At 71.5% G+C, this 57,312-nt stretch carries 48 protein-coding genes, 1 pseudogene and 1 riboswitch (1 of these 50 only partly in view); of the genes and pseudogenes, 11 read left to right on the forward strand and 38 right to left on the reverse strand.

Going from position 1 to position 57,312, the window contains the following annotated elements; translation table 11 throughout:
• From PUR26_RS03625 to PUR26_RS03670, 10 genes and pseudogenes are all read right to left on the reverse strand, one after another.
• Positions 1-756: pseudogene (locus PUR26_RS03625) on the reverse strand (hypothetical protein); the annotation flags it as partial.
• A gap of 235 nt (positions 757-991) precedes the next feature.
• Positions 992-2,746, reverse strand: a complete 1,755-nt coding sequence (locus PUR26_RS03630) for an FAD-dependent oxidoreductase (protein ID WP_329869135.1) — start codon at positions 2,744-2,746, stop codon at positions 992-994.
• Positions 2,746-3,009 (reverse strand): UBP-type zinc finger domain-containing protein, encoded by a 264-nt coding sequence (locus tag PUR26_RS03635; RefSeq protein WP_329869137.1) that lies wholly within the window; start codon positions 3,007-3,009, stop codon positions 2,746-2,748. Before PUR26_RS03635 ends, PUR26_RS03630 begins: the two co-directional genes overlap by 1 nt.
• A gap of 151 nt (positions 3,010-3,160) precedes the next feature.
• Positions 3,161-3,619 carry a thioredoxin gene (trxA, locus tag PUR26_RS03640; protein ID WP_329869138.1) on the reverse strand — a complete coding sequence of 153 codons (459 nt, stop codon included), beginning with the start codon at positions 3,617-3,619 and terminating at the stop codon, positions 3,161-3,163.
• Complete coding sequence (clpB, locus tag PUR26_RS03645; protein WP_329869140.1) at positions 3,616-6,255, reverse strand: ATP-dependent chaperone ClpB; 2,640 nt, start codon at positions 6,253-6,255, stop codon at positions 3,616-3,618. The genes trxA and clpB overlap by 4 nt, the downstream gene beginning before the upstream one ends.
• The gene (locus PUR26_RS03650) at positions 6,246-6,653 is read right to left on the reverse strand and encodes a chaperone modulator CbpM (protein WP_329869142.1); all 408 of its coding nucleotides are present in this window, start codon (positions 6,651-6,653) and stop codon (positions 6,246-6,248) included. The genes clpB and PUR26_RS03650 overlap by 10 nt, the downstream gene beginning before the upstream one ends.
• Complete coding sequence (locus PUR26_RS03655; RefSeq protein ID WP_329869144.1) at positions 6,650-7,603, reverse strand: J domain-containing protein; 954 nt, start codon at positions 7,601-7,603, stop codon at positions 6,650-6,652. Before PUR26_RS03655 ends, PUR26_RS03650 begins: the two co-directional genes overlap by 4 nt.
• 6 nt (positions 7,604-7,609) lie before the next feature.
• Positions 7,610-8,230: a nucleotide exchange factor GrpE gene (locus PUR26_RS03660; RefSeq protein ID WP_329869146.1), complete on the reverse strand. Its 621-nt coding sequence runs from the start codon at positions 8,228-8,230 to the stop codon at positions 7,610-7,612.
• A gap of 10 nt (positions 8,231-8,240) precedes the next feature.
• A complete protein-coding gene (gene dnaK, locus PUR26_RS03665) occupies positions 8,241-10,139 on the reverse strand; it encodes a molecular chaperone DnaK (protein ID WP_329869148.1) in 1,899 nt (632 codons plus the stop codon).
• A 55-nt stretch (positions 10,140-10,194) separates the two neighbouring features.
• The gene (locus tag PUR26_RS03670; RefSeq protein ID WP_329869150.1) at positions 10,195-10,677 is read right to left on the reverse strand and encodes a general stress protein; all 483 of its coding nucleotides are present in this window, start codon (positions 10,675-10,677) and stop codon (positions 10,195-10,197) included.
• Between the two features lie 222 nt (positions 10,678-10,899).
• Here PUR26_RS03670 and PUR26_RS03675 point away from each other — a divergent pair, with 222 nt between their 5' ends.
• On the forward strand, positions 10,900-12,681 hold the full coding sequence (locus tag PUR26_RS03675) for a PucR family transcriptional regulator (RefSeq protein WP_329869152.1): 1,782 nt from the start codon (positions 10,900-10,902) through the stop codon (positions 12,679-12,681).
• 984 nt (positions 12,682-13,665) lie between these two features.
• Here the strand turns inward: PUR26_RS03675 and PUR26_RS03680 are convergent.
• Positions 13,666-14,994: a class I SAM-dependent RNA methyltransferase gene (locus tag PUR26_RS03680; protein WP_329869153.1), complete on the reverse strand. Its 1,329-nt coding sequence runs from the start codon at positions 14,992-14,994 to the stop codon at positions 13,666-13,668.
• A 97-nt stretch (positions 14,995-15,091) separates the two neighbouring features.
• The gene (locus PUR26_RS03685; protein ID WP_329869155.1) at positions 15,092-17,140 is read right to left on the reverse strand and encodes an APC family permease; all 2,049 of its coding nucleotides are present in this window, start codon (positions 17,138-17,140) and stop codon (positions 15,092-15,094) included.
• A gap of 359 nt (positions 17,141-17,499) precedes the next feature.
• Between PUR26_RS03685 and PUR26_RS03690 the strand changes: the two genes are divergently transcribed.
• Positions 17,500-18,168 carry a potassium channel family protein gene (locus tag PUR26_RS03690; protein ID WP_329869157.1) on the forward strand — a complete coding sequence of 223 codons (669 nt, stop codon included), beginning with the start codon at positions 17,500-17,502 and terminating at the stop codon, positions 18,166-18,168.
• Positions 18,168-18,845, forward strand: coding sequence for a potassium channel family protein (locus tag PUR26_RS03695; RefSeq protein WP_329869159.1), 678 nt, complete (start codon positions 18,168-18,170; stop codon positions 18,843-18,845). The genes PUR26_RS03690 and PUR26_RS03695 overlap by 1 nt, the downstream gene beginning before the upstream one ends.
• Before the next feature lie 411 nt (positions 18,846-19,256).
• Here PUR26_RS03695 and PUR26_RS03700 read toward each other — a convergent pair whose 3' ends face one another.
• The 8 genes from PUR26_RS03700 to PUR26_RS03735 form a co-directional block, all read right to left on the reverse strand.
• The gene (locus tag PUR26_RS03700; protein ID WP_329869161.1) at positions 19,257-20,063 is read right to left on the reverse strand and encodes a DUF3159 domain-containing protein; all 807 of its coding nucleotides are present in this window, start codon (positions 20,061-20,063) and stop codon (positions 19,257-19,259) included.
• 3 nt (positions 20,064-20,066) lie between these two features.
• On the reverse strand, positions 20,067-20,465 hold the full coding sequence (locus tag PUR26_RS03705; RefSeq protein WP_329869162.1) for an OB-fold nucleic acid binding domain-containing protein: 399 nt from the start codon (positions 20,463-20,465) through the stop codon (positions 20,067-20,069).
• Positions 20,466-20,498: 33 nt separating this feature from the next.
• A complete protein-coding gene (locus PUR26_RS03710) occupies positions 20,499-21,182 on the reverse strand; it encodes a response regulator (RefSeq protein WP_329869164.1) in 684 nt (227 codons plus the stop codon).
• Positions 21,179-23,734: a sensor histidine kinase KdpD gene (locus PUR26_RS03715; RefSeq protein ID WP_329869166.1), complete on the reverse strand. Its 2,556-nt coding sequence runs from the start codon at positions 23,732-23,734 to the stop codon at positions 21,179-21,181. The genes PUR26_RS03710 and PUR26_RS03715 overlap by 4 nt, the downstream gene beginning before the upstream one ends.
• A gap of 375 nt (positions 23,735-24,109) precedes the next feature.
• A complete protein-coding gene (locus PUR26_RS03720) occupies positions 24,110-24,823 on the reverse strand; it encodes an ABC transporter ATP-binding protein (protein WP_443076965.1) in 714 nt (237 codons plus the stop codon).
• 320 nt (positions 24,824-25,143) lie between these two features.
• Positions 25,144-25,917 (reverse strand): DUF3710 domain-containing protein, encoded by a 774-nt coding sequence (locus PUR26_RS03725; RefSeq protein WP_329869170.1) that lies wholly within the window; start codon positions 25,915-25,917, stop codon positions 25,144-25,146.
• Position 25,918: 1 nt separating this feature from the next.
• Positions 25,919-26,431 (reverse strand): dUTP diphosphatase, encoded by a 513-nt coding sequence (dut, locus tag PUR26_RS03730; RefSeq protein ID WP_329869172.1) that lies wholly within the window; start codon positions 26,429-26,431, stop codon positions 25,919-25,921.
• Entirely contained in the window at positions 26,431-26,994 is a 564-nt protein-coding gene (locus tag PUR26_RS03735) for a PaaI family thioesterase (RefSeq protein ID WP_329869344.1), read from the reverse strand. The genes dut and PUR26_RS03735 overlap by 1 nt, the downstream gene beginning before the upstream one ends.
• Positions 26,995-27,064: 70 nt before the next feature.
• Here PUR26_RS03735 and PUR26_RS03740 point away from each other — a divergent pair, with 70 nt between their 5' ends.
• Positions 27,065-27,601, forward strand: a complete 537-nt coding sequence (locus PUR26_RS03740) for a DUF3093 domain-containing protein (protein ID WP_329869174.1) — start codon at positions 27,065-27,067, stop codon at positions 27,599-27,601.
• A gap of 447 nt (positions 27,602-28,048) precedes the next feature.
• Here the strand turns inward: PUR26_RS03740 and PUR26_RS03745 are convergent, their stop codons facing one another.
• From PUR26_RS03745 to PUR26_RS03760, 4 genes are all read right to left on the reverse strand, one after another.
• On the reverse strand, positions 28,049-28,951 hold the full coding sequence (locus tag PUR26_RS03745) for a hypothetical protein (protein WP_329869176.1): 903 nt from the start codon (positions 28,949-28,951) through the stop codon (positions 28,049-28,051).
• A gap of 13 nt (positions 28,952-28,964) precedes the next feature.
• Positions 28,965-29,261, reverse strand: coding sequence for a DUF4193 domain-containing protein (locus PUR26_RS03750; RefSeq protein WP_003955561.1), 297 nt, complete (start codon positions 29,259-29,261; stop codon positions 28,965-28,967).
• Between the two features lie 394 nt (positions 29,262-29,655).
• Positions 29,656-30,882, reverse strand: coding sequence for a sensor histidine kinase (locus tag PUR26_RS03755; protein WP_329869178.1), 1,227 nt, complete (start codon positions 30,880-30,882; stop codon positions 29,656-29,658).
• A gap of 3 nt (positions 30,883-30,885) precedes the next feature.
• Complete coding sequence (locus PUR26_RS03760) at positions 30,886-31,539, reverse strand: response regulator transcription factor (RefSeq protein WP_329869180.1); 654 nt, start codon at positions 31,537-31,539, stop codon at positions 30,886-30,888.
• 311 nt (positions 31,540-31,850) lie between these two features.
• On the opposite strand from PUR26_RS03760, the gene PUR26_RS03765 reads away from it, so the two are divergent.
• Positions 31,851-32,021 carry a hypothetical protein gene (locus PUR26_RS03765; protein WP_329869182.1) on the forward strand — a complete coding sequence of 57 codons (171 nt, stop codon included), beginning with the start codon at positions 31,851-31,853 and terminating at the stop codon, positions 32,019-32,021.
• A 158-nt stretch (positions 32,022-32,179) separates the two neighbouring features.
• On the opposite strand, the gene PUR26_RS03770 is transcribed toward PUR26_RS03765, so the two are convergent.
• A complete protein-coding gene (locus PUR26_RS03770; RefSeq protein WP_329869184.1) occupies positions 32,180-32,980 on the reverse strand; it encodes an inositol monophosphatase family protein in 801 nt (266 codons plus the stop codon).
• Between the two features lie 124 nt (positions 32,981-33,104).
• The gene (locus PUR26_RS03775) at positions 33,105-34,232 is read right to left on the reverse strand and encodes a ferrochelatase (protein ID WP_329869186.1); all 1,128 of its coding nucleotides are present in this window, start codon (positions 34,230-34,232) and stop codon (positions 33,105-33,107) included.
• Between the two features lie 107 nt (positions 34,233-34,339).
• Between PUR26_RS03775 and PUR26_RS03780 the strand changes: the two genes are divergently transcribed.
• Both PUR26_RS03780 and PUR26_RS03785 read left to right on the forward strand, forming a co-directional pair.
• Positions 34,340-35,590: an MFS transporter gene (locus tag PUR26_RS03780; RefSeq protein WP_329869188.1), complete on the forward strand. Its 1,251-nt coding sequence runs from the start codon at positions 34,340-34,342 to the stop codon at positions 35,588-35,590.
• Positions 35,541-36,869, forward strand: coding sequence for a D-arabinono-1,4-lactone oxidase (locus PUR26_RS03785; RefSeq protein WP_329869190.1), 1,329 nt, complete (start codon positions 35,541-35,543; stop codon positions 36,867-36,869). The genes PUR26_RS03780 and PUR26_RS03785 overlap by 50 nt, the downstream gene beginning before the upstream one ends.
• A 39-nt stretch (positions 36,870-36,908) precedes the next feature.
• Here PUR26_RS03785 and PUR26_RS03790 read toward each other — a convergent pair whose 3' ends face one another.
• A complete protein-coding gene (locus PUR26_RS03790; protein WP_329869192.1) occupies positions 36,909-37,796 on the reverse strand; it encodes a hypothetical protein in 888 nt (295 codons plus the stop codon).
• A gap of 455 nt (positions 37,797-38,251) precedes the next feature.
• Here PUR26_RS03790 and sepH point away from each other — a divergent pair, with 455 nt between their 5' ends.
• Entirely contained in the window at positions 38,252-39,343 is a 1,092-nt protein-coding gene (sepH, locus tag PUR26_RS03795) for a septation protein SepH (RefSeq protein WP_329869194.1), read from the forward strand.
• 292 nt (positions 39,344-39,635) lie between these two features.
• Here sepH and PUR26_RS03800 read toward each other — a convergent pair whose 3' ends face one another.
• On the reverse strand, positions 39,636-40,463 hold the full coding sequence (locus tag PUR26_RS03800) for a sulfurtransferase (protein WP_329869196.1): 828 nt from the start codon (positions 40,461-40,463) through the stop codon (positions 39,636-39,638).
• A gap of 227 nt (positions 40,464-40,690) precedes the next feature.
• On the opposite strand from PUR26_RS03800, the gene PUR26_RS03805 reads away from it, so the two are divergent.
• A complete protein-coding gene (locus PUR26_RS03805; protein ID WP_329869198.1) occupies positions 40,691-41,464 on the forward strand; it encodes a VOC family protein in 774 nt (257 codons plus the stop codon).
• Here PUR26_RS03805 and PUR26_RS03810 read toward each other — a convergent pair.
• The 4 genes from PUR26_RS03810 to PUR26_RS03825 form a co-directional block, all read right to left on the reverse strand.
• Entirely contained in the window at positions 41,436-42,104 is a 669-nt protein-coding gene (locus PUR26_RS03810; RefSeq protein WP_329869200.1) for a thymidine kinase, read from the reverse strand. The genes PUR26_RS03805 and PUR26_RS03810 overlap by 29 nt on opposite strands.
• 113 nt (positions 42,105-42,217) lie before the next feature.
• Positions 42,218-43,423 (reverse strand): alkaline phosphatase family protein, encoded by a 1,206-nt coding sequence (locus PUR26_RS03815; protein ID WP_329869202.1) that lies wholly within the window; start codon positions 43,421-43,423, stop codon positions 42,218-42,220.
• Positions 43,423-44,007 carry a DUF5998 family protein gene (locus tag PUR26_RS03820; RefSeq protein ID WP_329869204.1) on the reverse strand — a complete coding sequence of 195 codons (585 nt, stop codon included), beginning with the start codon at positions 44,005-44,007 and terminating at the stop codon, positions 43,423-43,425. Before PUR26_RS03820 ends, PUR26_RS03815 begins: the two co-directional genes overlap by 1 nt.
• A gap of 242 nt (positions 44,008-44,249) precedes the next feature.
• Positions 44,250-47,156 (reverse strand): bifunctional acetate--CoA ligase family protein/GNAT family N-acetyltransferase, encoded by a 2,907-nt coding sequence (locus PUR26_RS03825; protein WP_329869206.1) that lies wholly within the window; start codon positions 47,154-47,156, stop codon positions 44,250-44,252.
• Positions 47,157-47,349: 193 nt separating this feature from the next.
• Between PUR26_RS03825 and PUR26_RS03830 the strand changes: the two genes are divergently transcribed.
• Positions 47,350-47,631, forward strand: a complete 282-nt coding sequence (locus PUR26_RS03830; RefSeq protein WP_329869207.1) for an HPr family phosphocarrier protein — start codon at positions 47,350-47,352, stop codon at positions 47,629-47,631.
• A gap of 153 nt (positions 47,632-47,784) precedes the next feature.
• Here PUR26_RS03830 and PUR26_RS03835 read toward each other — a convergent pair whose 3' ends face one another.
• The 4 genes from PUR26_RS03835 to PUR26_RS03850 form a co-directional block, all read right to left on the reverse strand.
• The gene (locus PUR26_RS03835; RefSeq protein WP_329869209.1) at positions 47,785-48,474 is read right to left on the reverse strand and encodes a GntR family transcriptional regulator; all 690 of its coding nucleotides are present in this window, start codon (positions 48,472-48,474) and stop codon (positions 47,785-47,787) included.
• A gap of 291 nt (positions 48,475-48,765) precedes the next feature.
• Positions 48,766-49,548 (reverse strand): M23 family metallopeptidase, encoded by a 783-nt coding sequence (locus PUR26_RS03840; protein WP_329869211.1) that lies wholly within the window; start codon positions 49,546-49,548, stop codon positions 48,766-48,768.
• A gap of 13 nt (positions 49,549-49,561) precedes the next feature.
• A riboswitch (cyclic di-AMP (ydaO/yuaA leader) is annotated at positions 49,562-49,725 on the reverse strand.
• Positions 49,726-50,010: 285 nt separating this feature from the next.
• Entirely contained in the window at positions 50,011-51,378 is a 1,368-nt protein-coding gene (locus PUR26_RS03845) for a M16 family metallopeptidase (RefSeq protein ID WP_329869346.1), read from the reverse strand.
• Between the two features lie 26 nt (positions 51,379-51,404).
• Positions 51,405-52,760, reverse strand: coding sequence for a M16 family metallopeptidase (locus PUR26_RS03850; protein ID WP_329869214.1), 1,356 nt, complete (start codon positions 52,758-52,760; stop codon positions 51,405-51,407).
• Positions 52,761-52,940: 180 nt separating this feature from the next.
• On the opposite strand from PUR26_RS03850, the gene PUR26_RS03855 reads away from it, so the two are divergent.
• A complete protein-coding gene (locus tag PUR26_RS03855) occupies positions 52,941-55,394 on the forward strand; it encodes a DNA gyrase/topoisomerase IV subunit A (RefSeq protein WP_329869215.1) in 2,454 nt (817 codons plus the stop codon).
• A 241-nt stretch (positions 55,395-55,635) separates the two neighbouring features.
• Here the strand turns inward: PUR26_RS03855 and PUR26_RS03860 are convergent, their stop codons facing one another.
• Together PUR26_RS03860 and PUR26_RS03865 are read right to left on the reverse strand one after the other, a co-directional pair.
• A complete protein-coding gene (locus PUR26_RS03860; protein WP_329869217.1) occupies positions 55,636-56,196 on the reverse strand; it encodes a mycothiol transferase in 561 nt (186 codons plus the stop codon).
• A gap of 98 nt (positions 56,197-56,294) precedes the next feature.
• Positions 56,295-57,312, reverse strand: partial view of a CobW family GTP-binding protein gene (locus tag PUR26_RS03865; RefSeq protein WP_329869218.1) — the 3' portion only. It continues 53 nt past the right edge of the window; 1,018 of the gene's 1,071 nt are visible here — the last part of the coding sequence; its start codon lies off the right edge, out of view; it ends in the stop codon at positions 56,295-56,297.

Here is a 57,312-nt window from a genome sequence, read left to right on the forward strand (position 1 = left end):
GATCAGCCAGCCGATCATGAGCGCGACAGAGCCGACCATGGCGATCACGAGGCGCGGGGTGCTCAGGGCCTCAGCGAGACTCCAGACGGTGGAGTTCACGGTGGCGACCGCTCCCGTGGCGAGTGCGGCCGCCAGAGCCTTCGACAGCCCCGGCACCAAGCGCCAGGGCCGGTTGGCACGGACCATACCGGCGAGCACCCGCAGATAACCGCGTGGCCCGCTGACGACGTACCGCAGATCGGCAGTCTCCTCCTCACCGACCTGGCCCGGATGAACGGGCGTGAGACGAACGGCAAGCGGTCTCAGATGCCGTTGACTTCGCGGTCGCCCCTCAGCACCGGTGCCCTGTGGTTCCGCCAAGCCAAGCACGGCTTCTTCCACGGCCCGCCGGGCCCTCGTCTGCAGGCGCAGACCCCCCAGAGAAGGAAGCGAAAGCAGCGCCAACCCATGTTCGTGACTCAGGTCCACAACCAGCCTGCGCCCGTGTGAGTGCAGCGGAAGGTCCGTAAGGGCCACGATGATGTCCCACCCCTCCGCACTTCCGCGGTCCTTCATCCGGCGCATCAAGGTGCGCGGGTCCTCGGTCCCCGCGGTGAAGGGCTCACTGACCACCTCGACGTCGAACCGCCGCCCCCGGCCCGACTTCTCGGCGAGCCGAGTGGAAAGTCCCCGGGCCATGCGCCGCGCGATGTCCGTCGGCGCGTCCGGATCCGCCAGAAGAGCCACGACCGTAACGTCCTGAGGCGACATATGCATGACCCGACCCTTCTCGTCGGCCACCTCCACGCGGCAGGTGCCCACAGGATGCCTTCACGGCAACGTCGGCACTCCGCGCGACACACTGGCCCCCCCGCCAGCGGGTGCAGGCGATGTTGCCCGCTCTCCCCCGCCCGGCTGCCTCCATCCGGGGAACCGGCGGCGGCGCACTGGGCCCCCTGGGGGATGCCCCCTGCGATGGTTCGGGCCGCCCGCCGGGGTCCGTCAGAGGCGGTCACCTCCAGGGCACCGACTGCCCCGCCACCGGCCGAGGCCCTTCAGGGCCGGCGGTGCGGACCCGGTTGCCCGTCACCTCCCGGTGCTCGTGCACGAAGCGAATCGCCATGGCCCCCTCACCGGCGGCCGAGGCCACTCGTTTGACCGAGCCGCTCCTGACGTCGCCGGCGGCGAAGACCCCCGGGAGGGTCGTCTCCAGCAGCAGCGGACCGCGGCCGAGCGAGTCCCATCGGAACACGTCGGCCACCGCCTGGGCGTCGGCGCCGGTGAGGACGAAACCCTTCTCATCCAGGGCCAGCACGCCCTTGAGCCAATCCGTGCGTGGCCGGGCCCCGATGAACACGAACAGCACCGCGGCCCGCAGATCGCGTCGCTCACCGCTTGTGTTGTCCTCGACGATCAACGACTCCAGCTTCTCCTCGCCGGAGACGCCCCGGACTTCGGTGTGGAGCAACACCTCGATCTTCGGATGCCGTTCCACCTGGTCCACCAGGTAGCGCGACATGTCCGCGTTGAGGTCACCGCCCCGGACGAGGAGGTGGACCCGGGACGCGTGGTTCGCGAGGAACAGCGATGCCTGCCCGGCGGAGTTCCCGCCGCCCACCACGGCGACCGGATCCGCCTGGCAGAGACTGGCCTCGTGGACGGTCGCCGCGTAGTAGACGCTGATGCCCTCCAGGCGGTCGATGTCCGGGACCTCGAGCCTGCGGTACCTCACGCCCGAGGCGAGCACCACGGCGCCCGTCCGCGCCGTCGACCCGTCTGTGAAGGTGACGACGTACTCGTCGTCCTGCGGGGTGAGCGCCGTGACCTGGGCCGGCACCATGAGGCGGGCACCGAACTTGTGGGCTTGGAGCACAGCGCGTTCGATGAGCTCGCCCCCGGAGATGCCCGACGGGAAGCCGAGGTAGTTCTCGATGCGGGACGAGGTAGCGGCCTGGCCCCCGGTGGCCACGGCATCGACGGTGACCGTGGTGAGCCCGTCGGAGGCACCGTAGACGGCGGCGGCGAGCCCCGCGGGGCCCGCACCGACCACCATCACATCGCACCGCTCAGCCTCCGGCGAGGGGGTGGGCAGCCCGATGAGCCGAGCGAGTTCGGCGTTGCTCGGATTGCGCAGCACCCGCTCGCCCTTCCAGAGGACCACCGGAGTCTCCTCGGGCCGGATCGAGAACCGACGCAGCAGCGCATCAGCCTCCTTGTCCTTCTCCAGATCCACCCATCGGTGGGGCAGCCGGTTGCGGGCGGCGAACTCACGCAGCCGCAACGTGTCCGGTGAATAGCACGACCCCAGGATCCGGAAGCCGGCGCCGAGGCCGATGAGCAGGTACCTGCGGCCCAGGTAGGCGCGGAGGATCAGGTCACCGAGGACGGGGTCGCGGTCGACCAGGGCGCGCTGCCGCTCCACCGGCACGGCCAGGATCTCGCCGGCCTGTCGCACCACGGCGGTGTCGAACGCCGCTTGGCCCTCCAGCAGCCCCAGTTCACCGAGGAACCTGCCGGGTCCCATCACAGCGACCGTGCGCTCCTCGGGCCCACCGTGGTCGTGGAGGATCTCGACGGTGCCGCTGAGGATCGCGAGGAACTCCCGGAACGGCTCACCCTCGCGGTACAGCACCTCGCCCTCGGCGACCCCCCGGCGTTCACCGTGCGCGGTCAGGTCCTGGAGCTGCTCCGGTGTCAGACGCGGGAACGCCCCGTACCGGTCAGGTGTCTCGTGGACCGCACCATGGTTGTGCTCGGCCGTGCTCATCAGACCAGGGCCTCGTGGACGAAGCACCAGCGCCAGTCCTCTCCCGGCTGGAAGGACTGCACCACGGGGTGACCGGCGCCCCCCGCGTGCCGCCTGGCGTGCTTGAGGGGCGAGGAGTCGCAGCAGCCGACGTGTCCGCAGGTGAGGCAGAGGCGCAGGTGCACCCACGGGGAATGCTCCCTGAGGCACTCCTCGCAGCCCTCCGGCGTACGCGGCGTCACTGGGCGCACCATCGCCAAGTGCGGGTCGGGAATCGTGGCCATGAGGGTTCTCCTTACGTCATGGGATGCTCAGCCGCGCTCGGCGACTGTCTTGCTTCCCACCGCCATGACTGGAGCCGCCGCGCGAGGGCGACGACCGGTCGATGTCGGGATTGAGGCTTCGTGGGGCTCTCCATGTGACCGCACCGTGTGTTCACCCTCCCGCAGTGGTTTGCCGACCCTCCATCGCCTGCTCGACCCACGCGCGCAGAACGTGCGCCGGTGCCGCGCCGGCCTGTCGGGCGACCGGCTCGCCCTTGTCCAGGACGAGGAGGGTCGGAACGGCCTGCACCTCGAACCGGCGGCTGAGCCGTGGGTTCCTGTCGACGTCGACCTTGACGAGCTTGACCCGTCCGGCGAGGTCGCGGGCGACCTGTTCGAGGGCGGGGCTCACCATGCGACAGGGGCCGCACCAGGTGGCCCAGAGGTCGACGACCACGGGCACGGAGGCCCGCTCGGCGACCTCGGCGAAGTCGTCGTCACCGGCGTCCACGAGCCAGGGCAGGGGCTGCTTGCAGTGGCCGCACCTGGGCCGTCCCTCGGCGGCCACGGGAATCCGGTTGCCGCGCCCGCAGTTCGGGCAGGTCACCGTCGTCGTCCGGGTGGTGTTCACGCCGCCCTCGCTTCCCGGGCCCCCTCCTGCTGGTCGTAGGTGACCACCAGCTCTCCGTGCTCGGCGTCGACGCGCACCGTCGCGCCGTCCTGGACGTCGCCGCGCAACAGGGCGCGCCCGACCAGCGTCTCGACCTCGTGGGAGATGTAGCGCCGCAGCGGCCGGGCCCCGTACACCGGGTCGTAGCCCTGGTGGGCGATCAACTCCCTCGCGGCTTCGGTGAGTTCCACGGTGATGCGGCGCTCGGCGAGCCGCTGCCGCAGCTCGTCGAACTGCAGCTCCACGATCCGCTCGATCTGCCGCTCACCGAGCGGCTTGAACAGCACGATGTCGTCGACGCGGTTGAGGAACTCCGGGCGGAAGTGTCCGCGCAGCTCGCCCATCACCAGGGCGCGGGCGTCGGGCTTGATCTCACCCTCGGCGGTGGCGCCGTCCAGGAGGTGCTCGGAGCCGATGTTGGACGTCATGATGATCACGGTGTTGCGGAAGTCGACGGTGCGGCCCTGAGCATCGGTGATACGGCCGTCATCGAGGACCTGCAGCAGAGTGTTGAAGACATCGGTGTGCGCCTTCTCGATCTCGTCGAACAGCACAACCGAGTACGGCTTGCGGCGTACGGCCTCGGTGAGCTGGCCGCCCTCCTCGTAGCCGACGTATCCGGGCGGTGCGCCCATGAGCCGGCTGACGGTGTGCCGCTCCTGGTACTCACTCATGTCGAGCCGGACCATGTTCTCCTCGGAGTCGAACAGGGCCCGGGCGAGGGTCTTGGCCAGCTCGGTCTTCCCGACGCCGGTCGGGCCGAGGAAGATGAACGAGCCGATGGGGCGGCGGGGGTCGCGGATGCCGGAGCGGGCGCGGATGATGGCGTCGGCGACGAGCTGGACGGCCTCGTCCTGGCCGATGACGCGCTCGCGCAGGATCTCGTCGAGGCGCAGCAGTTTCTCGCGTTCGCCCTCCTGGAGGCGTGCGACGGGGACGCCGGTCCAGGCGGCGACGATCTCGGCGATCTCCTCCTCGGTGACGACCTCGCGCAGCAGCCGGTTCTGCCCTTGTTTGGCGGCCAGTTGCTCCTCCTCTGCGGCGAGTCGGCGCTCCAGGTCCTGGAGGCGGCCATAGCGGAGTTCGGCGGCGCGGTTGAGGTCGTAGGCGCGTTCGGCCTCCTCCGCCTCGAGGCGGACCTGCTCCAGTTCCTGGCGCAGCTCCTGCACACGGCGGATCGCCTGCCTCTCGGCCTCCCACTGGGCGTGTTTGGAGTCGGCCTCTGCGCGCAGGTCGGCCAGTTCCCTGCGCAGCTCTTCCAGGCGGGCTTCACTGGCGGGATCGGTCTCCTTGGAGAGGGCGGCATCCTCGATCTCCAGGCGGGTGACGCGGCGGGTGATCTCGTCGAGTTCGGCGGGCATGGAGTCGATCTCGGTACGCAGCCGGGCGCACGCCTCGTCCACGAGGTCGATGGCCTTGTCCGGCAGGAACCGGTCGGTGATGTAGCGGTGGCTGAGGGTGGCCGCGGAGACCAGCGCGGTGTCCTGGATCTTCACTCCGTGGAAGACCTCCAGGCGTTCGCGCAGTCCTCGCAGGATGGAGATGGTGTCCTCCACGCTCGGCTCGTCGACCACCACCTGCTGGAAACGGCGTTCGAGGGCGGCGTCCTTCTCGATGTGCTTGCGGTACTCGTCGAGGGTGGTGGCGCCGATCATGTGGAGTTCTCCGCGCGCGAGCATCGGCTTGAGCATGTTGCCCGCGTCCATGGCTCCTTCGGCGGCACCCGCGCCGACGACGGTGTGCAGTTCGTCGACGAAGAGCAGGATGCGCCCCTGGGCGGCCTTGACCTCGCTGAGCACGGCCTTGAGCCGCTCCTCGAACTCACCGCGGTACTTGGCCCCGGCGACCAGGGAGCCCATGTCGAGGGCGAACACGGTCCTGTCGCGCAGCCCTTCGGGCACGTCGCCGCGGACGATGCGCTGGGCGAGACCCTCGACGATGGCGGTCTTGCCGACACCGGGGTCGCCGATGAGGACCGGGTTGTTCTTGGACTTGCGGCTGAGGATCTGGGTGACGCGGCGGATCTCGGCGTCCCGGCCGATGACCGGGTCGAGGCTGCCGTTCCTTGCCTCGGCGACGAGATCGCGGCCGTACTTCTCCAGAGCCTCGTAGGCCACTTCGGGGTTGGCGGAGGTGACGCGCTGGTTCCCGCGGATCTGGGTGAGCGCGCTCAGGAACGAGTCCCGGGTGATGCCGGCCTCCTTGAGCAGACGCCCGGCGGTGGTCGACGAGCCCTCTTCCGCCAGGGCGAGCAGGAGGTGCTCCACGGACACGTACTCGTCCTTGAGGCGTTTGGCCTCCCGTTCGGCAGCATCGAGCAGGCGGGCCAGACGCTGGGTGACGAAGACCTGGCCGGGGGCGGCGCCGGGGCCGGTGACCCTCGGGCGGCGGGAGAGTGCCTCGCGCACGGCCGCGCGCAGTTCGTTCGGCTCGGTCCCGTCCTGCTGCAGCAACCGCGGGATCAGACCGTCCTCCTGATCGAGGAGTGCGAGCAACAGGTGTTCCCCGTCGACCTCGGTCTGCCCCATGCTGACGGCCGCGGTCTGGGCTTCCTGGAGGGCTTCCTGGGACTTCTGGGTGAGACGATTCATGTCCATGGGGGGTTTTCACTCCTCGTGCCGTGCCCTCGCAGGGCGGCTTCGAGCAGGCTGATGCGATCGAGCAGGTCGAGCACCAGGCCGATCGAGGCGTAGTTGAGGCAGAGTCCGGAGCGCAGCCGGTGGATGCGGGCGAGCACCGCCGGGGCCGTGGGGTCGAACACCAGGTGCCCCGCGGCGTCGCGGTCGGCGTCGACCAGTCCGAGGGCGACAAACCGGCGGATCAGGTCGGGGTGGAGGCCCGAACGACGGGCCACGGCGTCCAGGGAGAGTCTGCGGACGGGCACGAGCGCGTACCGGACAGGCGTCGCGGCGGTGAGGCCGGTGCCCGTTCGTACCGGACGGTCGCCCGTGCCGGCCCGGCCGGTGCCTGCCGCTCCCGCGGGTCGGTCGTTCATCGTGTCCTCCTGGGGTCGAAGGAGGAGGTGGCGGCGAGCTCCTCGAACAGTTCGCGCTCCCGGTCGCCCAGGGTGGGCGGCACCATGACGCGAAGTTCGGCGTACAGGTCGCCATCGACGCCGCGCGGGTTGGGCATGCCCTCGCCGCGCAGCCGTAGTCGCCGACCGCTGGACGAGCCCGCGGGCACTGTGACCTTGGCCGTGCCCCCGCCAGGGGTGGGCACGGGCACGGTCGCACCGAGGGCCGCTTCCCAGGGGGTGACGGGGACCTGGACGTGGACATCGCGGCCGTCCAGCCGGAACTGTGGGTGGGGCTGGATACGCACCCGCAGGTACAGGTCGCCTCCGGGGGCGTCACCACTCCCCCGGCCCCCCTCCCCCGCCAGCCGGATGCGCTGTCCGTCGGTAACGCCCGGCGGCACGTTGACCTCGTACCGCCGCGGCTGACCGGTGGGACCGGCGAGCGTGACGGTGCGACGGCCGCCCCTGAACGCCTCCTCCACGGTGAGCGGCAGCTCCGCCTCCTGGTCGGCTCCCGGTACACCGCCGCGGGCGGCGCCTGCTCCGAAGAACGAACCGAACAGGTCCTCGATGTCGATGTCCTCCGCTGCGAAGTCGTCGCCGAAGCCGGGGCCGTATCGAACACGGGGGCCACCCCCGCCCGCGGTCCTCCGGGCGCGGAAGCCGCCGCCCGCGCCGGCCGCGACCCGTTCGTCGAAGTCCTCGGGGATCTTGCGGAAGTCCTCGCCGTAGCGGTCGTAACGGGCCCGGGTCTTCGGGTCCGACAGGACGCTGTATGCCTCGTTGAGGTCCTTGAAGCGTTCCTCCGCCCCCGGGTCCTTGTTGACGTCGGGGTGGTACTTGCGGGCGAGCTTGCGATATGCCTGCTGGAGCTCGTCCTGGCTCGCGGTTCTCGACACGCCCAGCACTTCGTAGAAGTCCTGTGCCATGACCGGTCACTCCCGCTTCGCGACGGTCACGGCGGCGGGCCTGAGCTGCCGTTCGCCGTCCCCGTAGCCCGGGCGCAGCACGTCGACGACCGTGCCCGGCGAGGCGTCGGGGTCCTGGACGACGCCGATCACCTCGTGCCGGGCCGGGTCGAACACGACGCCGGTCTCCGCGTGCCGCGGGTAGCCGAGCAGTTCGAGGACGTTCACCGCCTGGTCGCGGACCGCCTGGACGCCCTCCACGATGGCACCGGGATCGGCGCCGGCATGGGTCAGGGCGAGTTCGAGGTTGTCCAGAACGGGCAGGAAGGCGGCGGCCGTCCGGGAACGCTCGGCCGTCCGCTCCCGCTCCAGTTCCCTGGCGTGGCGCTTGCGGAGGTTGTCGAGGTCGGCGAGCGCGCGCCGCCAGCGGTCCTCCAGTTCCTTGAGCTCGGCCGTGTACGCGTCCTCGGACGGTGCGGGGCCGCCGCCGGCCGCGCCGGGGCCGGGTTGCCCGTCCGTGGCAGGCCCCCTCCCCGTCGGCGGGTCCGAGCGCGGCAGATCCCCGGGGGAAGGGCCTACGGCGCCCTCCGGGGCCGGATCGGTGTGGTCGGGCACGGCCGGGCCGGGTTCCTTGGGGTGGGTGGGCATGGCGGGTTCCTCAGTCCTTGTCGAACTCGGCGTCGATGACGTCGTCGCCACCGTCACCGCCGCTCGTGGGGCCTCCGGTGGTGGGGTCCTGCCCCGGGCCGCCCGTGTCGGCGGTGCCCTGGTGGGCCGCCAGCCCGGCGAGCAACTGCTGGAGTTCGGAGGTCAGGGGCCGCACGCGCTCGACGCCCGCCTCTTCCTTGACCGCCGCCCGGGCATCGGACACGAGCATCTCGGCGCGTGCCTTCTCGTGCGCGGGAGCCGTGTCGCCCAGTTCCGCGAGGCGCTTCTCGACCTGGTAAGCGACGGCGTCGAGCTCATTGCGGGCGTCGACGGCCTCGCGGAGTGCCTGGTCCTGGCCCTGGTTGCGCTCGGCCTCCTGGACCATGCGTTCGACCTCACCGCGGTCCAGGTTGGAGCTCTCGCTGATCGTGATGCCCTGTTCCTTGCCAGTGTCCCGATCGCGGGCCGTGACGTTGAGGATCCCGTTGGCGTCGATATCGAAGGTGACCTCGACCTGTGGTTCGCCCCGCGGCGCCGGCCGGATGTCGGTGAGCTGGAACCGCCCCAGTACCCGGTTGTCGGCGGCCAGCTCGCGCTCGCCCTGGAGGACGACGATGTCGACGGCGGGCTGGTTGTCCTCGGCGGTGGAGAAGGTCTCGGAGCGGCGCACCGGGATGGTGGTGTTCCGCTCGATGATCTTCGTCATCACGCCGCCGCGTGTCTCGACACCCAGCGACAAGGGGGTGACGTCGAGCAGCAGGACGTCCTTGACCTCGCCCTTGAGCACCCCGGCCTGGATCGCGGCGCCCAAGGCCACGACCTCATCGGGGTTGACGCTCATGTTGGGTTCCTTGCCGCCGGTCAGCCGGCGCACGAGGGCCTGAACGGCGGGGATGCGAGTGGAGCCGCCGACGAGGATGACCTCGTCGATGTCGCTCTCGCCGACCTTGGCATCGGTCATGGCCTGCTGGACCGGTCCGAGGCACCGCTCCACCAGGTCGCTGGTGATCTGTTCGAAGGTGGACCGCATGATCGAGTCGGTGAGGTGCTTGGGGCCCGAGGCGTCGGCGGTGATGAACGGCAGGCTGACCTGCGTCTGTGTCACCGAACTCAGCTCGGTCTTGGCCTTCTCCGCCGCCTCGAACAAGCGTTGCAGCGCCTGCGCGTCCTTGCGCAGGTCGATGCCGTTCTCCTTCTGGAAGTCGTCCGCGAGGTGATCCACCAGGCGCCGGTCGAAGTCGTCGCCGCCCAGGTGGCTGTCACCGGCGGTGGAGCGCACCTCCACCACGCCGTCGCCGACGTCGAGGATGCTCACGTCGAAGGTCCCGCCGCCCAGGTCGAAGACGAGGACGGTCTCGTGCTGCTGCTTGTCCATGCCGTATGCGAGGGCTGCGGCTGTCGGCTCGTTGATGATCCGCAGCACCTCCAGTCCGGCTATCCGACCGGCGTCCTTGGTGGCGGTGCGCTGGGCGTCGTTGAAGTAGGCGGGCACCGTGATGACCGCCTCCGTGACCCGTTCCCCGAGCTGTTTGGAGGCGTCCTCGGTGAGTTTGCGCAGCACCTGGGCGCTGATCTCCTCCGGCGCGTACAACTTGTCGCGCACCTTGAAGCGGGCCGCCCCGCCGTCGCCCTCGACGACGTCGTACGCGACCGCCCTGGCCTCGTCGGAGATCTCATCGAAGTGCCGGCCGATGAAGCGCTTGGCCGAGTAGATGGTCCCCTTGGGGTTGAGAATCGCCTGGCGCCTGGCCATCTGGCCCACCAGACGCTCGCCGGTGTCGGTGAAGGCCACTACGGATGGTGTCGTGCGGTTGCCCTCGCTGTTGGGCACCACGGACGGCTCGCCGCCCTCCCACACAGCGATCACCGAGTTCGTGGTACCCAGGTCGATACCCACTGCCTTGGCCATGAGAAATCTCCTCCCGGTGCGGCGGTCCAGCGCCGGCTCTCCGGATCACGTTCGTTCAGGTACGAGTGGAATCTCCGCCGGTGGTACGCAGCCCGCCGAGCAGCCGTACAGCCTCGTCGGCGACCGCCTCGTCCGCGACGACCTCGTACCGGCTCGGCTGCAGCGAGCGAAGCGAGGCAAAATCCCGGCGACCGCCCTGCAGCGCGTGCAGCAGCATGCCGAACAGCGCACCGACGATCGCTCCGAAGATCAGCCCGTACACGGCGAGGAGCAGTGCGGAGACGACGGGGTCGAGCCAGTTCACAAGGCCGAAAAGCCAGCCGATCAGGGCACCGGGGAGCGCACCGCTCGCCGCTCCGTGAAGCGCGGCCCTGCCGTAGTCCATCCGGCCGGTCACCTGCTCCACCAGGCGCACGTCCTGACCGATGATCGCCACCCTTTCCACGGGAAACCCCTGGTCAGAGAGATGGTCAACAGCGCGTTCGGCTTCCTCGTACGTTGTGTACGAGGCAACCGGCCTGCGAGGTTGCTCAGTCATCGCCCGGTCCTTCCCGCCGATGCCCGCAGAGGCTTCCCGACCCTGTCCAGGGTCGCTGGCCGGGTGGCTTCGCGCCTGCTCCTGAAGAGTCAGAAGTGCACGGGCCTGGTAGCCCCGCGAGTACGAGAGGGAAGAATCCGGACATCTCGGATGAGCCGCCCCCGAGTGGGTAGACGTACATTTGATCGCCTCCCCGGAGCTCCGGGGAGAACGGAGTGACCCATGGCCGGCAGCCGGGCACACGACGTGTACGGCCGCTGCTCCGACCGGGAGGGCGGCCTTCCGCCAGGGAGCGTCGGGCGGCGTCCCAAGGATGCACGGAGAGAGCTGCGCCCATCCGCCGCGCGCCCGGCCGACCACGCCCTCCACGAGCTGGTGGTGCTCTCCCGCGCCCTGCTCCAAGCCCCGAACGAAGGCGAGATCCTGCGCCTGGCCATGCACCACATAGCCGCCGCCGGGCCGTACCGCGCCGAAGCCGGATACCTCGAGGTGGACGGTGACCTGGTCCCCAGTCCGAGTAACGGTCGGACCCATGCCGCAGCCGTCGGCCGAAGGGTCCGGGAGCTGGAGGGACAGGACGGCCCTGTGACCGTCCCCGGCAGGCCCTGGGGCTGGGCCCTGGGGCTGCGCGGGCTGGAGAGACTTCACGGCTACCTCGTGGTGACGTCCCGAACACGCCCCACGGGGGCCCAGCGATCGCAGCTCGCCACACTCGTCTGGCACACCGCTGCCGCTCTGTCAGTCGCTTTCGCACAGCGCCGCCAACGCGAGGACGCGCTGGAGCTCCACCGGGTCAGGGAGGAACGCGCAACTCTGCAGCAGCAGCTGATCTCCGTGGTGGCTGAGCTGGGGTACCAGCGGGCCGTTCACGCGCTCATGGCCGACATCGCCGCCGCGGGCGGCGGTGAGGAGGCCGCCACCCGCGCACTGCACGAGCTCACCGGACTTCCCGCGCTGGTCGAAGACCGCTTCGGCCGACTGAAGTCCTGGTCAGGCCCCGGCCGACCCGACCCCTACCCGGAACCGGACCCCGTGCGCCAGAACGACATGCTGCACGCCGTCGCCCGGGCGGTCGGGCCCGTACGGATAAAGGACCGGCTGATCGCTCCGGTCCGCCCACATGGCGAGATCCTGGGCGTGCTGGCACTGGTCGATGCCTTGGAGGAGGCCGACGAACACACCGTGTTCGCGCTCGAACACGCCGCCGCGTCGCTCGCCCTGGAGCTGGCGCACCTGCGCAACCTGGCCGAAGTGGAGCTGAGGCTGCACCGCGAGCTGGTCGACGACCTCCTGGCAGGGACGGACGCCGCGAGCGCCTACGCCCGGTCCGAGGCGGTCGGACACGACCTGCACCGCAGCCATTACGTCGTCGTCGTGGAGTGGTCGAACCGGACCGCGGACGATTCGTTCGCCCGGACCGTGGGCCGGGCGGCCTCCGCCGTCGGCATGCGCTCGCTGCTGACCCAGCGCTCCGACCACGTAGTCCTGGTCGCCGACGACAGGCCGCACGCTCGCGCGCTGCACGAGGCGCTCGCCCGGGAGACCGGAACACGGTCCGGGACGATCGGGGTGAGCGCCCCTTCCGACTCCGTGCCCGACATCCCCCACCGCTACCAGGAGGCGCAGCGCGCCCTCGAAGCGCGCCTCAATTCCCACGAGCGGTACGGCACGACCTTCTTCGACGAGCTCGGCCTGTACCGCATCCTGGGACCTGGCGCCGATCATCAGGAACTGGAGGCGTTCGTCCACGAGTGGCTCGGGCAGCTCATCGACTACGACTCCCGACATCACGCGGCCATGGTGGAGACCCTCTCCCAGTACTTCGACTGCGGCGGCAACTACGACGAGACCGCCGCCGCCCTCGCGATCCACCGCAGCACGCTGCGCTACAGGCTGCAGCGCATCCGCGAGATCAGCGGCAACGACCTCGCGAACGTCGAAGACCGGCTCAACCTCCAGGTGGCGACCCGGGTGTGGAAGATCGTGCTGGGCGGATCCGGCTGATGCCCCTGACCACAGCTGCGCCGGCGGGCCGGCGCAGGTGTCGTACGTCCAGGCATGACTCCGTCCGATCGGGCCCAATAACGGATGGAGGAAGTCCGCTTCTTCAGCCGTGATCCTTTCGTCCGGATATCGACCGGTTGTGGTGCGGCTGTCGGCCTGGATGCTCGTTGGTCTCATCGTGGGGAAGAGGGCGTCTCTTCCGTGGATCGTCCCTGATGAACTGTGGTCGCCGATCGGGCCGTCGCTGCCGATACCAGGGCCGAAGCCGGGCCGGTCGCGGGTGCCGGACCGCCAGGCCTTGTGCGGGATCTTGTTGTGCTGCATACCGGCGTCCGTGGGAGTACCTGCCCCAGGAGCTGGGTTCCGGTTCGGGCATGACCTGCTGGCGCCGGCTCAAGGCATGGAACGCGGCCAGAGTCCGGGACCGGCTCCACGTCGCCCTGCTCGCGAGGCTGCGGACGGCAAAGCAGCTCGACCGGTCTCGGGCGGTGATCGACTCCAGCCATGCCCGGAAGCCCGGACCGCTCGACGGGGCCCAAAAGCAGGCCCAGCCCGGTCGACCCGCGCACGTCCGGGCAGCGAACACCACCTTGCCGTCGACGGCCAGGGCATCCCACTCGCCGTCTCACCGACCGGCGGCAACCGCACCGACGTCACCCAGCTGATACCGCTGTTGAAGAAGATTCCCTGGGTCGCCGACCTGGTCGGACGGCCCACGAAACCGGCCTGCCACGCCGCCTGGCGACCGCGGCTGCAACCACGACCACGACAAGTACCGCCGCCTGGTCTGGGAGACGGGCGTCAAACCGCTGATCGCACGCCGCGGCGCCCCGGCCGACAGGCTTGAGCTTGAGCCACGCGTGACGGCCCATCAGACAATGCGCCGTCCGTGCGTCAACCGTGCGTCCCGAGCGTCGAACAGGCGTCGAGATATCACACCTCACGCACGTAACGCCCATAACGCACACTCGGAGAAACCCCAGGTCAGGCGTCCTTCTTCACCGGCTCCAGGATCGCCACGCACTCCACGTGGTGGGTCATCGGGAACAGGTCGAACGCCCGCAGGGTGCGCGGCTTGTAGCCCGCGGCCGCGAAGTAGGCCAGGTCCCGGGCCAGGGCGGCCGGGTCGCAGGCGACGTAGGCGATGCGGCGGGCGCCCAGGCCCGCGAGGTGGCGGACCGTCTGCTTGCCCGCGCCCGCGCGGGGCGGGTCCAGGACGATCAGGTCGACCTCAGTGATCCGGGTGCGCGGCAGGACCTGCTCGACCTTGCCCTGCTCGATGCGGACGCGCTCGAAGTCCTGGAGGTTGTGCCGGGCGTCCTCGACCGCGCGCTTGCTGGTCTCGATGCCCAGCACCGCGCCCTTGTCGCCCACCCGGTCGGCAATCGCGCCGGCGAAGAGGCCCACACCGCAGTACAGGTCCAGCGCCGTGTCGCCCTTGCGGGGCAGCAGGCCCTGCATCACCGCGCGCATCAGGGTGTCGGCGGCCTGGGGGTGGACCTGCCAGAAGCCGCCGTTGCCGACCCGGTGGATGCGCTCGTCGGCGCGCTCGCGCACGAAGGGGCGACCGTGGACGCGGTGGACACCGCCGTCCTTCTCGTCCACGCGGAGGACGGAGACCGGCTTGTCCAGCTCGACCAGGGGAAGGCGGGCACCGGGCCTCGGCGTCAGGATCACCTGGCGGTCGCCGGAGCCGGACGCGGCGATCGCCTCGACGGACGCCATGCCCTCCCAGGTCCGCTTCTCGATGCCGAGCTCGCTGACGCCCTGCGCCGCGATCATGCAGTGGTCGATCACCTCGACCTCGTGCGAGCGGTGGCGGCGCAGCCCCGCGTGCCCCTCGGCGTCGATGGCGTACTGGACACGGGTGCGCCAGGCGGGCACCTCACCGGCGGGCAGCTTGTCGCCCTCGGCCGGCATGACGGTGCCGTCCCAGCCGGCCTCCTCGGGTGTCAGCCCGGCGAGACGCTGCAGCTGCTCCGCGATGACCTCGCCCTTGAGGCGGCGCTGGGCGCCGGGCTTGGCGTGCTGCCAGTCGCAGCCGCCGCACTTGCCGGGGCCCGCGAACGGGCAGGGCGCCTCGACCCGGTCCTTGGACGCCTCCAGGATCCGTACGGCGTCGGCGCGCAGGTAGCGGGAGCCCTCCTCGCCCTCGGTGACGCGGGCCACGACCTTCTCGCCCGGCAGCGCGTGCCGGACGAACAGGACGCGTCCCTCGTCGGTGCGGGCGATGCAGTGGCCGCCGTGCGCGACGGGACCGACCTCGACCTCGTACTCGACCCCGACGAGCGAAGACTCGGGTGCGTTCTGCATGACGGGGTGACTCCAGGGGGTGGGGGGAAAGCGGATGGCCGGGCGGCAGCCCACCAGTCTACGTGGGTGCCGCCCGGCCGTTTACCACGAGCGGGGCTCAGCTCCTGCCCGTCGGCTCCTTGGGGCGCTGGTCGACGGGGCCGCGGCGCACCGCGCCCGGAGCGTTCCACTCCTGGCGCTTCCTGGCCCGCTTCTTCGCCAGCTCGGAGGACTGGAGCTGGTACGGCACGGAGGTCACCATCACGCCCGGGGTGAAGAGCAGGCGCCCCTTGAGCCGCAGGGCGCTCTGGTTGTGGAGCAGGTGCTCGTACCAGTGCCCCACCACGTACTCGGGGATGATCACGCTGACCGCGTCCCGGGGGCTCTCGCGGCGCAGGCTCCTCACGTATTCGATGATCGGCCGGGTGATCTCGCGGTACGGCGAGTCGAGGATCTTCAGGGGGACGTTGATCCCGCGCCGCTCCCACTCCTCCTTGAGCGCCTTGGTCTCGGCCGGGTCGACGTTGATGCTGAGCGCCTCCAGTTTGTCGGAGCGCATGAGCTTGGCGTACGCGACGGCGCGCAGCGTCGGGCGGTGGACCTTGGAGACCAGGACGATGGAGTGGACCCGGGAGGGCCGGACGGTGTCGTCGGTGGGCTCGTCGGGGGCGGCGATCTCGTCGGCGACCCGGTCGTAGTGCTTCCGGATCGCGCTCATCACTCCGTAGAAGATGACCATGCCGAGCAGGGCGACCCAAGCGCCGTGGGTGAACTTCGTCGCGAGGACGACGACGAGCACCAGCCCGGTGAAGAACGCGCCGAAGGTGTTGATGGCCCGCGAGCGGATCATGCGACGGCGTGCGGCCGGGTCGCGTTCGGTGCGCAGGTGGCGGTTCCAGTGCCGGACCATGCCGGTCTGGCTGAGGGTGAACGAGACGAAGACGCCGACGATGTACAGCTGGATCAGCCGCGTCGAGTCCGCCCCGTAGAGCCATACGAGCAGGATGGCCGCGCCGGCCAGGAGGACGATGCCGTTGGAGAAGGCGAGCCGGTCCCCTCGGGTGTGCAGCTGGCGCGGCAGGTAGCGGTCCTGGGCGAGGATCGAGCCGAGCAGCGGGAAGCCGTTGTACGCGGTGTTCGCGGCGAGGAACAGGACGAGCGCGGTGGCCGCGGCGAGCAGGATGAAGAAGAACGTGCCGTCACCGAAGACGGCTGCGGCGACCTGCGAGATCACCGGGTTCTGGACGTAGTCGTCGCCGACCGGGACGCCGTTGTGGATCAGGTCCTGGGCGGGCTTCTCGGCCATCTTCACGTCGGTGGCCATGGCCAGGCCGATGATGCCGCAGAACATCGTCACGGCCAGCGCGCCCATCAGGGCGAGCGTGCTCGCGGCGTTCTTGCTCTTGGGCTTGCGGAAGGCGGGGACGCCGTTGCTGATCGCCTCGACGCCGGTGAGCGCGGCACAGCCGGAGGAGAAGGCCCTCAGCAGCAGGAAGACCAGCGCGAAGCCGGCCAGGCCCTGGTGCTCGGGCTTGATCTCGAAGTCGGCGGTCGGGGCGGTCATCGTCTCGTCGAGGACGAGGCCCCTGAAGGCGCCCCACGCGATCATGATGAAGACGCCGGCGACGAACACGTAGGTGGGGATCGCGAAGAGCTTGCCCGACTCCTTCACACCCCGCAGGTTCATCAGGGTGAGCAGCACGATTATCCCGATGGCGCAGAACACCTTGTGCTCGACGACGAACGGGATGGCCGAGCCGAGGTTCTCGACGCCGGAGGAGATGGAGACGGCCACGGTCAGGACGTAGTCGACGAGCAGCGCGCTGGCGACGGTCAGACCGGCCTTGGGGCCGAGGTTGGTGTTGGCGACCTCGTAGTCACCGCCGCCGCTGGGGTAGGCGTGCACGTTCTGCCGGTAGGACGCCACCACGGTGAACATGAGGACCACGACGGCGACCGCGATCCAGGGGCTGAAGTGGTACGCCGACACACCCGCGATGGAGAGGACCAGCAGGACTTCTCCCGGCGCGTAGGCCACCGAGGAGAGCGGGTCGGATGCGAAGACGGGGAGTGCGATGCGTTTGGGGAGGAGGGTTTCCCCCAGCCTGTCGCTGCGCAGAGCCCGGCCGATCAGGATCCGTTTGGGCAGGTCGGTCAGTTTGGACACGCAGAGGATCGTAAGCGTTCGAAATAGAGCCCGCCCACCCACCACCCCCCATCGCCACGGAATCTCCAGCTCACTTTTCCGCCGTCGGGCATATACCCAAGGCTTTTCCGCTCCTGCGCGCCTCTCGTGGGCGCTTGTTGGCCGGAACCCTGCACATGGGAGGAGGCGGTTCGAGCGACCGCGGGGCGGGCACTCGGCGTAAGGCTCGGATGCGGGCAACAGGACCGTCCCGGCATAAGCTCGTCAGCGGGCGACACCGCACGCTGTTGCCCCGTCCTAGCCTGGCAGGCTGAGAGAAAGAAGTGAGCAGGGTGTTTTCGCAGGTCAGCAGTGTGACCAGGAGTGCGGGGTAAGCGGACGTGCACATCGTCATCATGGGCTGCGGGCGAGTGGGAGCCGCTCTCGCGCAGACCCTGGAGCAACAGGGCCACACGGTCGCCGTCGTCGACCAGGACCCCACGGCATTCCGCCGCCTGGGTTCGGGCTTCGGTGGCCGACGCGTCACCGGTGTCGGGTTCGACCAGGACACCCTGCGCGAGGCGGGGATCGAGGACGCCGGCGCGTTCGCGGCCGTCAGCAGCGGTGACAACTCCAACATCATCGCCGCGCGGGTCGCCCGTGAGATGTTCGGCATCGAGAACGTCGCGGCCAGGATCTACGACCCCCGTCGCGCCGAGGTCTACCAGCGCCTGGGCATTCCGACGGTTGCCACGGTCCGCTGGACCGCCGACCAGATGCTGCGGCGTCTGCTGCCGTCGGGCGCCGAGCCGCTGTGGCGGGATCCCAGTGGCGGGGTGCAGCTCGCCGAGGTGCACACCTCAGCGGCGTGGATCGGCCACAAGGTGAGCCGGCTCCAGGAGGAGACGGGCGTGCGCGTGGCGTTCCTCACCCGGCTGGGAGAAGCGGTTCTGCCGACCTCCCAGACGGTGCTCCAGGAAGGCGATCTGGTCCACGTGATGATGCGGACGGACGAGATCGAGAAGGTCGAGGCTGCCTTCGCCGAAGGCCCCGAGGAGGGCGGTCACTGATGCGGGTCGCTATTGCCGGCGCCGGTGCGGTGGGCCGATCCATCGCGGGCGAACTGCTGGAGAACGGGCACGAGGTGCTCCTGATCGACAAGGCCCCGACCGCCATCTCGGTGGAGCGGGTGCCGCAGGCGGAGTGGCTGCTGGCCGACGCCTGTGAGATCACCTCTCTGGACGAGGCGGCGCTGCAGCGCTGCAACGTGGTCATCGCGGCCACCGGCGACGACAAGGTGAACCTGGTCGTCTCGCTGCTCGCGAAGACCGAGTACGGGGTGCCCCGGGTGGTGGCCCGGGTGAACAACCCGAAGAACGAGTGGCTGTTCAACGAGGCGTGGGGCGTCGATGTCGCCGTGTCCACGCCGCGTCTGATGTCGGCGCTGGTCGAAGAGGCGGTGAGTGTCGGCGACCTGGTCCGGCTGCTGCGCTTCAGCCACGGCGACGCGAACCTGGTCGAGCTGACGCTGCCGCCGGAGTCGGCCATCGCCGGTACGCAGGTGGGTGACGTGGCCTGGCCGCAGGACACCTCCCTGGTGACGATCATCCGGGGCTCGCGGGTGCTCACGCCCAGCCCGGAGGAGACCCTGGAGGCGGGCGACGAGCTGCTGTTCGTGGCCGCTCAGGCCCGCGAGGAGCAGTTGGAGGACCTGCTGTCGGTACGCCGCCAGGACGCGGCCGGCTGACGGCGGGGCTGCGGCACACGTACGGGTGTCGCAGTGATCCCCACCGGCGATGCCGCTGACGCGCTGACGACGCCGTTGACGCCGTTGACGTCCTTACCGTCGGCGGTACCGCCGTCGGCATCGCCGACCCGGTGGGGTCGTATGGATCCCGTATGGAACGCGTATGGAACGCGTATGGACCGCGTCAGGGATTCGTATGGACTGCGTATGGAACGCGCATAGAAATCGTATAGAGCGCGTCAAAAACCAGTCACGAATGGGTTGAGCTCCCTGTGAGGGACGCGTCGGGGAATTACGTACGGAAAAGGGGCTCGGAGACCGTCACCGGTCTTCGAGCCCCTTTTCCTTGTGCGGCCCCGTCGCCGATGGACGAGGCCGTTTCATCGTGTATACGCGAACGTGAGAGGCGTTTCAGCCCTCGCGCCGGTGGGCGCCCGCGCCGCGCCGGTGGGTGCCTTCGCTCCGGGGGGAGTCCTCGGCGCCGAGCGCGCCCCGCCGGGCGGCAGCGGCCGCCTTGCGCTCCTCCTCGGCCGCCTCCTCCGCCTCCATCTCCGCGAACACGTCGATCGGCGGCGGCGCCTTCGCCAGGAAGACCCAGGTGAGGTAGACCGCGAGCAGGAACGGCGGGATCTTCAGGGCGATCAGGACCCACCCGAGCTGGGTGGTGTCGGCCCACCAGTACAGCGGGAAGAGGATCGCGCACTTGCCGAGCAGGATCAGGCCCCACGCCCAGCTGGCCTTGGCGTACGCCTTCTTCCGGCCGGGGTTGCGGGTGCGCCAGGAGAGGTTCTCCTTGAACACCGGCCCGAGGACGAGGCCGATCAGGGGGACCCCCGCCAGCGTGGTGGCGATGTACGCCACGCCCAGGCCCAGCGTGTACAGCATGCCGGGCAGGTAGAAGTCCTTGGCGTTGCCGGTCATCATCGCGAAGACCACACCGAACGCGACGCCGAAGACCCCGCTGAAGGCGTGCTTCATGGTGTCCCGGCGGATCAGCCGGACGACGACGAGCAGCAGGGACACCGCGAGGGCCGCGATCGCCGAGACGTGCAGATCCTTGTTGATCGTGAAGATGGTGACGAAGAGCAGGCCGGGGAGGACTGTCTCCACCATGCCCCGCACTCCGCCGAAGGCGTCGAACAGAGCGGCCTCGGTCACGGCTTTGGCGTCGTGAGCGGCCTGGTCGGTGTCGGTGGTCGGCTTGTCGAGTGACGTCACCGGCTACTCCTGTCCGAGCGGTCGGAGTTCGTATTTGGGGTTGAAGAGGACCCTGCGGCCATGGCTCATGGAGATCCGGCCGGAGGCGATGAGCTTACGCCCCGGCTCTATGCCCACGATGGACCGCCGGCCCAGCCACACCACGTCCAGCGGTGCCGTGCCGTCGAAGAGCTCGGCCTCCAGGGCCGGCACGCCGGCCCGGGGACGCAGGGTGACCGTCCGCAAGGTACCAGTCACCTTGACGATCTGCCGGTCGTCACAGTCCGAGATACGGGTGCACCCCGACGCCTGCGTGTCCTCCTGGAGCTCTTCGGACTCCAGCTCCTCCTGCGAGGTGGACAGGCGGTCGAGCATCCGGCGGAAGCGACCGGCCGGCTTCTCTGTACGCGGTGCAGCACTCATACAGAAAGCGTACCGGCCGCCGGTGCCGGGGAATCAATGCTCGAAGCGGTACCCCATGCCCGGCTCGGTGATGAAGTGCACGGGGTGCGAGGGGTCCCTCTCCAGCTTGCGGCGCAGTTGCGCCATGTACACGCGGAGGTAGTTCGTCTCGGTCCCGTAGGAGGGGCCCCAGACCTCCTGGAGCAGCTGTTTCTGGCTGACGAGCCGGCCCGCGTTGCGCACGAGGACTTCGAGCAGGTGCCATTCGGTCGGCGTCAGCCGGACGTCCCGGCCCTCCCGGTGCACCTTCTTCGCCGCGAGGTCGACGGTGAAGCCGCCGGTCTCGACGACGACGTCGCCCTCGCTGCCGCCGACCGGCTCGGCCCTGCGGACGGCGGCGCGCAGCCGGGCCAGCAGCTCGTCCATGCCGAAGGGCTTGGTGACGTAGTCGTCGGCGCCCGCGTCGAGGGCCTCGACCTTCTCGTCGGAGGTGTGGCGGGCGGACAGCACCAGGATCGGGACACGGGTCCAGCCGCGCAGGCCCTTGATGACCTCCACACCGTCCATGTCCGGCAGACCGAGGTCCAGGACGACCACGTCGGGGTGGCGGTTGGCGGCCAGTTCGAGCGCGGTCGCGCCGTCGGGCGCGGCATCGACCTCGTACTTGCGCGCCTTCAGGTTGATCACGAGGGCGCGTACGATCCCCGGCTCGTCGTCGACCACGAGCACCCGCGTCATGTGGGGCCTGCTTTCTCTAGGGGAGGTGTGCCGGCGGCGGAGGTGGGTCCGGTGGCGGTCGCCGCCCTGAGGGTGAGGACCATGGTCAGTCCGCCGCCGGGGGTGTCCTCGGCGGTGATGGTGCCGCCCATCGCCTCGACGAAACCCCGGGCGACGGCGAGACCGAGCCCGACCCCCGCGCCGCGCGGCGCGTCGCCGAAGCGCTGGAAGGGCTCGTAGATGCGTTCCTTGGAGTCGTCGGGCACCCCGGGGCCCCGGTCCACCACGCGCAGTTCGACGCGGCCGCCGAGGGTGCTGGCGGCGACGGTGACCGTCCTGCCGGCGGGGCTGTACTTGACCGCGTTCTCGACGATGTTGGCGACGGCCCGCTCCAGCAGGCCCTTGTCCACCTGGACCATCGGCAGGGTCTCGGGGATGTCGAGCTCGGCACTGCCGTCGGGCACACCGCCCAGCGCCATGGGGACGACCTCGTCGAGGTCGACGGCGCGGATGAGCGGGGTGACGGTGCCGGTCTGGAGCCGGGACATGTCGAGGAGGTTGCCCACCAGGTGGTCGAGCCGGTCGGCTCCCGCCTCGATCCCTTCGAGCAGCTCCGCCTGATCGTCCTCGGACCATTCGACGTCGTCGGAGCGCAGGGACGACACGGCCGCCTTGATGCCCGCGAGGGGGGTGCGCAGGTCATGGCTGACGGCCGCCAGGAGCGAGGTGCGGATCTTGTTGCCCTCGGCGAGCCTGCGGGCCTCCCCGGCCTCGTCGACCAGTCGCTGGCGGTCCAGTACGACGGCGGCCTGCGCGGCGAAGGCGCCCAGGACACGGCGGTCCTCGGCGGGCAGGACCCGGCCGGACAGGGCGAGGGCCATGTGGTCACCGACGGGCATGTCCACATCCGCGTCCTCCGGGCGGGCGACGGGAGCGGGCCCGGCGCTGCCGGCACGGGTCCACGGCTCGACGTCGTTCTCCCGCTCCAGCAGCGCGACCGACTCCATGGAGAACGTCTCACGGACCCGTTCCAGCAGGGCCTGAAGGGTGGTCTCGCCCCGCAGCACGCTGCCCGCCAGGAACGACAGCACCTCCGACTCGGCCCGCAGCCGGGCCGCCTGGTGGGTGCGGCGGGCGGCCAGGTCCACCACGGAGGCGACCGACATGGCGACGCCGAAGAAGACGGTGATGGCGACGATGTTCTTCGGATCGGAGACCGTGAAGCGGTGCAGCGGCGGGGCGAAGAAGTAGTTGAGCAGGAGGGAGCCGAACGCCGCGGAGGCCAGTGACGGCAGCAGCCCGCCGAGCAGCGCCGACGCCACGGTCAGCGACAGGAACAGCAGCATGTCGTTGGCGAGACCGAGGTCCGCGTCGATGTGGGTGAGCAGCAGGGCGAGCAGGGCCGGTCCGGCGACCCCGACCAGCCAGCCCCCGATGATCCGCGAGCGGCCGAGGCGGGCGCCACGGGCGACGGGCAGTCCGCGCCCCTTGGCGACCTGGCTGTGGGTGACGATGTGGACGTCCAGGTCGGGTCCCGAGTCACGGGCGACGGTGGCGCCGACGCCGGGGCCGAAGACGTACTGCCAGGTCTTGCGGCGACTGGAACCGAGCACGATCTGGGTGGCGTTGACCCCTCGCGCGAATTCGAGCAGGGCGGAGGGGATGTCGTCGCCTATGACGTGGTGGAAGCTGCCTCCGAGGTCTTCGACGAGAGTGCGCTGGACGGCCAGTTCCTTCGGGGAGGCGGAGGTGAGTCCGTCGCTGCGGGCGATGTAGACGGCGAGGATCTCGCTGCCCGAACCCTTCGCCGCCATCCGGGAGGCGCGGCGGATGAGGGTACGTCCCTCGGGACCGCCGGTGAGGCCGACGACGATGCGTTCGCGGGCCTGCCAGGTGGAGCGGATGTTGTGCTCGCCGCGGTACTTCTGGAGGTACTCGTCGACCCGGTCGGCCGTCCACAGCAGGGCGAGCTCCCGCAGGGCGGTGAGGTTGCCGGGGCGGAAGTAGTTGGACAGGGCCGCGTCGACCTTGTCGGACTGGTAGATGTTGCCGTGGGCCATCCGCCGTCGCAGCGCCTGGGGCGACATGTCGACCAGCTCGATCTGGTCGGCGCGGCGGACGACCTCGTCCGGGACGGTCTCCCGCTGACGTACGCCGGTTATGGACTCCACGACGTCGCCCAGCGATTCGAGGTGCTGGATGTTGACGGTGGATATGACGTCCATGCCCGCGGCGAGCAGTTCCTCGACGTCCTGCCAGCGCTTGGCGTTGCGCGAGCCGGGCACGTTGGTGTGGGCGAGCTCGTCGACCAGGACCACCGCGGGGCGGCGCTCCAGGACGGCGTCCACGTCCATCTCCGTGAAGGCGGAGCCCCGGTATTCGATCGTGCGGCGTGTGATCTGCTCCAGGCCGTGCAGCATCACTTCGGTACGGGGCCGGTCGTGGGTCTCGACGAAGGCGACCGCGCAGTCCGTGCCCCGCTCGACCCGGCGGTGCCCCTCGGAGAGCATCGCGTACGTCTTGCCGACGCCCGGTGCCGCACCGAGATAGATCCGAAACTTGCCGCGTCCCATGGCCTCATTGTCTTTCGAGCACTCGCGCGCGCAGTACTGACTGCGCAGCGTCGACCTTACGGCCAAAGCTGCTGGCTGCGTGGACGCGCAGGCACCCTCAGGTCCCGTTTTGACGTGTTTCTGATGCGAGGCCCCGAAGGGCGGCGGCGCGCCGGGCTTCCGGGCGCTTGGCGCACCCGGGAGCTGTGCGCACGCGGAAGCCGGGCGACCCCCGGGAGCTGTGCGCACGCGGAAGCCGAGCGACCCCCGGGAGTCGGCGCACCACCCGGAAAGCGGGCGAACGCGGTGCGCGGCGATCGGCGAGGCCGGGGTCCGGGGGACGGGTCCCGGGTGGGCGCGAGGCCGGCGTCCCCGGGGCGCCCGGCACCGCCGGGGTCAGTCCGGGGCGTGCTCGGTGATCTCACCGTCGCCCGGTTCCAGCACCCGGTCCGCCAGTCCCAGCAGCTGGGCGTCGTGCGTGGCGACAAGAGCGGTGACGTCCTCGCTGTGGACCACCGCGCGCAGCAGTTCCATCACCGCGAGGCCGGTCTCGGCGTCGAGCTGGCCGGTGGGTTCGTCGGCTATCAGGAGGGCCGGCCGGTTGGCGAGGGCACGGGCGATGGCGACACGCTGCTGCTGGCCGCCGGAGAGCTCGCCGGGCCAGCGCTGCTGCTGGCCGCCGGAGAGCCCTCCGGGCCGCTGCGCCGCGTGATCGGCCAGGCCGACGAGCGCGAGCAGCAGCGCCACCCGCTCGTCGCGCTCGCGCGGGTCGGCCCTGCGCAGCCGCATCGGCACGCCGACGTTCTCCGCGGCCGTCAGGATGGGTATCAGGCCGAAGGTCTGGAAGATGAACCCGACCCGGTCGCGTCGTAGCTCCAGCAGGCCCTTCTCCCCCAGTTCCGCGAGGTCGGTGCCGTCGACGGTGATCCGTCCCCGGTCCGGCGTGTCCAGGCCGCCGACCAGGTTGAGCAGGGTGGTCCTACCCGATCCCGAGCGGCCCTGAAGGGCGACGAGCTCACCGCGCCGGACCTCGAAGGAGACACCTCTCGGCGCGTGGACGGCGCCGGCACCGGTGCCGTACGAGCCGTGCGGATCCTCCACCCGCACCATGGGAGGCGGGCCGTCGGCGACGGCCGCCGCGAGGCCCCGCCCACTGCGCTGTGCACCGCTCTGCTGACTCATGAGGCCCCCGTCACTCCCCGTCACCCCTGCGGTGTCAGTATGTGAGGCCCCGAAAGTGCCGTGCAACGCTTGTGGAAAACCCCTGTGGAAAACCCGGTGGGCCGCACCCCGTCGTACGGGATGCGGCCCACGCCGTGTCTTTTGCCCGGCGTTCTCCGCCCGGCGGACTCCTGCGCCGGGTCCGGAGCGATGCCCCGGACCCGGGAGGCCTTCCCCGGTGCGGCAGGGCGCCCGGGGACGCAGGGGAGCTAGCGGACCTCGGTGATCTCCGGGCCTCGCTGGAGCTGACCCATGCCGCCCGCGAAGCGCGAGTTCTCCTGGTCCTCCTGCTGCACGCCCTCGGGCACCATCTGGGCGTCGTTGGGGAGCTTCAGGACGATCGGGTCACGCGGCGCCATCGGCCCCTCGCCCCGTACGACCACGGTGTCACGGAAGATCTGCTCCAGGAGCCCGGCGGCCTGGGGCTGCACCGCGCCCTGACCGGAGATGACCCCTCGCAGGAACCAGCGCGGCCCGTCCACGCCGACGAAGCGCACCAGCTGCACGCCGCCGGTGCCGTCCGGGAGCTGGACCGGGACCTGGGCACGCAGTTCCCAGCCCAGCGGGCCCTCGACCTCGTCGATGACACCGCCCTGCTGGGTGATGCCGGAGGCGATCTCCTCGCGGACCTCGCCCCAGATGCCTTCTTTCTTGGGCGCGGCGAACGCCTGCAGCTGGATGGCGCTGTCGCGCAGCACCACCGTCGCCGCGACGATCGCGTCGCCCGCGACCTCGACCCGCAGCTCCATGCCCTCGACCCCGGGCACGAAGATGCCGCCCAGGTCGACCCGTCCCTCGTCGGGCTTGGATACCTCGGATACGTCCCAGGGCCCGTCGGGCCGGGGCGCCGGCGGAAGGTTCACCCGGCGCGGCTCGTCCTGCGCCGCGTCGTCAGTGTCGACCTCGTCGACGACCTGCTCGGCCTCGCCCGCCGTGTCCGCTGTGTCCCCAGCGGGACTGCTCTTCTTGCGACGTCCGAACACGTCACTGTCCTTCCCGGTCGGATACGACCGAAGCGTATCGATTCCCACCCGTCCAGCCCTCCGCGGCGGCATGACCGCCGGTGGACCCGAAGCCCCCCTCGGCCCGCGCCGAGCCGGGAAGCTCCGCCACTTCGTGGAAACGGACCTTCTCGACTTGCTGAACGACCAGTTGGGCGATCCGGTCGAATCGATCGAACCGCACGCTCTCGCGCGGGTCCAGATTGACCACGATCACCTTGATCTCCCCACGGTACCCGGCATCCACGGTCCCCGGGGCATTCACGAGAGCTACTCCGCAGCGGGCCGCCAGCCCGGAGCGGGGGTGCACGAACGCCGCGTACCCGTCGGGCAGGGCGATGGACACTCCGGTGGGCAGCACCGCGCGCTCCCCGGGCGCGAGTTCGGCGGCCTCGGTGGTGACCAGATCGGCTCCGGCGTCGCCCGGGTGCGCGTACGCCGGAAGCGGCACCTCCGGGTCCACGCGGCGGATCAGTACGTCGACGGGGTTACGCATCAGGGGTTCACCTCGAAGGCGCGGGCGCGCCGGACCTGGTCGGGATCGGCCATCGCCGCCTGGATGTCCTCCGGGCGGCCGTTGTCGATGAAGTGGTCGACCTTGACCTCGATGAAAAGGGCGTCGGCGCGGACCGCGACGGGACCCTCCGGTCCGCCGATCCGCCCGGTCGCCGTGGAGTAGATCTTGCGGCCGGCCACCGCGGTGACCTCGGCCGCCAGGTGGAGCACGGTCCCGACGGGCACCGGCCGCACGAAGTCGGTCTCCAGCCTGCCGGTCACCGCGATCACCCGCAGCAGCCAGTTGAGCGAGCCGAGCGTCTCGTCGAGGGCGGTGGCCAGGACGCCGCCGTGCGCGAGGCCGGGGGCACCCTGGTGGTCGGCGGTCACGGTGAACTCGGCGGTGACGGTCACGCCCTCGCCGGCCCGCGCCGCCAGGTGCAGCCCGTGGGGCTGACCTCCGCCGCACCCGAAGCAGTGTTCGTAGTGGGCGCCGAGGAGTACCCCGGGGGCGGGCGCGTCGGGGTGCCGTACCGGCGGTATGGCGTCGGCGGGAGGCGTCATCGCAGTGCTCACAGGCGCAGACCTTACCCGCGCGGCCGACCGCGGGTCGCGCCGTGCCAAGCTTGGACGCATGCAGCCTTCAGCCCCGGCTTCCGCCCCCCGGTACGACGAACGCCTCACCGCTCCCCGGTCCTGGTGGGTGATCGCCGCCCTGATCGGCATCTCGGGCGGACTGGTCATGCTGCCGCTGGGTCCCGTCCCGATGCTGGGCGGGCTGATCGGCGCGGCCGCGCTGGCGTCGGTGGCGGTCAGCTCGTACGGCTCCGCCCGCATCCGGGTGGTCGCGGGCTCGCTGGTCGCCGGTGACGCGCGGATCCCGCTGTCGGCGCTGGGCGAGCCGGAGGTGCTGGACGCCGAGGAGGCGCGCGCCTGGCGCAGCTACAAGGCCGACGCGCGTGCCTTCATGCTGCTGCGCGGCTACGTCCCGACGGCACTGCGGGTCGAGGTGACGGACCCGGACGACCCGACGCCGTACGTCTATCTGTCGACCCGCGACCCGCGGGCGCTGGCGGCGGCGCTGGGCCAGGACCGGACGGCGGGCGCAGGCCCGGAGGGCCGTGAGGCGCAGGACCAGGCGGACGCCCCGACCGTACCCGGCACGCCGTAGGGACGGGTGCCGCGCCCCGGGCGGCCTCTCGCACAGCGGGGGTCGGGGCGCAGTCGGCCTCGCAGGGCGCGTGGCGCCTGGGTGCACGTGAGGCGGTGACCTCGGCCCCGCGGTGCGGCCGCTGCGCCCTGCTGGGCGAACCCGGCCGCCGCGAGGGCACGCCGCGGGCGAGCGTGGAGGACCTCTTCCTGCGCCATGACGGCCCGGCCGCCGCGAGGGCATGCCGCAGACGAGGCATGGAGGGTGGAGACCCGGGCGGGGGCCGCGCGCGGGCAGGCGTCACGCCGCACACCGTGAAGGGGTGGGCGCGGGCATGGCGGGCGGGGCCGCATGCGGCGGGGCGCGCGCTCACGGGTCGGCAACGGGTCCCGGAGCCGCGCGGGCGCGCCTCGGGCGGGGTGGCCGGGCCCGGGAGGGCAGCGGCCGGGAGGAACGTACAGGCGCGCGCTAGAAGCCGAGCCGCTTCGGGTTCTCGGGCTGTTCCAGCGGCGGGAGCTCGGGCAGCGCGTCCCAGGGGATCTGCCGTTCGCGCAGGTCCTTGCGGACGTGCTCGGCGACTTTCTTGGTGTCGCGCCGGTTCATTACGGCGCCGACGGCCGCACCGATCATGAACGGCATCAGGTTCGGCAGGTTGCGCACCATGCGCTTCATGATCTGCTGGCGCAGCTCGCGCTTCATACGGCCGCCGAGGGCCGTGTCGAAAGTGGTGGGCCGGGTGACGTCGATACCCCGCTCCTCCGTCCAGGACGTCAGGTACGCCATGGCCCGCTGGGTGAGGTTGCCCGGCGGTCGCATGCCGTAGACCTCGTGGAGTTCGGCGACGAGCTTCAGCTCGATCGCCGCGACGCTCGTGATCTCCGCTGCCAGCTCGGCCGGCATCGCGGGTGGTACGGGCAGCATGGCGGCCGCGCCGACGCCGGCGCCCACCGTGGAGGTGGCGTTGGCCGCGCCCGCGATGAGCTTGTCCGCGAGCTCCTCCGGTCCCAGGCCGGGAAACTGCCTGCGCAGCGTGGCCAGGTCCCTGACGGGAACGCGCGGGGCGTTCTCGATGAGCCGGTCGGCGAGGTGGCCGAGGGCCGCCCTGGCGCCCTCACCGGTCTTCTTCACGCCGCGCCTGACGGCGCCCAGGCGCCCCTGCGGGCGGGCGGGAAGTCCCTCCGGCCCGCGTGCTTCGAGCGAGGCCGCAGGGCCCCGCTCGTCGTCACGTGCGCCGGGGGAGGGCAGGAGGGCGGAGTGCTCGGCGTCCGGTGCGTTCTGCGCACCGTGTGCCGGGCCCGGGCCGCCCTGGTGCGCCTCCGGCCTCCCAGGGAGCCGGAAGCGCCGCTTCCGAGACGGGTTGTCGCCTGCCACGGCCAACCGGACCTCAGTCGCAGTCTCGGCAGATCGGCTGGCCGTTCTTCTCCCTCGCCAGCTGACTGCGGTGATGCACGAGGAAGCAGCTCATGCAGGTGAACTCATCGGCCTGCTTGGGCAGGACCCGGACGGCCAGTTCCTCATTGGAAAGGTCCGCGCCGGGCAGCTCCAGCCCTTCGGCGGCCTCGAACTCGTCGACATCGACGGTCGAGGTCGACTTGTCGTTCCGCCGGGCCTTCAGTTCTTCAAGGCTGTCCGAGTCGACGTCGTCGTCGGTCTTGCGTGGGGTGTCGTAATCCGTTGCCATGTCGCTCTCCCCCTCTGGGTGTTTGCGGTGTCTCCAGCGCACGTAACGCGTGAGAGGCCGGACTTGTGCCCGACCTGAGGCGGAGATTTTGCCTCACATCAAGGTCTGTTACTCAATCGACACCCAACCGGATCCCTTGCGAGTGATCAGGTTTGGGTGGCGAACGGGACCGTACACGGTCCGAATGGCCCCCTTCACGGGCGCCACCCCGTGTACTTCCCGTGATCTCACCCCCCGGAAACCCGGACTTTTCCCGGTTTTTTGGGGGAATTCTTGATCACGGAGAGTAGATGGCCAGAATTGCGCCCTTGTGATCGATCACACACGAATCAACCGGAAACGGGCTCCGGAAATTTCGCGCAAAGCGAACACATTCAGAGGCTCGGTCAGTGCGTCAAGCAGGAAGCGTGACACGCATCACGAGGCCGCCGCCCTCGCGGGGCTCCGCGATGATACGGCCCCCGTGGGCACGCGCGACGGACCGGGCGATCGACAGGCCGAGCCCGACGCCCTTGTCGCTGCCCGTCCGCTCCTGCCGCAGCCGCCTGAACGGCTCGAAGAGATTGTCGATCTCGTACGCGGGGACCACAGGTCCCGTGTTCGATACTACGAGCACCGCCTGGCCGTGCTGGGTCTCGGTGGAGACCTCCACCCAGCCGCCCTCGGGAACGTTGTACCGCACGGCGTTCTGCACCAGGTTCAGGGCGATCCGCTCCAGCAGGACGCCATTGCCCTGCACCACGGCCGGACCGCACTCCCCACGGACCTCCACCCCCTTCGCCTCCGCCTCGCCGCGCACCTGGTCAATGGCGCGGGAGGCGACCTCCGCGAGGTCCACGGGCTTGCGCTCGACGGTCTGGTTGTCGCTGCGGGCCAACAGCAGCAGGCCCTCGACCAGCTGCTCGCTGCGCTCGTTGGTGGCCAGCAGCGTCTTGCCGAGCTGGTGGAGCTCCACGGGCGCACCCGGGTCGGACAGGTGCACCTCCAGCAGCGTGCGGTTGATCGCCAGCGGGGTGCGCAGCTCGTGCGAGGCGTTGGCGACGAACCGCTGCTGCGCCGTGAACGCCCGCTCCAGCCGGTCCAGCATCTCGTCGAAGGTGTCCGCGAGCTCCTTGAGCTCGTCGTCCGGACCGTCCAGCTCGATGCGGCGGGTGAGGTCCGAGCCGGCCACCTGCCGGGCGGTGCGGGTGATGCGGCCCAGCGGGGACAGGACCCGGCCCGCCATCGCGTAACCGAAGGCGAAGGCGATGATGCTCAGGCCCAGCAGCGCGAACAGCGAGCGCCGCAGCAGGTCGTCCAGGGCGTGCTGGCGCTGCTCGTTGACGCAGGCGTTCATGGCGGCGTTGAACTCGGCGGGCAGCGCTCCCTTGGGGAAGTTGCAGACGTCGCTCTTCACCTGGCCGCTCACGATTTCGAACGGCAGTTCGCTTCCGATGTGCAGCGCCTGGGCGGCCAGCAGGTAGATGATCGACAGCAGCAGGATGCCGGCGATCAGGAACATCCCGCCGTACAGCAGCGTGAGGCGTATGCGGATGGTGGGGCGCAGCCAGGGGCGTACGGGTTCCCTGGGGTCCCAGGTCGGCTTGGGGGGCGCCTGTGGGGGCGCGGGGGTGGCGGCCACGGGTCAGATCCGGTAGCCGGAACCGGGGACGGTGACGATCACCGGCGGTTCGCCCAGCTTGCGGCGCAGGGTCATCACCGTCACGCGCACGACGTTGGTGAACGGGTCGGTGTTCTCGTCCCAGGCCTTCTCCAGCAGCTGCTCGGCCGAGACGACCGCCCCCTCGCTGCGCATCAGGACCTCCAGCACGGCGAACTCCTTCGGTGCCAGCTGGATCTCCCTGCCCTCCCGGAACACCTCGCGGCGGTTCGGGTCGAGCTTGATGCCCGCGCGCTCCAGGACGGGCGGCAGGGGCACGGTGGTACGGCGTCCGAGGGCCCGCACGCGCGCGGTGAGCTCGCTGAAGGCGAACGGCTTGGGCAGGTAGTCGTCGGCGCCGAGCTCCAGGCCCTCCACCCGGTCACTGACGTCGCCGGAGGCGGTGAGCATCAGGACACGGGTGGGCATGCCGAGATCGACGATCCTCCGGCAGACGTCGTCGCCGTGGACCAGCGGAAGGTCACGGTCCAGGACGACCACGTCGTAGTCGTTGACCCCGATGCGCTCCAGGGCGGCGGCCCCGTCGTACACGACGTCCACGGCCATGGCCTCCCGGCGCAGCCCGGTGGCCACCGCATCGGCGAGCAGCTGCTCGTCCTCGACGACGAGTACGCGCACGGCGCTTTTCCTTCCTCCGTGCCCGGTCCCGGGCAGCTCGTTCGCACTGACTGTGCGTGCCCATCCTGCCCCGTACGCGCGTAAACCGGCTGTAAGGCGGCTTGGGGCCGACGGTCCTCACCGGGAATTCACCGATTTCCCGGAAGAGTTGAGGTTTCCGTGACGTAACCCCGGGGGAGGACGACTGCACACCCGAGATCACGCCCTGTATGTGGCACGCCACAAACCGCTCTGTCCCCCAGAGGTGTGGCACGTGATCGACCACCCTCGGCACACCCCCGTGCCACCGACCCATGACGAGGGGGAGCACGATGGACGCTTTCACCGCAGGACTGCTGCAGCGGATAAAGGCCGCGGAGACCGACCTCACCAGGGCTCGCGAGACGGGCGACGACTTCCTGGCGGATGTCGAGCAGGCAGAGCTGGACGACCTGCACCGGCTCGCGGCCGAACACGGCGTGGAGGTCGCCGCCCTCGCCTGACCTCGTACGGACGGCCCGTGTACGGGCCCCTTACGGCCCCGCACGGGCCGTACGCGGAAGGGCCCCGGCGTCAAAGGGACGACGACGCCGGGGCCCTTCCGTCGTCCGCGGCCCGTCTTCCGTGCCCGTCGCCCGCGGCGCGCTCGCGCCGGGCCGCCTCAGTCGTGCCAGGCGCCGAACCCCTCCAGCAGCTCCCGGAGCGGTTCGAAGACGCCCGGGGGCGCCGCGATCGCCAGCTCGCCGGAGGGGGCGGCTCCCGGCCGGCCACCGGTCAGGGCGCCGGCCTCCCGGGCGATCAGATCGCCGGCCGCCAGGTCCCACGGGTGGAGCCCGCGCTCGTAGTAGCCGTCCAGACGTCCCGCCGCCACGTCGGCCAGGTCGATCGCCGCGGAGCCGCTCCGGCGGATGTCACGCAGGCGCGGGATGAGGCGCTGGGCCACGTCCGCCTGGTGCGCCCGGACCTCGGCCACGTAGTTGAAACCGGTCGACACCAGGGCCTGGTCCAGCGCCGGGGCCGGCCGGCAGCGGATGGCGCGGTCGTTCAGGAAGGCCCCGCCGCCGCGTACCGCGTGGAACGTCTCGCCGCGCATCGGAGCCTCCACCACCCCCACCACGGTCTCGCCGTCGTGCTCGGCGGCGATCGAGACGGCCCAGGTCGGCAGACCGTAGAGGTAGTTCACGGTGCCGTCGAGCGGGTCGATCACCCAGCGGACCCCGCTGGTGCCCTCCGAGGCGGCGCCCTCCTCGCCGAGGAAGCCGTCCTGGGGGCGGTGCCCGGCGAGGAAGCCGGTGATCAGCTTCTCGGCGGCGATGTCCATCTCGGTGACGACGTCGATGGGACTCGACTTGGTCGCCGCGACCCCGAGGTCGGCCGGGCGGCCGTCGCGCAGCAGCGCACCGGCCCTGCGGCCGGCCTCCAGGGCCAGTTCCAGCAGCTCGTTCAGGAGCGGATCGGTCACAGCGTCTCCTCAGGCGTCACACGTTCTCGTCCCTTGCACGCGTCCCCGCGCGCCTCCGTGGCCAATCCGTCCGTCCCGGCGTGCCCGTGGCCGGGGCCGGAGCACCGCGGGCGCCCGTACCGGCTCACGCGTACGGGCTGTCGGCTCCCGCCGCCGCGGGCCGCTCGGCGCGCGCGGGGCAGCAGCCGATCGGGCACAGATCGTGCGAGGGGGCCAGGGCGCCCAGCGCGCACCGCTCCGCCCGCGCGCCCCGCTCGGTCGCCGCGCGCTCCAGGACGAGGTCACGGACGGCGGCCGCGAAGCGGGGGTCGGCGCCGACCGTGGCGGACCTGCGGACCGGCAGGCCCAGCTCGGCCGCCTTGGCGGTGGCTTCGGTGTCGAGGTCGTACAGGACCTCCATGTGGTCCGAGACGAAACCGATGGGGACCATCACGACCGCCGGCGCCCCGGCCTCGTGCACGGCCTCCAGGTGGTCGCAGATGTCCGGCTCCAGCCACGGGATGTGGGGCGCGCCGCTGCGCGACTGGTAGACGAGCTCCCAGGGGTGCTCCACACCCGTCTCGTCCCGGACCGCGTCGGCGATGAGGCGGGCGACGTCCAGGTGCTGCGCCACGTACGCGCCGCCCTCGCCGTGTTCCTCCATGGGGCCGGAGGTGTCGGCGGCCGCGGTGGGGATGGAGTGCGTGGTGAAGGCGAGGTGGGCGCCGGCGCGGACGGACTCGTCCAGCTCGGCCAGCGACCTCAGCACACCCTCGACCATGGGGCGCACGAACCCGGGGTGGTTGAAGTAGTGCCGCAGCTTGTCCACCTTCGGCAGCGGCAGCCCCTCCGCCTCGATCGTGGCGAGCGCGTCGGCCAGGTTCTCGCGGTACTGGCGGCAGCCCGAGTACGAGGCGTACGCGCTGGTGGCGAGGACCGCGATGCGGCGATGCCCGTCCTCGACCATCCCGCGCAGCGTGTCGGTCAGGTACGGGGCCCAGTTCCGGTTGCCCCAGTGGACGGGCAGGTCGAGACCGGCGTCGGCGAAGTCCTCGCGCAGGGCGCCGAGCAGCGCGCGGTTCTGCTCGTTGATCGGACTGACGCCGCCGAACCGGAAGTAGTGCTGCCCCACTTCCTTGAGACGTTCCTTGGGGATGCCGCGCCCCCGGGTGACGTTCTCCAGGAACGGGACCACGTCGTCGGGGCCCTCGGGACCGCCGAAGGAGAGAAGCAGCAGGGCGTCGTAAGGGGCTGGATCACGCTGATCGGACATGGGAACGATCCTGCCACCCGCCTCCGACAGCCGGAAAACCACCGTGCGCGGCCCTCTGTTCGGACGTAATCTGTAAAGGCTGCCCATACGCCTTACCGGAGTGCTCCTTGCCCAGTCCTTACCGCGCGATCTTCGCCGCCCCCGGCACCTTGGGGTTCTCCGCCGCAGGTTTCATCGGCCGGATGCCGCTGTCCATGATGGGCATCGGCATCATGACGATGGTCTCCGAGCTCACCGGCCGCTACTCGCTGGCCGGGACGCTCGCGGCCACGCTCGCGCTCTCCGCCGCCGTGCTCGGGCCGCAGATCTCGCGTCTGGTCGACCGGCACGGGCAGCGCAGGGTGCTGCGCCCCGCGACGCTGATCGCGCTGGCGGCGGTGACCGGGCTGCTGGTCTGCGCCCAGCAGGGCCTGCCGGACTGGACGCTGTTCGTCTTCGCGGCGGGCGCGGGCTGTGTGCCGAGCGTCGGCGCGATGACCCGGGCGCGCTGGGCGACGATCTACCAGGGCTCTCCGCGTGAACTGCACACCGCGTACTCGGTGGAGTCGATCATCGACGAGGTGTGCTTCATCTTCGGGCCGATCGTGTCGATCGGGCTGTCGACCATCTGGTTCCCCGAGGCCGGTCCGCTGCTCGCGGGCCTGTTCCTGCTGGTCGGGGTCTGGTGGCTGACCTCCCAGCGCGCGACCGAGCCCCGGCCGCACCCGGTCGGCCACCACACCGGCGGCTCGGCGCTGCGTTCCCGCGGGCTCCAGGTGCTGGTGGCCGCGTTCGTCGCGACCGGCGCGATCTTCGGCGCCGTCGACGTGGTGACGGTGGCGTTCGCCGAGGAGGCGGGCCACAAGGCGGCCGCGAGCCTGGTGCTGGCGGTGTACGCGCTGGGCTCCTGCCTCGCCGGCGCGGTCTTCGGGCTGCTGCACCTGAAGGGCGAGCCGTCCCGCAGGTGGGTCCTGGGTGTCTGTGCGATGGCCGTGAGTATGATCCCCCTCCAACTGGCCGGGAGCCTGCCGTTCCTGGCCGTGGCGCTCTTTGTCGCGGGCCTCGCCATCGCACCGACGATGGTCACCACCATGGCTCTTGTCGAAGCGCACGTACCGCGCAGCAAGCTGACCGAGGGCATGTCCTGGACGGGTACGGGACTCGCGGTGGGCGTGTCGCTCGGCTCTTCGGTCGCCGGATGGGTGGTCGACGCGCACGGGGCGGCGGCGGGGTACGCGGTGCCCGGCGTCGCGGGAGTGTTCGCGGCCGCGGTGGCGTTCCTGGGGTACCGCCGGCTGCGCAGGCCGGTGCCGACTGGGGAGGGGCAGCGTGAGCAGGACTCGCATCGGTCCGGACAGTCCGGGCAGCACGTGGCGTAACTGGGCGGGGAACGTCGCCGCCCGGCCCGTGCGGGAAGCCCGTCCCGCCTCGGTGGGAGAGCTCGCCGACGCGGTACGCAGGGCCGCGGAGGACGGACTGCGGGTCAAGACGGTGGGGACGGGGCACTCCTTCACCGCCATCGCCTCCACCGACGGCGTGCTGATCAGACCGGATCTGCTCACCGGGATCCGGCGGATCGACCGGCGCGCGATGACCGTGACCGTGGAGTCGGGCACCCCGCTGAAGCGGCTGAACACGGCTCTGGCCCGGGAGGGCCTGTCGCTCGCGAACATGGGCGACATCATGGAGCAGACCGTGGCGGGCGCGACCAGTACGGGGACGCACGGCACCGGCCGGGACACAGCCTCGATCGCCGCGCAGATCAGGGAGCTGGAGCTGGTCACGGCGGACGGCTCGGTGCTCACCTGTTCCGAGAAGGAGAACCCGGAGGTCTTCGCGGCCGCGCGCATCGGGCTCGGCGCGCTGGGCGTCGTCTCCGCGATCACCTTCGCGATCGAGCCGGTCTTCCTGCTCACGGCGCGCGAGGAACCGATGACCTTCGACCGGGTCACCTCGGATTTCGACGCGCTGCACGCCGAGAACGAGCACTTCGAGTTCTACTGGTTCCCGCACACCGGCAACTGCAACACCAAGCGCAACAACCGCAGCGCCGGGCCTGCCGCTCCACCCGGACGGATCAGCGGCTGGATCGAGGACGAGTTCCTCTCCAACGGCCTCTTCCAGGTGGTGAACTCGGTCGGCCGGGCCGTGCCGGCCGCCATCCCGGCGATGGCCAGGATCTCCAGCCGGGCGCTGTCGGCCCGTACGTACACGGACATCCCGTACAAGGTCTTCACGAGCCCGCGCCGGGTGCGCTTCATGGAGATGGAGTACGCCGTTCCGCGCGAGGCCGCCGTCGCGGCGCTGCGCGAGGTGCGGGCGATGGTCGAGCGGTCCCCGCTGCGCGTCAGTTTTCCGGTGGAGGTACGGACGGCTCCCGCTGACGACATCGCGCTCTCCACGGCCTCGGACCGGGAGACCGCGTACATCGCGGTGCACATGTACCGGGGCACCCCGTACCGGTCGTACTTCACCGCGGTGGAGCGGATCCTGACCGCGCACGGGGGCCGGCCGCACTGGGGCAAGGTGCACACCCGGGACGCCGCGTACCTCGCGGAGGTCTATCCGCGGTTCGGCGAGTTCACCGCGCTGCGTGACCGGCTGGACCCGGACCGGCTGTTCGGCAACGACTATCTCCGGCGGGTCCTGGGCGCCTGACCGGCCCGGCCGCTCCCTTCGGCCGGACACGGGCGCGACTCACCCGGCGGGCGGCGTCGGCGCCGGTGTCGATTCCGGTTCCCGGTCGGTGCCGCCGCCGTCGGCCGGCCGCGTGGGGGCGGGCGCGGAGCCGGCGGGCGCGGGGTCCTCGGTCGCCCGGCCGTCTTCCGCCGAGGGGGACGGAGAACCCGGCCGCGAGGGCGACGGCGAAGGGCCGCTGTCGGTGCCGCCGCCGTCCTGCCCGGTGCCCTCGCCCCGTTCACCGCCGCCGCCCCGGGGACCGGAATCGGTGTCCGCGCCGGGTGACGGTTCCCGGCTCCGCCCGCCCCCGTTGTCGTCCGGGGTCGAGGAGGGCGTGGTGGACGGGCGGGCCCCGGAGTGGCCGCCGTTGACGACCGAGCGGAAGGTCGTGGTCCCCTTGCCGCCGCTGAAGTCCTCGCCGGCGACCAGTTCGTACGTGGTGATACCCGCCATGGCCACGAGGAAGACGAGCACCGCCGCCACGGCCGAGCGCTTGCGTCCGCGGACCCGGGTGCCATGGGTGGTCGCCTCGCCGAATCCGCCGTCCCCGGGCGGCGGCACGCGCTGCTGCCGGGTGGACCCGGCCGCCGGCGCCGGCCCCGCGTCGGCCCCGCGCGGCGAACGCGCCCGGCCACGGCGGGCCTTGGGCCCGGCAGCCCGCGCGGTCACCACGCGGACCCGTGCACCGGTACTCCTGAAGAGCTGCTGGAAGAGGGAGCCTCCACACGTGGCGACGACGCTGATCACACCGGCACCGAGGACCGTGCCGTACACGCCCAGTTTGGAGGCGAGCTTGGCGGCCACGACGGCGGCGACCGCCGCGCCCGCGACCTGCGCCACATTGAGATCCAGCCGCTTCCGCTCCTCTTCCGTCACGTTATCGGGCCTATCCAGCTTTTGATCCATCTTCGGCACCTGCTCACCCATCTGCCCTGCCATGCAGGGAGAAGGGACTTTTGACCGGCGCGAATAGTTCCGTTTTTCCGGGTTCTGTGAAGGACGCCACGTGGCGCGAAGGGGCGCCGGAACCCCGGTCACGGCACCCGAGGACAACTTCGACGGCGCGCCGCTCCACCCAGGTGGCCCGAATGGAGTACTGTGGCCAACCCTGGGAACCGGTCCGTCATGGGCTCTCGGGGCCGACGGGAGGGGCCGGAAGCGGCACTCGATCCGACGGCGCCGCGGGCACCGTGCGGGCACCTGCCGCACAGAGTGACCAAAGTGGTCACTTTGCGTTGCAATAGGTAACCGTGCCATAACGGCGTTCCAGGGTTCATGCCCGACACGCCGGGCAACTCGGCAATGTTGTGGCAGGCTGCACCCGGGCAGGCCACACTCGACTAGCGGAAGCAGCGACGCACGTGACGTCGGCAGGCACCACCCGGGAGGTCCCCATGCCCGAACTGCGTGTCGTGGCCGTCTCAAACGACGGCACACGACTGGTGCTGAAGGCTGCTGACAGCACGGAGTACACGCTTCCGATTGACGAACGGCTGCGCGCCGCCGTACGCAACGACCGTGCCCGCCTCGGCCAGATCGAGATCGAGGTGGAGAGCCACCTCCGGCCGCGCGACATCCAGGCCCGCATACGCGCGGGTGCCTCAGCCGAAGAGGTCGCCCAGCTCGCCGGCATTCCGGTCGAGCGGGTACGCCGTTTCGAAGGTCCCGTGCTCGCCGAACGCGCCTTCATGGCCGAGCGGGCGCGCAAGACCCCCGTCCGCAGGCCCGGCGAGAACACCGGTCCGCAGCTCGGCGAGGCGGTGCAGGAGCGACTGCTGCTGCGCGGCGCCGAGAAGGACAACGTGGCCTGGGACTCCTGGCGCCGGGACGACGGCACCTGGGAGGTGCTGCTGGTCTACCGGGTGGCGGGAGAGGTCCACTCGGCGAGCTGGACGTACGACCCGCCGCGCCGTCTGGTCCAGGCCGTGGACGACGAGGCCCGCTCCCTGATCGGCGAGACCGACGACGCGGTGGCGGTCCAGCAGGAACCGAGCTTCCCCTTCGTGCCCCGCATCGCGCGCCTCCCGCGCGACCGGCCGCTGGACCGGGCCCTGGACCGGCAGATGGAGCGCCCGACGGCGCCCGTACCGCTGCCCGTGCCCGATGCCGAGGAGGAGCCCGAGCGGGACTCGCTGACCAGCCTGCTGGAAGCGGTCCCGAGCTTCCGGGGCGACATGGTGGTGCCCGAGCGTACGGTCGGGCCGGACTCCCCCGGCTCCGAGGCCGACGACGACACGGAGGCGGAGGAGCCTCCGGCTCCCGCGGCCTCCGCGGGAGCGGGGTCGGCGTACGCGGACGTACTGATGCCCCGCGCGGTCAGCGGTCACCGTGACCGGCTGACGGGCACGACCGACCGTCAGGCGGAGGCGGACGGCGTCCGGCCGGGCCGCCGGGCGGCGGTGCCGAGCTGGGACGAGATCGTCTTCGGTACGCGCCGCAAGAAGCAGGAATGACGCGGGAAACGGGAACGATGCCGGAGGCGGGAACGACGGGACACGGGTCCCCGGAGTAGAGCGTGCCGGGCGCATCAGGCCCCGGCCGGCGCCTCGCCCTACGCGCCGCTCCCGCTTCCCGCTCACCGTCGGCGGCCTCCGGTGCCTGGTTCCTCCGGCCGCCCGCCATGACCGGCTTCGCGCCTCTTCCGCCCGGGCGGCCGCCCCGGGGCGTCGGCCCACCGGGCCGCCCGCCCCACCGCCTCGGACCGCAGGGCCGGCCGCGCGTGCCCGAGCCGCGCGGCCGGCGGAGTCAGCCGCGCGCCGGGCCCGTCGCCACCGGGCGGCTCTCGTCGGCCGACCACTCCGACCAGGAGCCCGCGTACAGCGCGGCCTGGACGCCCGCCAGTTCCAGGGCCAGCACCTCATGGGCCCCGGAGACCCCCGAGCCGCAGTAGACGCCGACCGCGGGGGCGTCGGTCGCGCCCAGCGCCTTGAAGCGGGCCGCCAGGACCTCGGGAGGCAGGAAGCGCCCGTCCTCGCCCACGTTCTCCGTGGTCGGCGCCGACGCCGCGCCCGGGATGTGGCCGCCGACCCGGTCGATCGGCTCCACGTCGCCCCGGTAGCGCTCCGCCGCCCGCGCGTCCAGCAACAGGCCGGACCGGGCGAGGGCCGCCGCGCCGTCCGCGTCCAGCAGCGGCAGGCCGCCGGGCCGGGGATCGAAGTCGCCCGGCACCGGTGCGGGAACGTCCGTCGTGAGCTCGCCGCGCCACGCCGCCAGGCCGCCGTCCAGGACCCGTACGTCCGGGTGGCCCGTCCAGCGCAGCAGCCACCACGCCCGGGCGGCCGCCCAGCCCTGTCCCCCGTCGTACGCCACCACGGGGGAGGAGGCCGTCACACCGGCCCGGCGCATCGCGGCGCCGAACACCGCGAGGTCCGGCAGCGGGTGGCGTCCTCCGGGTCCGGGCGGGCCCGCCAGCTCCGAGTCGAGGTCGACATGGACGGCGCCGGGCAGGTGACCCGCCTCGTAGGCGGGCCGTCCGGGCGGGCCGCCCAGCTGCCAGCGGACATCGAGGAGGACCGGGGGGCGCGTCCCGGCCAACTCGTTCACGAGTTCGGCTGCCGGAATGATGGGGTTCATGCGTGCCATCCTCGCGCAGTCGCACACCTGGGCGCGACGGTCGACGACCGGACGGGCGCGAAAAATTCGGGCATCCTCCTGCGGGATCGCGCCACACCGCGGCGCGGCCGGGGCGCACCGCGCGGCCGGTGGTGCAAGCATCTGACGGGGCGTGCGGCCGGTCACAGGCGCGGCGCACGCCCGGTCCCCCCGCACGGCCACACCGATGGTCCGAGGAGAGAGTGACGATGACCGAGGCGACTCGGCGCAAGCCCGGTACACCCTGTTGGGTGAGTTTGATGGTGCACGACCTTGACGTCACGCAGGAGTTCTACGGGGCGCTGTTCGGCTGGCGCTTCCAGCCGGGTCCCCAGCAGCTCGGCCCGTACGTGCGGGGCCTGCTCGACGGCCTGGAGGTCGCCGGAATGGGGCGGCTTCCCGCCGGCCGGGACCTGCCGGTCGCCTGGACGACCTATCTGGCCACCGACGACGCGGACAGGACAGCTGAATCGATCCGCTCCAGTGGCGGCACGGTCGCGGTCGGCCCGCTGGACGCCTCGGACGCGGGCCGGATGGCGATCTGTTCGGACCCCACGGGCGCCGTCTTCGGAGTCTGGCAGGCGGCCGAGCACGTCGGCACGGCGGTGGCCGGGAGACCCGGGACCCCGGTCTGGAACGAGCTGCTGACCCAGGAGACCGAGTCGGTGGTCAAGTTCTACAGGACGGTGTTCGGCTACGAGCTCGAACCGGTCGTCCCGGCCGAGCCGGACGTGGTGACGCTGAGGGTGGACGGCCGGCCGGTCGCCGCCCTGCACGGGGCGGGCAAGGCGCTGCCGCGTGACCGGGGAGCCCACTGGATGACCTGGTTCGAGGTGGAGGACACCGACGCGGCAGCCCGTCGGGTGACCGAACTGGGCGGTCGGGTGCTGCGGCCGCCGCGCGACGACGCCAACGGGCGGCCGGCCACGGTGGCGGACCCGGAGGGGGCCGTCTTCACCGTCGTACGGTCGGCCGATCGCTGACCTCGACGGGCAGCACGTCCGGCGAGAGGGCGGCCGCGTGCGCGGTCGCGGCCGTCATGCGGCGCCGGTGGTGGCGGCGGCAGAGCACCTCGTACCCCACCTCGTCACCGGCGTTGACGTCGCCGACGACGACCTGCGCGCCCTCGACGACCATCGCCCCGCCGACGGTGCGCGCGTTGTGGGTGGCGCGCGCACCGCACCAGCACAGCGCCTCGACCTGGAGCACCTCGACCCGGTCGGCCAGCTCCACCAGCCGCTGCGAGCCGGGGAAGAGCTTGGAGCGGAAGTCGGTGGTGATGCCGAACGCGAAGACGTCCAGGTCCAGGTCGTCGACGACCCGGGCCAGCTGGTCGATCTGGTCGGGGGCCAGGAACTGCGCCTCGTCCGCGATCACGTAGTCGCAGCGGCCGCCCTTGGAGAGGTGGGTGACCAGGTAGGCGTAGAAGTCGAACCCCTCGGCGGCCTCCACGGCGTCGGTGACCAGGCCGAGCCTGGAGGAGAGCTTGCCCTCGCCCGCGCGGTCGTCACGCGTGAAGATCATGCCCTGGAGGCCCCGGGTGGACCGGTTGTGCTCGATCTGCAGAGCGAGGGTGCTCTTTCCGCAGTCCATGGTTCCGGAGAAGAACACCAGCTCGGGCATGGGAAACTGACGACCTTTCGGGTCTTGTGGGGGTCTGTCCGACGTCGTGCGACGTCCGTCTGCGGGCTCGGGGACCCGGGAACCGCCGGGCTCCGCGGGTTCTCGGGCTCAGGTCACGCGCGTACTTCGAGGAGCGGGACGAGCTGCTCGACGGCGGTCATCGAGCCGTGCATGCCGACCATCGCCGACTCGTGCGGCTCGTTCACGGACGCGGTGATCACGACATCGTCGTGTGCGGCGGCGACGACATCGCCGATCCGGCCGTACACCCGCTCGTCGATCCGCGGCCCGAACCATCCCGCCCCGATCGCCTCGTCGCGGCTCGCCACCCAGAACTGCTCGCCGAGCACCTCGCGCCAGCAGGCCAGAACGTCGGCCGTCGCACCCGGCACCGCGTAGACGTGCCGGGCCCGGCCCTCGCCGCCCAGCAGGGCGACTCCGGCGCCGAGCTCCCAGTCCTCGTCGAAGTCGATGCGGGACTGCTCGTCGAACGGGATGTCGATCATCCCGTGGTCGGCGGTGACGTACAGCGTGGAGCGGGCGGGAAGCTGTTCGGCGAGGCGCTGGACGAGCCGGTCCACGGTCATCAGCTGACCGCGCCAGGCGTCGGAGTCGACGCCGAAGCGGTGGCCGCTGCCGTCGAGCTCGCTGTAGTACGTGTAGATCAGCGAGCGGTCGGCGGCGGCCAGTTGCGCGGCCGCCAGGTCCATGCGTTCCTCGCCGGTGAGCCGTCCGTGAAACGTTCCGCCACTGAGCGCGACCTTGGTGAGCGGGGTGTCCTGGAAGGTCGGCGAGGTGACCTGCGCGGTGTGCACACCGGCGGCGTCGGCGAGCTGGAAGAGGGTGGGGTACGGCTGCCACACGTGCGGCGGCGTCCACGGCCGCCAGCGCAGCTGGTTCATCAGCCCACCGGTGGCGGGGTCGCGGACCGTGTAGCCGGGCAGGCCGTGCTCACCGGGCGGAAGTCCGGTGCCGACCGAGGCGAGGGAGGTCGCCGTGGTGGCGGGGAAGCCCGCGGTCAGGGGCCGTCCCGTGCCGCCGCGCGAGGTGGCGAGCAGCGACGTGAGGTACGGGGCCTCGTCCGGGTGCGCCTTGATCTGCTCCCAGCCGAGACCGTCGATCAGGAACACGCAGTTCCGGTCGGCGGGCGACAGCTCCGCGATGCGCCGGTCGAACCCCGGCACGTCCTGTCCGGCGGCGAGCGTCGGCAGCAGGTCGGCCAGGGAGCCGGAGCCGTACTCGGGGACGGGTGCGGTGTCGAGGGAGAGCGGGACGGGATCGTCGGGCCAGGCGGCCGCCGCCGCTGCGGGCTGGACCATCAGCGCGTGGCCGCGGTGGCTTCGGAGAGCGCCTGGGCGAAGGCGAGCGTCTGGCGGACCGTCTCGGGGCCGTCACCGGCCTCGCTGACGCGCAGGCTCAGATCGTCCGCCGTGGTGTTCCCGGTGTAGCCGTGGTCCGCCTCGCAGTTCGGGTCGCCGCAGGCGGCGGGCTCCAGGTCGATCCGGGAGACGGCACCCCAGCCGATGGTGAGGACCACCTCGCGGGGCAGGGTGCCGGGGGTGTAGGACTCCGGGTTGGCGACGACGCGGCTGAGCACCACCGAGGAGATGCGGTCGAGCTTGACCGACTCGGTGGAGGTCGTCGCGTACGGCGTCGGGGAGCTGGTGTCGGCGTTCTGCTCGTCGGTGTGGCTGACGATGAAACGGTTGCCCGTCAGGACGAGGACCGTGACGTGGCGGCGGACCTCGTTCGCGTCGAAGGTGGTCTCCTGATGCACGAGGTACGAGGCGATCGGCTCGCCACCGACGGCGGCCTCCACCGCCTCGGCCACGAGGGCCGGGTAATAGCCGCTGCGCTCGATGGCCGCGCGCAGCCCTTGGGTCGTCGTACCGGTCTTCGCCATGGACTCCATCCTAATCCGTCGCCGGCAGCGGTCCGGGACGGTCGGGAGTCCGGCACGCGACCGTGGGCCGTCCGGTGGGCGTCCCGGGAAGCGCGGCCGCCGTCCGGGGGCGGCGGGCCACGGGCGGCGGCCCGGCCGGTGGCGGCGACGGGGCGGGGGTCGGGCGGCGACGGGGCGGGGGTCGGGCGGCGACGGGGCGGGGGTCGGGCGGCCGCGGCCGGCGGTGGGCCGGTCGCCGTCGGTCAGTAGCTGGGCAGACGACGCGGGCCCAGGTCGGAGCGGGCGGGAGGCGGGGCAAGCCGGACGGTCGCGCCGAGCACGGACAGGCCCCTGGGGGCGACGACCACCGGCTCCAGCGCGACGGCGACGATCTCCGGGTGGTCGTCGACCAGCCGGGAGACGCGCAGCAGCAGCTCCTCCAGGGCCGGCGTGTCGACGGGCGCGGAGCCGCGCCAGCCGAACAGGAGCGGGGCGGTGCGGATGGACCGGATCTGTTCGGCGACATCGCGGTCGGTGGCCGGGACGAGTCGGTGGGCGGTGTCGCCGAGGAGCTCGGAGGGCGCGCCGGCGAGGCCGAAGGAGAGGACGGCGCCCACGGCCGGATCGATGGCGGCGCGTACGACGGTGTCGACACCGCGCGGCGCCATGGCCTGGACGACGGGCTGGAGCTCCTCGGGCTTGCCGAGGGCATCGGTCAACTCGGCGTACGCGGCACGCAGCCCGCCCTCGGTCGCCAGGTCGAGACGTACGCCGCCGAGGTCGGGGCGGTGGCGCAGGTGCGGCGCGGTGGTCTTGAGCGCGACCGGGTATCCGAGGCGCCCGGCGGCCGCCACGGCGGCGTCGGGGCCGGGCGCGGGCAGGGCCGGGCGCACGGGGATGCCGTACCGGCCGAGGAGCTCCAGGGCGGCGTCGTGGTCGAGGGTGATGCCCCGCTCCCCCACCTCCCGGCCGAGCACCCGCTCGATCTGCGCGGCGGCGCCGGCCTCGTCGATCGAGGTGTCGATGTACTCGGGCACCCGCCCGGGCTCGGCGCTCTGCCGCCGCCACTGGCCGTACCTGACCGCCTCGGCGAGCGCGCGCACGGCCCGTTCGGCGGCGGGGTAGGCGGGGATGCGGCCGATGCCGCCGGCCTCGGCCCCGTCCGGGGCATCGACGTCGCGGCCGGGGTCGGTCCGGTTCCGGGGGACGGCCGCGGGACCGGGGCCGGCCGGGGGCGCGGGGGCCGGCCGGGCGGCGCCGGGCGGCGCGGGGGCGCCGGGGGCCGCGTCCGGCCCCGGTGCGGTGCCGGTCGCCGCCGCCAGGGCGTCGGCCAGGGCGCCCATCTCGACATGGACGACCACCACCGGCTTCGCCGGGGAGGCGGCCGACGCCGCCCGCAGGGCGTCCGCCAGCGCACCGCCGTCGGCGGACTCGGTCACGCCGTTCTCTCCCACCCAGGGGATGGCCGTGACCGCGACCGCGTCGCACGCGTCGTCCTCCAGTGCCTGGGCGAGCGCGGTGCGGAAGTCCTCGGGCGTCGCGGCGGTCGTCAGGTCGCGGGGCCGCAGCGGCCGGAGCCCCTCGGTCAGGCAGGCGTCGTACGTCAGGAGCCCCAGGGACTCGGAGTTGCCCAGGATCGCCACTCTCGGGCCCGCCGGCAGCGGCTGCCCGGCCAGCAGCAGTCCCGCGTCGACCAGTTCGGTCACGGTGTCCACCCGGATGACACCGGCCTGCCGCAGCAGCGCGGAGACGGTGGCGTGCGGGATGCGGGTGACCGGCACGGCGTGCCCGGGCGGGGCACTGCCACTGTGCCGGGCGCCCTTCACCACGACGACCGGCTTCACCGCCGCCGTGCGCCGGGCGAGCCGGGTGAACTTGCGCGGGTTGCCGATGGATTCCAGGTAGAGCAGCACGACGTCCGTGTCGGGGTCGTCGTAGCCGTACTGGAGGAAGTCGTTGCCGGAGACGTCCGCCCGGTTGCCGGCCGAGATGAACGACGACAGGCCGGCTCCCCGGCGGTGCAGGCCGGAGAGCAGGGCGATGCCGATCGCCCCGGACTGGGTGAACAGCCCGATCCGCCCCGGCGCCGGCGGGTGCGGTGCCAGTGAGGCGTTGAGATGGACGCCGGGTGCGGTGTTGATCACGCCGAAGGCGTTGGGGCCGATGACGCGCATGCCGTACGAGCGGGCCCGGCGGACCAGTTCCCGCTGGCGCGCGCGGCCCTCGGCGCCCTGCTCGGCGTAGCCCGCGGAGAGCACGACCAGCCCCTGGACGCCGTGCTCGCCGCAGTCGTCGACCACCTCGGGCACCCGTTCGGCGGGTACGGCCACCACCGCGAGGTCGACGGGCTCCCCGATGTCGGCGACGGAGCGGAAGGCCGGGACCCCGTCGAGCGCGTCCACCGGGCCGGCGAGGGCGCGGTTGACCGCGTACGTACGACCGGTGTAGCCGCCGTCGAGGAGGTTGCGCAGGACCGTGCGGCCGACCCCGCCGGGGGCGCGGCCCGCGCCGATGACGGCGACCGATCCGGGTGAGAGCAGCCTCTGCACCGAACGGGCCTCGGCGCGCTGCTCACGGGCGCGCTGCACGGCGAGGGACCGGTCGGTCGGCTCCAGGTCGAGGTGCAGACGTACCGCCCCGTCCTCGAAGCTGCGCTTCTGGGTGTATCCGGCGTCCGTGAACACCTTGATCATCTTGGAGTTGGCGGGCAGCACCTCCGCCGCGAACCGCCGGATGTCCCGCTCGCGGGCCACCGCCGCGATGTGCTCCAGCAGAGCCGAGGCGACCCCCCTGCCCTGGTGCGCGTCCTGGACGAGGAACGCGACCTCGGCCTCGTCGGCGGGCGCGGTCGCGGGCAGCCCCCGCTCGTTGATCCGGTCGTAGCGGACGGTGGCGATGAACTCGCCGTTGACCGTGGCGGCCAGGCCCACCCGGTCCACGTAGTCGTGGTGGGTGAATCGGTGGACGTCCTTGGCGGAGAGCCGCGGGTAGGGAGCGAAGAACCGGTAGTACTTCGACTCGTCGGAGACCTGCTCGTAGAAGCTGACCAGGCGTTCCGCGTCGTCCGTGGTGATCGGCCTGATCCGCGCGGTGCCGCCGTCGCGCAGCACCACGTCGGCTTCCCAGTGGGCGGGATACACGTGTTCCGACTGCTCCGGCGGGGTCCGCATGGAGTCAGCGTACGGCGCGGACACCGGTAGCGGAGGTACCGGGAGCGCGGCAAGGTGAAGGGGCCGACGGTCCTGGAAAGGACCTGGAAGGGACACGTCCGGGCCGCCGGAGGCGGGCCGGAAGCCGGTTCGAGCACCCGGCAGGACATGAGAGACTGGTCTAGACAACCGCTAGGACTTGAAGGGCAACATCATGGCTGAGCGCCGCGTCAATGTCGGCTGGGCCGAGGGCCTGCACGCCCGCCCCGCCTCCATCTTCGTCCGTGCCGCCACGGCCGCCGGCGTCCCCGTGACGATCGCCAAGGCCGACGGGAACCCGGTGAACGCCGCGTCGATGCTCGCGGTGCTCGGCCTGGGCGCGCAGGGCGGCGAGGAGATCGTGCTCGCTTCGGACGCCGAGGGTGCGGACATCGCGCTGGACCGTCTGGCGAAGCTGGTCGCCGAAGGTCTCGACGAGCTGCCCGAGACCGTCTGACGGTCCCCGCGGCGGAAACAACTTCAGAACAGCACACGGCGGAGCCGTATCGACCTGAATTCCGGGGCGATACGGCTCCACTGTTCCGTTCCGTTCATGAGCAGGGGAATTCCGGCACGGAATTCCCCGCCCCCTTTGTATACGGACCCATTGTTAATTGCGGACGCTCGCGGTGTTGACGGCATGTTGCGAAGTCCTCACGCGCCCGGCGGCCCGCTCGGGCCGCCGCAGCCGGTGCGCCCCCAGCGAACGCTCGGCGTGCTGGGCGGTGAGCGCCCGGGCCCGTTCGGCATCGCCGCGCGCCACGGCGTCCACGATCGCGCCGTGCTCGGCCCACTCCTCGACCGGGTGCGCGGTCCGCTCGACCGTGTACATCCAGGCGATCTTGTGCCGGAGCTGGGTGAGCAGGGCGGTCAGACCCGGGCTGCCGGACGCCTGGGCGAGGGTCTCGTGGAACCAGCCGCCGAGTGAGCGCAGGTCCTCGCCCTGACCTCGACGGGCCCGCTCCTGCCCCAGCCTGACCAGCCCGCGCAGCACCTTGAGGTGGGCCTCGGTGCGGCGCTGGGCGGCGCGCGCCGCGCCCAGCGGTTCCAGCAGCGCGCGGACCTCCAGGAGGTCGGCCGCCTCCTGCTCGGTCGGCTCGGCGACACACGCTCCGGCGTGGCGCCGGGTGATGACGAACCCCTCCGACTCCAGGGTGCGCAGCGCCTCCCGGACGGGTACCCGAGAAACCCCGTAGCGGCGCGCCAGCTGCTCCTCGGTCAGCCGGCTGCCGCGCTCGAACACACCGGTGACGATGTCATCGCGGATCGCCGTGCATACCGAGTGCGCGGGAATGCGCATACCGAACCTCCGACTTGATCCGCGCGAAACTCAGCTGATTGACGCTCTGTTCGGTGACTCTATTGCAGCAGGCCGGAATTTCCGATGCCTACTCGGAATCCATGTATATCTTTTGGCCAGGATGTCGGGACCACGGGCCGGAAGTCCGCTCCGGGGGCCCTCGGGACGTGCGGAGGGCGCCGGGCGGGACCGCGGGCCCCGGCCCCCGGGGCCGGGGCGCCGAGGCAGGGGAGGACGCGCGAAGGCCCCGGCTCGGAAGGAGCCGGGGCCTTGGCGCGTACGGGCGGAGCGTCAGACGTTGACGCCGTGCGAGCGCAGGTACGCGACGGGGTCGATGTCCGAGCCGTAGTCGGCGCCGGCCCGGGCCTCGAAGTGGAGGTGCGGACCCGAGGAGTTGCCGGTCGAGCCGGAGAGCCCGATCTGCTGGCCCGGCGTGACGCTCTGGCCGACCGACACCGCGATGGAGGAGAGGTGGCCGTACTGGGTGTACGTGCCGTCGTTCATCCGGATGACGATGTTGTTGCCGTACGCGCCGCCCCAGCCGGCCTCGACGACGGTGCCGGAACCCACGGCCACGACGGAGGAGCCGGACGCGGCGTGGAAGTCGATGCCGGTGTGGCTGCCGGAGGACCACATGGCGCCGCCGGTCTGGTAGCCGGTGCTGACGTACGAGCCGGCGACGGGCAGCTGAAAGGAGTTGAGCCGCTTGCGCTCGGCCTCGCGGGCGGCGCGCTCACGGGCCTCGCGGGCCTCCTTGGCGCGGGCCTCGGCCTTGCGCTTCGCCTCGGCCTCGGCCTTCGCCTTGGCCTTCGCCAGGGCGGCGGCCTCCTCGGCCTCCTGCTCCTGGGCCTCGGCCTGGGCGTCGATCCGCTCGGCGAGCGAGTCGGTGACGACGACCTGGTTGAGGCCGGTGTCCTCGAGCGAGCGGGTGTCCGTGTCGGCGGCGAGCGCCGGGGAAGCGAGGGTTCCGATGACGCCGGTGGTGGCGAGGGCCGCGACGCCGGCGACGTGCGCGCTCTTGCGGCTCATGCGGCTCGGGGCACGGTGCTTCCCGGTGGCACGGGTGAACGCCATGAAGTGGCTGATCCTTTCCTTCCTTCTCGCCTACCGGGTTAGCTGACGGGTTCGGAGCAGGAAGGTCTCCTACGGGCCCCTCCGCACGGCGGCGAAGGCGTCCGATTCACCCCAGGGACTGAGTGGGTCCCCGGCTCCCCAGGCTCGCGCCTGACGGGGACTCGGCGATGGCTGTCCGGTGCCGCGGGTGCGGCGGTCGAACCGGGCGGACAGCGCATCAGACGCTAAGCGGCCGATCTTTCAATCACCAAATGGTCACGCTGTTTTGTAGCGCACGCCACAGGGCAGACACACAACCTCCGCAACATTTGGGACATAAGACGCAGCAAAAGCGGAACCCCGGCATCCGATGGGATGCCGGGGTTCCACGGTGCGGCGCATCCGGTCCCACCGTGCGACGGAACCGCAATCGCCGCAGGTGAGGCCGGGCGGTTGCCGCCGCTGCCGTCCGGAACGGGTCAATCAGCCCGTGACCACGGTCACTTCACCGATGCCCAGCGCCTCGACCGGCTCCTTGATCTGTGCGGCGTCACCGACGAGCACCGTCACGAGACGGTCCACCGGGAAGGCGCTGACGGCCGCGGCGGTGGCCTCCACGGTCCCGGTCTCGGCGAGGCGCGCGTACATCTGCGCCTGGAAGTCGTCCGGGAGGTACTGCTCGACCTGGTCGGCGAGCGTGGCCGCGACCGAGGCCGCCGTCTCGTACTTGAGCGGGGCCACGCCCACCAGGTTCTGCACGGCCACATCACGCTCGGCGTCGGTCAGGCCCTCCGCCGCGAGGGTGCTCAGCACCTTCCACAGATCCGCCAGGGCGGGGCCGCTGTTGGGCGTGTCGACCGAACCGCTGATGGCCAGCATCGAGGCACCGGTCCCGTCGGGTGCCGAGCGCAGTACCTGCCCGAAGGACCGTACGCCGTAGGTGTACCCCTTCTCCTCGCGCAGGACCCGGTCCAGGCGGGAGGTGAGCGTGCCGCCCAGGCAGTACGTGCCCAGCACCTGGGCCGGCCAGACGCGGTCGTGCCGGTCGGGACCGACGCGGCCGATCAGCATCTGGGTCTGGACCGCGCCCGGGCGGTCCACGATGACGACCCGGCCGGTGTCGTCGGCGGTGATCGGCGGTACGGGGCGGGGCTCGGCGGGCTTGCCCGTCCAGGCGCCGAGGGTCTCGGCGAGCACCTCGTCGAGATCGACGTCCGTGAGGTCGCCGACGACGACGGCCGTGGCCGTGGCGGGACGGATGTGCGCGTCGTAGAAGGAGCGGACGGCGCCGGAGTCGATGCGCGCCACGGTCTCCTCGGTCCCCTGGCGGGGGCGCGACATGCGCGAGGTGGCCGGGAAGAGCTCCTTGGAGAGCTGCATGGCGGCGCGGCGGGCCGGGTTGGCCGTCTCGTGGGGGATCTCGTCGAGCCGGTTGCGGACGAGGCGCTCGACCTCGCCGTCGGCGAACGCGGGCGCGCGCAGCGCCTCGGCGACCAGGCCGAGGGCCTTGGAGAGCCGGGAGACCGGGACCTCCAGGGAGACCCGGACGCCGGGGTGGTCGGCGTGGGCGTCGAGGGTGGCACCGCAGCGCTCCAGCTCGGCGGCGAACTCCTCGGCCGTGTGCTGGTCGGTGCCCTCCGACAGGGCCCGCGCCATGATCGTGGCGACGCCGTCCAGGCCCTCGGGCTCGGCGTCCAGCGGGGCGGCGAGGAAGATCTCCACGGCCACGACCTGCTGGCCGGGGCGGTGGCATCGCAGCACCGTCACACCGTTGTCGAGCACGCCGCGCTCGGGGGCCGGGAAGGCCCAGGGCCGGGCCGTACCGGCCTGCGGCTGCGGGTGGAACTCCATGGACGTCAAAGGCGCAGTGGTGTCGCTCACTGGTCCGCCCCCTCTTCCTGCTCGTCGCTTTCCTGGTCGCTCCGGTCGGCGCTGACGGGTTCGTAGACCAGTACCGCCCGGTTGTCGGGACGCAGCCTGGCCTCGGCGACCGCCCGCACCTCCTCGGCGGTGATGTCCAGCACGCGTCCGACGGCGGTCAGCGCGAGCTGCGGGTCGCCGAACAGCACGGCGAACCGGCACAGTTCGTCCGCGCGGCCCGCGACCGTGCCGAGCCGGTCCAGCCACTCGCGCTCCAACTGGGCCTGCGCGCGCTCCATCTCCTCGGGGGTGGGGCCCTCGGCGGCGAACCGGGCCAGCTCGTCGTCGACCGCGGCCTCGATGTCGGGCACCTCGACCCCGCCGGAGGTCTTGACGTCCAGCCATCCCAGCGAGGGGGCGCCGGCCAGCCGCAGCAGGCCGAACCCGGCGGCCACGGCGGTGCGGTCGCGCCGCACCAGCCGGTTGTGCAGCCGGGACGACTCGCCGCCGCCGAGGACGGTCAGGGCCAGGTCGGCGGCGTCCGCCTCGCGGGTGCCGTCGTGCGGCAGGCGGTAGGCGGCCATCAGCGCGCGGGCCGGGACCTCCTCCTCGACGACCTCGCGCAGCTGCTCGCCCATGATGTCGGGGAGGGAGCCGTCGCGGGGCGGGAGCTTGCCGTCGTGGGCCGGGATGGACCCGAAGTACTTCTCGATCCAGGCGAGCGTCTGCTCGGGGTCGATGTCGCCGACGACCGACAGCACCGCGTTGTTCGGCGCGTAGTAGGTACGGAAGAAGTTCTGCGCGTCGTCGAGCGTGGCCGCGTCGAGGTCGGCCATGGAGCCGATCGGGGTGTGGTGGTACGGGTGGCCCTCCGGGTAGGCGAGGGCGGTGAGCTTCTCGAAGGCCGTGCCGTAGGGAACGTTGTCGTAGCGCTGGCGGCGCTCGTTCTTGACGACGTCCCGCTGGTTCTCCATGGACACCTCGTCGAGCGCGGTGAGCAGGGAGCCCATCCGGTCGGCCTCGAGCCACAGCGCCAGCTCCAGCTGGTGGGTCGGCATGGTCTCGAAGTAGTTGGTGCGCTCGAAACTGGTGGTGCCGTTGAGCGAGCCGCCGGCGCCCTGCACCAGCTCGAAGTGGCCGTTGCCCTTGACCTGCTTGGAGCCCTGGAACATAAGGTGCTCGAAGAGGTGGGCGAGACCGGTGCGGCCCTTGACCTCGTGGCGGGAGCCGACGTCGTACCAGAGGCAGACAGCGGCGACCGGGGTCAGGTGGTCCTCCGAGAGCACCACCCGCAGGCCATTGGCCAGGCGGTGCTCGGTTGCTGTCAGGCCGCCGGAGCCGGCCTGGGCTGTGGCCGTGTGACCCATGGGCATGTACGTCCCTTCGATCGCGATATGGAAAAGTCCTGCCACTGTATGCAAGCGGACCGACACCTGGCGAAGTTCCCGGGTCCGCGTAACGTCCCTCTTCCGGGTCGCGGTCCGTCCTGTCAGTGGGACGGTCCACAATGGTCCGCGTCAGATCAACCATGTTGGTAAGGAGCCGCAGCCGCGATGGCCCGCCGCAGCACGAAGACCGCGCCGCCCGACGACTTCGAGGAAAAGATCCTCGACATCGACGTCGTCGACGAAATGCAGGGCTCCTTCCTCGAGTACGCGTACTCGGTGATCTACTCCCGTGCCCTGCCGGACGCCCGCGACGGCATGAAGCCGGTGCATCGCCGCATCGTGTACCAGATGAACGAGATGGGCCTGCGCCCCGAGCGCGGCTATGTGAAGTGTGCCCGCGTCGTCGGCGAGGTCATGGGCAAGCTGCACCCGCACGGCGACGCGTCGATCTACGACGCGCTGGTGCGCATGGCGCAGCCGTTCTCGATGCGTGTGCCGCTCGTCGACGGGCACGGGAACTTCGGTTCGCTCGGCAACGACGACCCGCCGGCCGCGATGCGGTACACGGAGTGCCGGATGGCCGACGCCACGTCGCTGATGACCGAGTCGATCGACGAGGACACCGTCGACTTCTCACCGAACTACGACGGGCAGGAGCAGGAGCCCGTCGCGCTGCCCGCCGCCTTCCCGAACCTGCTGGTCAACGGCGCCTCGGGCATCGCGGTCGGTATGGCGACCAATATGCCGCCGCACAACCTGGGCGAGGTCATCGCGGCCGCCCGGCACCTCATCCGTCACCCGGGCGCCGACCTGGAGACGCTGATGCGGTACGTCCCGGGGCCGGACCTGCCGACCGGTGGCCGGATCGTGGGGCTCTCCGGGATCAAGGACGCGTACGGGTCGGGACGTGGCTCCTTCAAGATCCGCGCCACGGTGACCGTGGAGAACGTCACGGCCCGCCGCAAGGGCCTGGTCGTGACGGAACTGCCCTTCGCGGTCGGTCCGGAGAAGGTCATCGCCAAGATCAAGGACCTGGTCGGTTCCAAGAAGCTCCAGGGCATCGCGGACGTCAAGGACCTCACCGATCGCGCGCACGGCCTGCGCCTGGTCATCGAGATCAAGAACGGGTTCATCCCGGAGGCCGTGCTGGAGCAGCTCTACAAGCTGACGCCGATGGAGGAGTCCTTCGGCATCAACAACGTGGCGCTGGTAGACGGGCAGCCGCTCACCCTGGGCCTCAAGGAACTGCTGGAGGTCTACCTGGACCACCGGTTCGAGGTCGTGCGGCGGCGCAGCGAGTTCCGCCGGGGCAAGAAGCGGGACCGGCTGCACCTGGTGGAGGGCCTGCTCGTCGCGCTGCTCGACATCGACGAGGTCATCCGGCTGATCCGCTCCAGCGACAATTCGGCGCAGGCCAAGGAGCGGCTGATCAGCCACTTCTCGCTCAGCGAGATCCAGACGCAGTACATCCTGGACACGCCGCTGCGGCGGCTCACCAAGTTCGACCGGATCGAGCTGGAGAGCGAGCGCGACCGGCTCAACGGCGAGATCGACGAGCTGACCGGGATCCTGGAGTCGGACGCCGAGCTGCGCAAGCTGGTCTCGTCGGAACTGGCCTCGGTCGCCAAGAAGTTCGGCACCGAGCGGCGCACGGTGCTGCTGGAGTCGGCGGGCGCGCCGGTCGCGGCGGTGGCCCTTGAGGTGGCGGACGACCCGTGCCGGGTGCTGCTGTCCTCGACGGGGCTGCTGGCCCGTACGGCGAGCGGTGAGCCGCTCCCGGACGACGGCGGGAAGCGCACCAAGCACGACGTGATCGTCTCGGCGGTCCCGGCGACGCAGCGTGGCGAGGTGGGCGCGGTGACCTCCACCGGGCGGCTGCTGCGGCTCTCGGTGATCGATCTGCCGCAGCTGCCGGACACCGTCTCCGCGCCGAACCTGTCGGGCGGGGCACCGCTCGCGGAGTTCCTGACCCTGGAGAAGGACGAGACGGTCGTCTGCCTGACCACGCTGGACGAGTCCTCCCCCGGCCTGGCGATCGGCACCCTGCAGGGCGTCGTCAAGCGCGTCGTGCCGGACTACCCGGCGAACAAGGACGAGCTGGAGGTCATCTCCCTCAAGCAGGGCGACCGGATCGTCGGCGCGGCGGAGCTGCGCACGGGCGAGGAGGATCTCGTCTTCATCACGTCCGACGCCCAGCTGCTGCGCTACCAGGCTTCGCAGGTGCGTCCGCAGGGCCGTCCCGCCGGCGGCATGGCCGGTATCAAGCTGGCGGCGGGCGCCGAGGTGATCTCGTTCACCGCCGTCGATCCGGCGGCGGACGCGGTGGTCTTCACGGTCGCCGGTTCGACCGGCACGCTGGACGCCGCGGAGGGTACGTCGTCGAAGCTGACGCCGTTCGACCAGTATCCGCGCAAGGGGCGCGCCACCGGCGGGGTGCGCTGTCAGCGCTTCCTGAAGGGCGAGGACCTGCTGGTGCTGGCCTGGGCGGGTGCCGCGCCGGCCCGGGCGGCCCGGAAGACCGGCATGCCGGTGGACCTTCCCGAGCTGGACCCGCGCCGGGACGGATCGGGCACCCCGCTGTCCGGTCCGATCGACGTGCTGGCGGGCCCGGCCACGTAAGCGGGCAGCCGGGGCCCGTCCCGTCGTTCCGGCCCTGGCCGGGAGGACGGGACGGGCCCCGGCGGGAGCAGGTGAGAGGCTGGCTCGGGTCCTGTACGGCGGATCGCCGGAGCGAGAGCCGTACCGGACGGGGACGGCGGGGCCGCGCCCCTGCCCGGATCAGCGGTGCGAGCAGGTGCCCGGCACCTCCGAGGCCGTCACTGGGCGGTGCCGGGCCGGCGGGGGCGGTGTCCGGCCACCGTCACTGGCCCACCCTTCCGTCGACGCACTCGCGCACCAGGTCGGCGTGCCCGCAGTGACGGGCGTACTCCTCGATCCTGTGCACCATCAGCTCCCGGATCGCCATCCTGTCCTTCCCGACCCGCTCGCCCAGGTCCTTGTACGCGGCCAGCTCGGCGTCCATCGCGGCCTGCTCACGCTCGAGGTCGCGGTACGCGGCGTCGACCATGGCCTGCTCGGCGGCGGCCTCCTCGAAGTCGGCGTCACGCCGTCCGTACAGCTTCGGCAGGGGGTCACCGTCGCTGATCCAGTTGCGCCAGTCCCGTTCCACCTCGGCGAGGTGCCGGATCAGGCCGAGCAACGACATCGTCGACGGCGGTACCGACCGGCGGGCCAGCTGTTCCGGGTCCAGGCCCTCGCACTTCATCCGCAGGGTCATGCGGTAGCTCGCCAGGAACTCCTGCAACGTCGCGAGTTCGCCCTCCGGGCCGTCACCGTCGTTGTTTCGCGGGTCGTCGTCCGGGTCCGCCCACATATCGGGGTAGACGGTCGCCTCGGTCCATCGTGCGGGTCGATCACTCATAGGTCGTATGGTGATACGCGACGGCGCACGTCCGCCATCGGATTCCCCCTCGCGAGGTGACGCCATGGCGGCGTGGCCAGGGCGCCGGTCCCGGCTTCTCAGTCCTCCGGCGGTGATCCGCCGGACAGGGACCGGTCGTCCTTCTCCGGTACGTACCTGAGGACGCCCCACATGCTGTGTTCCTCCGGCGCGTCCTGCGGGCCCGCCACCCGGCAGCCGTCCAGCGCCTTGCGCAGCACCTCGCCGTCGGTGCCCGAACCGATGAGGACGAGCTGGGTCGCACGCTGTTCGCCACGCGGCCACGGCTCGGGGTAGAAGCGCAGGAATCGGCCGACCGCGTGCACGCCGTACCGGTTGACGGGGTCGGCCTCCCCGAAGTCGACGAACCCCTTGATCCGGTACAGGCCGTCGGGACGGGAGTCGAGGAAGTCGAGCAGCCGTCGCGGGTGCATCGGTTCCTCCGCGCGGAACGACACCGCCTCGTACGCCGCGTGGGGATGGGCGTCCTCGACGACGAACAGCTCGTCCAGGTCCTCGAAGGAGAGCTGGCGGGCCCCGCTGTCATCGGGGCGGGCCGCGCGGTCGAAAAGCAGCTCGGGGTCGATCCGGCCGTGAGCCGCGCCGACCACGGCGGCCCGGTCGGCGAGCGCGGCGACGGCCGCCCGGACGCGGCCCAGCTCGTCCTCCGTCACGCGGTCGGCCTTGTTGACGACCACCAGATCGGCCATGGCCAGGTGCCGGTCCGTCTCCGTGTGGCGCTCACGGGTGGCGTCGAACTCCGCCGCGTCGACCACCTCGACGAGACCGCCGTACACGATCCGCGCGTTGTCGCTGGCGAGGATCATCCGCACCAGTTCCTGTGGTTCGGCGAGTCCGCTGGCCTCGATGACGATGACGTCGAGGCGGGCGGAGGGCCGGGTGAGCGTCTCCAGGTAGGTGTCGAGTTCACCGGCGTCGACCGCGCAGCACAGGCAGCCGTTGCCGAGGGAGACGGTCGAGCCGACCTGGCCGGCGACGGTCATGGCGTCGATCTCGATCGAACCGAAGTCGTTGACCATCACTCCGATCCGGGTGCCCCTGGCGGTGCGGAGAAGATGGTTGAGCAGGGTCGTCTTG

This window comes from Streptomyces sp. SP18CS02 (assembly GCF_036322365.1).
Taxonomy (GTDB): domain Bacteria; phylum Actinomycetota; class Actinomycetes; order Streptomycetales; family Streptomycetaceae; genus Streptomyces.

Bases quoted from the DNA above. Each gene is read 5' to 3' on its own strand.
- PUR26_RS03630 (WP_329869135.1), bottom strand. From the start codon at position 2,746: ATGAGCACGGCCGAGCACAACCATGGTGCGGTCCACGAGACACCTGAC.
- PUR26_RS03635 (WP_329869137.1), bottom strand. From the start codon at position 3,009: ATGGCCACGATTCCCGACCCGCACTTGGCGATGGTGCGCCCAGTGACG.
- clpB (WP_329869140.1), bottom strand. From the start codon at position 6,255: ATGGACATGAATCGTCTCACCCAGAAGTCCCAGGAAGCCCTCCAGGAA.
- PUR26_RS03650 (WP_329869142.1), bottom strand. From the start codon at position 6,653: ATGAACGACCGACCCGCGGGAGCGGCAGGCACCGGCCGGGCCGGCACG.
- PUR26_RS03655 (WP_329869144.1), bottom strand. From the start codon at position 7,603: ATGGCACAGGACTTCTACGAAGTGCTGGGCGTGTCGAGAACCGCGAGC.
- PUR26_RS03660 (WP_329869146.1), bottom strand. From the start codon at position 8,230: ATGCCCACCCACCCCAAGGAACCCGGCCCGGCCGTGCCCGACCACACC.
- dnaK (WP_329869148.1), bottom strand. From the start codon at position 10,139: ATGGCCAAGGCAGTGGGTATCGACCTGGGTACCACGAACTCGGTGATC.
- PUR26_RS03670 (WP_329869150.1), bottom strand. From the start codon at position 10,677: ATGACTGAGCAACCTCGCAGGCCGGTTGCCTCGTACACAACGTACGAG.
- PUR26_RS03675 (WP_329869152.1), top strand. From the start codon at position 10,900: ATGGCCGGCAGCCGGGCACACGACGTGTACGGCCGCTGCTCCGACCGG.
- PUR26_RS03680 (WP_329869153.1), bottom strand. From the start codon at position 14,994: ATGCAGAACGCACCCGAGTCTTCGCTCGTCGGGGTCGAGTACGAGGTC.
- PUR26_RS03695 (WP_329869159.1), top strand. From the start codon at position 18,168: ATGCGGGTCGCTATTGCCGGCGCCGGTGCGGTGGGCCGATCCATCGCG.
- PUR26_RS03705 (WP_329869162.1), bottom strand. From the start codon at position 20,465: ATGAGTGCTGCACCGCGTACAGAGAAGCCGGCCGGTCGCTTCCGCCGG.
- PUR26_RS03710 (WP_329869164.1), bottom strand. From the start codon at position 21,182: ATGACGCGGGTGCTCGTGGTCGACGACGAGCCGGGGATCGTACGCGCC.
- PUR26_RS03715 (WP_329869166.1), bottom strand. From the start codon at position 23,734: ATGGGACGCGGCAAGTTTCGGATCTATCTCGGTGCGGCACCGGGCGTC.
- PUR26_RS03720 (WP_443076965.1), bottom strand. From the start codon at position 24,823: ATGGTGCGGGTGGAGGATCCGCACGGCTCGTACGGCACCGGTGCCGGC.
- dut (WP_329869172.1), bottom strand. From the start codon at position 26,431: ATGCGTAACCCCGTCGACGTACTGATCCGCCGCGTGGACCCGGAGGTG.
- PUR26_RS03735 (WP_329869344.1), bottom strand. From the start codon at position 26,994: ATGACGCCTCCCGCCGACGCCATACCGCCGGTACGGCACCCCGACGCG.
- PUR26_RS03740 (WP_329869174.1), top strand. From the start codon at position 27,065: ATGCAGCCTTCAGCCCCGGCTTCCGCCCCCCGGTACGACGAACGCCTC.
- PUR26_RS03750 (WP_003955561.1), bottom strand. From the start codon at position 29,261: ATGGCAACGGATTACGACACCCCACGCAAGACCGACGACGACGTCGAC.
- PUR26_RS03765 (WP_329869182.1), top strand. From the start codon at position 31,851: ATGGACGCTTTCACCGCAGGACTGCTGCAGCGGATAAAGGCCGCGGAG.
- PUR26_RS03775 (WP_329869186.1), bottom strand. From the start codon at position 34,232: ATGTCCGATCAGCGTGATCCAGCCCCTTACGACGCCCTGCTGCTTCTC.
- PUR26_RS03790 (WP_329869192.1), bottom strand. From the start codon at position 37,796: ATGGATCAAAAGCTGGATAGGCCCGATAACGTGACGGAAGAGGAGCGG.
- PUR26_RS03800 (WP_329869196.1), bottom strand. From the start codon at position 40,463: ATGAACCCCATCATTCCGGCAGCCGAACTCGTGAACGAGTTGGCCGGG.
- PUR26_RS03805 (WP_329869198.1), top strand. From the start codon at position 40,691: ATGACCGAGGCGACTCGGCGCAAGCCCGGTACACCCTGTTGGGTGAGT.
- PUR26_RS03810 (WP_329869200.1), bottom strand. From the start codon at position 42,104: ATGCCCGAGCTGGTGTTCTTCTCCGGAACCATGGACTGCGGAAAGAGC.
- PUR26_RS03815 (WP_329869202.1), bottom strand. From the start codon at position 43,423: ATGGTCCAGCCCGCAGCGGCGGCGGCCGCCTGGCCCGACGATCCCGTC.
- PUR26_RS03820 (WP_329869204.1), bottom strand. From the start codon at position 44,007: ATGGCGAAGACCGGTACGACGACCCAAGGGCTGCGCGCGGCCATCGAG.
- PUR26_RS03825 (WP_329869206.1), bottom strand. From the start codon at position 47,156: ATGCGGACCCCGCCGGAGCAGTCGGAACACGTGTATCCCGCCCACTGG.
- PUR26_RS03830 (WP_329869207.1), top strand. From the start codon at position 47,350: ATGGCTGAGCGCCGCGTCAATGTCGGCTGGGCCGAGGGCCTGCACGCC.
- PUR26_RS03835 (WP_329869209.1), bottom strand. From the start codon at position 48,474: ATGCGCATTCCCGCGCACTCGGTATGCACGGCGATCCGCGATGACATC.
- PUR26_RS03840 (WP_329869211.1), bottom strand. From the start codon at position 49,548: ATGGCGTTCACCCGTGCCACCGGGAAGCACCGTGCCCCGAGCCGCATG.
- PUR26_RS03845 (WP_329869346.1), bottom strand. From the start codon at position 51,378: ATGGAGTTCCACCCGCAGCCGCAGGCCGGTACGGCCCGGCCCTGGGCC.
- PUR26_RS03850 (WP_329869214.1), bottom strand. From the start codon at position 52,760: ATGCCCATGGGTCACACGGCCACAGCCCAGGCCGGCTCCGGCGGCCTG.
- PUR26_RS03855 (WP_329869215.1), top strand. From the start codon at position 52,941: ATGGCCCGCCGCAGCACGAAGACCGCGCCGCCCGACGACTTCGAGGAA.
- PUR26_RS03860 (WP_329869217.1), bottom strand. From the start codon at position 56,196: ATGAGTGATCGACCCGCACGATGGACCGAGGCGACCGTCTACCCCGAT.